This window comes from uncultured Nostoc sp., assembly GCF_964247315.1.
In the GTDB taxonomy this organism is placed as follows: Bacteria; Cyanobacteriota; Cyanobacteriia; order Cyanobacteriales; family Nostocaceae; genus Nostoc.
Genome location: NZ_CAXTTT010000045.1, coordinates 1 through 53,734 on the forward strand (window position 1 = coordinate 1; position 53,734 = coordinate 53,734).

General features: G+C 40.6%; 39 protein-coding genes, 1 tRNA gene, 3 pseudogenes and 1 riboswitch. Of the genes and pseudogenes, 21 read left to right on the top strand and 22 right to left on the bottom strand.

The window, feature by feature from the left end:
- Positions 1 to 168: 168 nt before the first annotated feature.
- The 5 genes and pseudogenes from prfB to ACFE93_RS15120 all read right to left on the bottom strand — a co-directional run bounded on the left by prfB (position 169) and on the right by ACFE93_RS15120 (position 8,153).
- A protein-coding gene (prfB, locus tag ACFE93_RS15100; RefSeq protein ID WP_375474063.1) for a peptide chain release factor 2 occupies positions 169 to 1,291 on the bottom strand; the annotation gives its coding sequence in 2 pieces (ribosomal slippage) (positions 169 to 1,218 and positions 1,220 to 1,291; 1,122 coding nt in all).
- A gap of 124 nt (positions 1,292 to 1,415) precedes the next feature.
- Positions 1,416 to 2,547: pseudogene (locus ACFE93_RS15105) on the bottom strand (PCRF domain-containing protein).
- Positions 2,548 to 2,678: 131 nt separating this feature from the next.
- On the bottom strand, positions 2,679 to 3,407 hold the full coding sequence (locus tag ACFE93_RS15110) for a Bax inhibitor-1 family protein (protein WP_322648731.1): 729 nt from the start codon (positions 3,405 to 3,407) through the stop codon (positions 2,679 to 2,681).
- Between the two features lie 113 nt (positions 3,408 to 3,520).
- Positions 3,521 to 6,727, bottom strand: a complete 3,207-nt coding sequence (locus ACFE93_RS15115; RefSeq protein WP_375474099.1) for an RNaseH domain-containing protein — start codon at positions 6,725 to 6,727, stop codon at positions 3,521 to 3,523.
- 112 nt (positions 6,728 to 6,839) lie between these two features.
- Positions 6,840 to 8,153 carry a Fis family transcriptional regulator gene (locus ACFE93_RS15120; protein ID WP_375474064.1) on the bottom strand — a complete coding sequence of 438 codons (1,314 nt, stop codon included), beginning with the start codon at positions 8,151 to 8,153 and terminating at the stop codon, positions 6,840 to 6,842.
- A gap of 802 nt (positions 8,154 to 8,955) precedes the next feature.
- Here ACFE93_RS15120 and ACFE93_RS15125 point away from each other — a divergent pair.
- Positions 8,956 to 9,741, top strand: a complete 786-nt coding sequence (locus ACFE93_RS15125) for an RNA polymerase sigma factor SigF (RefSeq protein WP_375474065.1) — start codon at positions 8,956 to 8,958, stop codon at positions 9,739 to 9,741.
- Positions 9,742 to 9,792: 51 nt separating this feature from the next.
- Here ACFE93_RS15125 and bchD read toward each other — a convergent pair whose 3' ends face one another.
- Complete coding sequence (gene bchD, locus ACFE93_RS15130) at positions 9,793 to 11,820, bottom strand: magnesium chelatase ATPase subunit D (RefSeq protein ID WP_375474066.1); 2,028 nt, start codon at positions 11,818 to 11,820, stop codon at positions 9,793 to 9,795.
- A gap of 135 nt (positions 11,821 to 11,955) precedes the next feature.
- On the opposite strand from bchD, the pseudogene ACFE93_RS15135 reads away from it, so the two are divergent.
- The 4 genes and pseudogenes from ACFE93_RS15135 to rnc all read left to right on the top strand — a co-directional run.
- Positions 11,956 to 12,528 (top strand): annotated as a pseudogene (locus ACFE93_RS15135) (Uma2 family endonuclease); the annotation flags it as partial.
- Between the two features lie 54 nt (positions 12,529 to 12,582).
- The gene (locus tag ACFE93_RS15140; RefSeq protein WP_375474067.1) at positions 12,583 to 13,206 is read left to right on the top strand and encodes a hypothetical protein; all 624 of its coding nucleotides are present in this window, start codon (positions 12,583 to 12,585) and stop codon (positions 13,204 to 13,206) included.
- A 534-nt stretch (positions 13,207 to 13,740) separates the two neighbouring features.
- On the top strand, positions 13,741 to 14,484 hold the full coding sequence (locus ACFE93_RS15145; RefSeq protein WP_375474068.1) for an NYN domain-containing protein: 744 nt from the start codon (positions 13,741 to 13,743) through the stop codon (positions 14,482 to 14,484).
- A gap of 136 nt (positions 14,485 to 14,620) precedes the next feature.
- Complete coding sequence (rnc, locus tag ACFE93_RS15150) at positions 14,621 to 15,307, top strand: ribonuclease III (protein WP_375474069.1); 687 nt, start codon at positions 14,621 to 14,623, stop codon at positions 15,305 to 15,307.
- Positions 15,308 to 15,460: 153 nt separating this feature from the next.
- On the opposite strand, the gene ftsH2 is transcribed toward rnc, so the two are convergent.
- The 8 genes from ftsH2 to ACFE93_RS15190 form a co-directional block, all read right to left on the bottom strand.
- Complete coding sequence (gene ftsH2 / locus ACFE93_RS15155) at positions 15,461 to 17,347, bottom strand: ATP-dependent zinc metalloprotease FtsH2 (RefSeq protein ID WP_375474070.1); 1,887 nt, start codon at positions 17,345 to 17,347, stop codon at positions 15,461 to 15,463.
- Positions 17,348 to 17,895: 548 nt separating this feature from the next.
- Complete coding sequence (locus ACFE93_RS15160) at positions 17,896 to 18,390, bottom strand: hypothetical protein (RefSeq protein ID WP_375474071.1); 495 nt, start codon at positions 18,388 to 18,390, stop codon at positions 17,896 to 17,898.
- A 223-nt stretch (positions 18,391 to 18,613) separates the two neighbouring features.
- Positions 18,614 to 20,059, bottom strand: a complete 1,446-nt coding sequence (gltX, locus tag ACFE93_RS15165) for a glutamate--tRNA ligase (protein ID WP_375474072.1) — start codon at positions 20,057 to 20,059, stop codon at positions 18,614 to 18,616.
- A 126-nt stretch (positions 20,060 to 20,185) separates the two neighbouring features.
- Positions 20,186 to 20,259 (bottom strand) — tRNA-Asp (locus ACFE93_RS15170).
- Positions 20,260 to 20,368: 109 nt separating this feature from the next.
- Positions 20,369 to 21,895 (bottom strand): serine/threonine protein kinase, encoded by a 1,527-nt coding sequence (locus ACFE93_RS15175; protein ID WP_375474073.1) that lies wholly within the window; start codon positions 21,893 to 21,895, stop codon positions 20,369 to 20,371.
- Positions 21,896 to 21,995: 100 nt separating this feature from the next.
- The gene (locus ACFE93_RS15180; protein WP_375474074.1) at positions 21,996 to 23,624 is read right to left on the bottom strand and encodes a serine/threonine protein kinase; all 1,629 of its coding nucleotides are present in this window, start codon (positions 23,622 to 23,624) and stop codon (positions 21,996 to 21,998) included.
- 297 nt (positions 23,625 to 23,921) lie between these two features.
- Positions 23,922 to 25,106 carry an esterase-like activity of phytase family protein gene (locus tag ACFE93_RS15185; RefSeq protein WP_375474075.1) on the bottom strand — a complete coding sequence of 395 codons (1,185 nt, stop codon included), beginning with the start codon at positions 25,104 to 25,106 and terminating at the stop codon, positions 23,922 to 23,924.
- Positions 25,107 to 25,348: 242 nt separating this feature from the next.
- Positions 25,349 to 26,809 carry a TM0106 family RecB-like putative nuclease gene (locus tag ACFE93_RS15190; RefSeq protein WP_375474076.1) on the bottom strand — a complete coding sequence of 487 codons (1,461 nt, stop codon included), beginning with the start codon at positions 26,807 to 26,809 and terminating at the stop codon, positions 25,349 to 25,351.
- Positions 26,810 to 27,179: 370 nt separating this feature from the next.
- Here ACFE93_RS15190 and ACFE93_RS15195 point away from each other — a divergent pair, with 370 nt between their 5' ends.
- Positions 27,180 to 28,373, top strand: a complete 1,194-nt coding sequence (locus ACFE93_RS15195; protein ID WP_375474077.1) for an aminotransferase class V-fold PLP-dependent enzyme — start codon at positions 27,180 to 27,182, stop codon at positions 28,371 to 28,373.
- Positions 28,374 to 28,451: 78 nt separating this feature from the next.
- Complete coding sequence (locus ACFE93_RS15200) at positions 28,452 to 29,543, top strand: glycosyl transferase (RefSeq protein WP_375474078.1); 1,092 nt, start codon at positions 28,452 to 28,454, stop codon at positions 29,541 to 29,543.
- 167 nt (positions 29,544 to 29,710) lie between these two features.
- Here ACFE93_RS15200 and ACFE93_RS15205 read toward each other — a convergent pair whose 3' ends face one another.
- A complete protein-coding gene (locus ACFE93_RS15205; protein ID WP_375474079.1) occupies positions 29,711 to 29,989 on the bottom strand; it encodes a class I SAM-dependent methyltransferase in 279 nt (92 codons plus the stop codon).
- A gap of 579 nt (positions 29,990 to 30,568) precedes the next feature.
- Here ACFE93_RS15205 and ACFE93_RS15210 point away from each other — a divergent pair.
- The 5 genes from ACFE93_RS15210 (at position 30,569) to ACFE93_RS15230 (ending at position 34,261) form a co-directional block, all read left to right on the top strand.
- The gene (locus ACFE93_RS15210; RefSeq protein WP_375474080.1) at positions 30,569 to 30,982 is read left to right on the top strand and encodes a secondary thiamine-phosphate synthase enzyme YjbQ; all 414 of its coding nucleotides are present in this window, start codon (positions 30,569 to 30,571) and stop codon (positions 30,980 to 30,982) included.
- Between the two features lie 311 nt (positions 30,983 to 31,293).
- On the top strand, positions 31,294 to 32,043 hold the full coding sequence (locus tag ACFE93_RS15215) for a hypothetical protein (protein WP_375474081.1): 750 nt from the start codon (positions 31,294 to 31,296) through the stop codon (positions 32,041 to 32,043).
- 32 nt (positions 32,044 to 32,075) lie between these two features.
- Entirely contained in the window at positions 32,076 to 32,885 is an 810-nt protein-coding gene (locus ACFE93_RS15220; RefSeq protein ID WP_375474082.1) for a Nif3-like dinuclear metal center hexameric protein, read from the top strand.
- Between the two features lie 270 nt (positions 32,886 to 33,155).
- Complete coding sequence (locus ACFE93_RS15225) at positions 33,156 to 33,374, top strand: hypothetical protein (RefSeq protein WP_375474083.1); 219 nt, start codon at positions 33,156 to 33,158, stop codon at positions 33,372 to 33,374.
- Between the two features lie 575 nt (positions 33,375 to 33,949).
- Positions 33,950 to 34,261 carry a DUF6679 family protein gene (locus ACFE93_RS15230; protein ID WP_104904797.1) on the top strand — a complete coding sequence of 104 codons (312 nt, stop codon included), beginning with the start codon at positions 33,950 to 33,952 and terminating at the stop codon, positions 34,259 to 34,261.
- 64 nt (positions 34,262 to 34,325) lie between these two features.
- Here the strand turns inward: ACFE93_RS15230 and ACFE93_RS15235 are convergent, their stop codons facing one another.
- From ACFE93_RS15235 to ilvC, 3 genes and pseudogenes are all read right to left on the bottom strand, one after another.
- Complete coding sequence (locus ACFE93_RS15235; protein WP_375474084.1) at positions 34,326 to 35,996, bottom strand: MBL fold metallo-hydrolase; 1,671 nt, start codon at positions 35,994 to 35,996, stop codon at positions 34,326 to 34,328.
- 627 nt (positions 35,997 to 36,623) lie between these two features.
- Positions 36,624 to 37,093: pseudogene (locus ACFE93_RS15240) on the bottom strand (DUF29 domain-containing protein).
- A gap of 533 nt (positions 37,094 to 37,626) precedes the next feature.
- Entirely contained in the window at positions 37,627 to 38,622 is a 996-nt protein-coding gene (gene ilvC, locus ACFE93_RS15245; protein ID WP_375474085.1) for a ketol-acid reductoisomerase, read from the bottom strand.
- Between the two features lie 293 nt (positions 38,623 to 38,915).
- Between ilvC and ACFE93_RS15250 the strand changes: the two genes are divergently transcribed.
- The 6 genes from ACFE93_RS15250 to ACFE93_RS15275 all read left to right on the top strand — a co-directional run bounded on the left by ACFE93_RS15250 (position 38,916) and on the right by ACFE93_RS15275 (position 44,856).
- Entirely contained in the window at positions 38,916 to 39,134 is a 219-nt protein-coding gene (locus tag ACFE93_RS15250) for a hypothetical protein (RefSeq protein ID WP_375474086.1), read from the top strand.
- A gap of 289 nt (positions 39,135 to 39,423) precedes the next feature.
- The gene (locus tag ACFE93_RS15255; protein WP_375474087.1) at positions 39,424 to 40,056 is read left to right on the top strand and encodes a DUF1003 domain-containing protein; all 633 of its coding nucleotides are present in this window, start codon (positions 39,424 to 39,426) and stop codon (positions 40,054 to 40,056) included.
- Positions 40,057 to 40,164: 108 nt separating this feature from the next.
- Positions 40,165 to 41,097 (top strand): DUF4349 domain-containing protein, encoded by a 933-nt coding sequence (locus tag ACFE93_RS15260; protein ID WP_375474088.1) that lies wholly within the window; start codon positions 40,165 to 40,167, stop codon positions 41,095 to 41,097.
- A 233-nt stretch (positions 41,098 to 41,330) separates the two neighbouring features.
- Complete coding sequence (locus ACFE93_RS15265) at positions 41,331 to 42,686, top strand: NAD(P)/FAD-dependent oxidoreductase (RefSeq protein WP_375474089.1); 1,356 nt, start codon at positions 41,331 to 41,333, stop codon at positions 42,684 to 42,686.
- A gap of 180 nt (positions 42,687 to 42,866) precedes the next feature.
- Positions 42,867 to 44,102, top strand: coding sequence for an LL-diaminopimelate aminotransferase (locus tag ACFE93_RS15270; protein ID WP_375474090.1), 1,236 nt, complete (start codon positions 42,867 to 42,869; stop codon positions 44,100 to 44,102).
- Positions 44,103 to 44,214: 112 nt separating this feature from the next.
- Positions 44,215 to 44,856 carry a Uma2 family endonuclease gene (locus tag ACFE93_RS15275; RefSeq protein ID WP_375474091.1) on the top strand — a complete coding sequence of 214 codons (642 nt, stop codon included), beginning with the start codon at positions 44,215 to 44,217 and terminating at the stop codon, positions 44,854 to 44,856.
- A gap of 59 nt (positions 44,857 to 44,915) precedes the next feature.
- On the opposite strand, the gene ACFE93_RS15280 is transcribed toward ACFE93_RS15275, so the two are convergent.
- From ACFE93_RS15280 to ACFE93_RS15290, 3 genes are all read right to left on the bottom strand, one after another.
- On the bottom strand, positions 44,916 to 45,509 hold the full coding sequence (locus ACFE93_RS15280) for an RloB family protein (RefSeq protein ID WP_375474092.1): 594 nt from the start codon (positions 45,507 to 45,509) through the stop codon (positions 44,916 to 44,918).
- On the bottom strand, positions 45,502 to 46,665 hold the full coding sequence (locus tag ACFE93_RS15285) for an ATP/GTP-binding protein (protein ID WP_375474093.1): 1,164 nt from the start codon (positions 46,663 to 46,665) through the stop codon (positions 45,502 to 45,504). The genes ACFE93_RS15280 and ACFE93_RS15285 overlap by 8 nt, the downstream gene beginning before the upstream one ends.
- A gap of 216 nt (positions 46,666 to 46,881) precedes the next feature.
- Complete coding sequence (locus ACFE93_RS15290; RefSeq protein WP_375474094.1) at positions 46,882 to 48,222, bottom strand: voltage-gated chloride channel family protein; 1,341 nt, start codon at positions 48,220 to 48,222, stop codon at positions 46,882 to 46,884.
- 95 nt (positions 48,223 to 48,317) lie between these two features.
- Positions 48,318 to 48,404, bottom strand: a riboswitch (Fluoride riboswitch).
- Positions 48,405 to 48,799: 395 nt separating this feature from the next.
- Between ACFE93_RS15290 and ACFE93_RS15295 the strand changes: the two genes are divergently transcribed.
- From ACFE93_RS15295 to ACFE93_RS15305, 3 genes are all read left to right on the top strand, one after another.
- Entirely contained in the window at positions 48,800 to 49,669 is an 870-nt protein-coding gene (locus ACFE93_RS15295; RefSeq protein ID WP_375474095.1) for a zinc metalloprotease HtpX, read from the top strand.
- Between the two features lie 74 nt (positions 49,670 to 49,743).
- Positions 49,744 to 49,866, top strand: a complete 123-nt coding sequence (locus tag ACFE93_RS15300) for a hypothetical protein (protein ID WP_375474096.1) — start codon at positions 49,744 to 49,746, stop codon at positions 49,864 to 49,866.
- Positions 49,867 to 50,299: 433 nt separating this feature from the next.
- Positions 50,300 to 52,063, top strand: coding sequence for a Rieske (2Fe-2S) protein (locus tag ACFE93_RS15305; protein ID WP_375474097.1), 1,764 nt, complete (start codon positions 50,300 to 50,302; stop codon positions 52,061 to 52,063).
- 342 nt (positions 52,064 to 52,405) lie between these two features.
- Here ACFE93_RS15305 and ACFE93_RS15310 read toward each other — a convergent pair whose 3' ends face one another.
- The gene (locus ACFE93_RS15310; protein ID WP_375474098.1) at positions 52,406 to 53,248 is read right to left on the bottom strand and encodes an Rpn family recombination-promoting nuclease/putative transposase; all 843 of its coding nucleotides are present in this window, start codon (positions 53,246 to 53,248) and stop codon (positions 52,406 to 52,408) included.
- Positions 53,249 to 53,734 lie beyond the last annotated feature (486 nt).

Below are 53,734 nucleotides of genomic sequence, written 5' to 3' on the forward strand. Positions count from 1 at the left end.
TATTAAAACGCGTCGTTTATTGGGGGTGATTTGCTTTTGCGTTAATCTAAAAAACATGTTACATTAGTCGGGGCGCACTGCTAGCTGTCCGCCCCTACTATAAGATGTTTTTTCACTGGAAGTCCCTGATAGGGAAAAAACTACTTAGTATCTATTGCTAGCTCGCAATTATGCCGGAGTGTTTTCTACTAGTTTATTTTCTTGGCGCAGATAAGCTTGGATGAATGTATCAAGTTCGCCATTCATTATATCACCAATGGCTGTTGTTTCCGTGTTTGTACGTAAGTCTTTCACCATTTGGTAAGGGTGAAACACATAGTTACGGATTTGGTTGCCCCAGGAGGCTTCCACCATATCGCCACGAATTTCGGCAATTTCTTGGGCACGTTGCTCCTTAGCTATGACTAACAGCTTTGCTTTGAGGCGATTTAGGGCTTTCTCTTTATTTTGCAATTGCGATCGCTCTTCTGTACAGCGCACAGCCAGACCCGTGGGAAGGTGAACAATCCGTACCGCAGTTTCTACTTTGTTGACATTTTGCCCACCTTTACCACCAGAGCGAGTTGTGGTGATTTCCAAATCTTTGTCTGGAATATCCAATTGCACAGAGTTATCAATCTGCGGCATCACTTCCACCCCTGCAAAACTGGTTTGTCGCTTACCGTTAGCATTAAAAGGTGAAATTCGCACTAAGCGATGTGTACCCATTTCTGAACGCAAGTAACCATAAGCATAGCGACCAGTTATTTCTAGGGTTGCCGATTTTATTCCGGCTTCATCACCCTCCGACTCTTCAGCTAAAGTTACCTTGTAGCCGTGAGCTTCGCCCCAACGGGTGTACATCCGCATCAGCATAAATGCCCAGTCTTGAGCATCTGTGCCACCAGCACCAGCACTAATCGTCAGTACAGCACCTTCCGCATCATAGGGCCCAGAAAGTAACTGTTGTAACTCCCACTGATCCAGGTCACGATTCAGTTTAGTGATGGTAGATTCTGCTTCTTGGAGTAGTGCCTCATCGGTTTCTAACTCCAACAACTCAACAACGGCCTTAGTATCTTCCAAATTGGCGTGCCAGCGATCGTATTGTTGGAGGTGAGCTTTCAGGTCGTTGAGTTCTTGCAGCGTTTGTTGGGCCTGGGTTTGGTCATTCCAGAATTCTGGCTGTGCTGATATTTTTTCGAGGTCTTGAATTTTGGCTGTCAGTGCAGGTACGTCAAAGATAGTCCTGGGTTTTACCCAGGCGGCTAGACAACGTTTCGATTTCGCGTTTGAGTTCTAAAACTTCCATAGTGCTTGCTGAATGATAGATAGAGCGCTTTAAATTGAAAAATTGCTCTTTATTCTACTTGTATTTATTAATTTTAGCCGTAGTTGGGGAAATTCTCTCTGCACCACTTGGTAAGTTACAAAAATTACTTGGAATTATCAAGCACTTCTTTGGTAAGAGAAGTGGTTTGATTTTGTTGTTGCAGATAGGCTTTGATAAACAAATCAATTTCACCTTTTAAGACCGCTGCCGCAGCAGGTGTTTCTACATTGGTACGTAAATCTTTCACCTTAGTGTAAGGATGCAAGATATATTCCCGGATGAGCTTGTTGGATAAAGATTTTATCTGCCGGGGTTGAATTTGGTCAATTTGCTGGACATTTTGGGTTAGTGCGATCGCAAACAGTTTACTCTTGAGAATAGCTAAGGCTTTCTCTTTGTTTCGCATCGGACTGCGCTCTTGATTACAAAATACACTAATCCCAGTAGGAATGTGAAACAACCGCACCCATGTTTCTGGGCGGTTAACATTCCCCCGATGCCGGGGCAAAGTAATTTCTAAATGCTTCTCTGGAATCTCAAAATCAATAGACTCATCTAAAATAGGGCTGACTTCTACACTGGCTAGGCAGGTATGCCGTCTGCCATTGCCATGAACAGGAGAAATTCGCTCTATTCTTGCATGAGTTCCTTGTTCCGATTTTAGTCAGCCATAAGCATAACGCCCTGTAATTTATAGGGTGGTATGTTTGACCTCTCCTAAATCACCCTCTGATTCCACTATATACACTTTATGATTATGATTTACTGCCCAACGATGGTATAGCCGCAATAACATAGCTGCCCAGTCTTGGGCATCTATACCTCCAACCTCAGCCGTAATTGCCAAGAATGCCCCCTTTTGGTCGCAGGGACTGGACAGTAATTGTTGTATTTCTACTATTTCAAGTTCTTGCTGGAGTTGGGTAAGGTTGGTTTGTGCCTCTTGCAATAATTCCTCATCAGCAGATAATTCTAGTAGTTCTAGTGCAGCCTTGATATCTTCTAGAAGGAAGTGCGATCGCTGATATTGTTTCTTTTTAGCCTTGATATCTTCAATTTCTTGAAATTTCTGATAGAAAGTGACAGAATTATTCCAGAAAGTAGGTTGAGAAATTAATTGATTCAAGTCCTCGATTCTTGCACTAAGTTCTTGCAGGTCAAAGACAGTCTTCAGCCTTGGTCAAGATATTAGACAACCTTTCTACTTCGATTTTGATATTTGAGAGTTCTAGCATAGTTTTGCTCACTTTAGGCTGAACTTATCTACATATTATACTATTAAAACGATGAAAAAACCGTGGTTGCTGAAAATTTAACCACGGTTTTTTCTTTATAAAACTTGACTTTTGTTAGCCCCTACAGACAATTAATCGCGGCCATTTATGGCAATTAGCAACCGCAAGATAAAGACAAACAAATTGATGTAAGTGAGGTACATCGACAAAGCAGCAGGTAGATATTGATCGTCACTGTAAGTGCGGGGCAAGATGTAAAAATCGACGACAGAAACGCCAACAAACAGAAACACCCCCAAACCGGAGATGGCAATTTCTAACCAATTTGGCGTGTAAACACCAAACATGGCAAACCCGAATTGGGCAAGGCACACAACCACCAAGGCAATGACACCAAGATTGATGGTTTTCGTTAAAGCCATGCCGTCTTGTTCAGAGAGATTTGAACCTATTTGACGGGCAGCAATAAAGGTGACACCACAACCAAGGGCAGCCAAGCCAATGCCTTGAATACCAACACCTTGGGATCTCAAAGCAACATACACTAAGCCGCTGAGAGTATATCCAGACAAGAGGCTATAGGTTGCCAACAGAGGTAGTGCAAGTCCCTTATTACCTTTTTGGGCAACATTTTGAGCAACAAAGAACAAAATTAACTCCACAATCACCGCACCAATGAAGGTGGGAAAGAATATTCCGGGATTAGTACGGATAACTCCCAAACCGCCGTAGGTTCCTAATGCCGTTAGCACCAATCCACCTCCGACGTAAGGGAGGGCGTTGGCAATCACGTTTGGGCCAACGAGGGCGTGAGATTTAGCCTCACGAATAGCTTCACGAAAATTACTGGTATTGCTCATATTGAAAAACTGTTTTTTAGGAAAACGTTCTGCTTATTCCTATTCTTACCAATCTTTGGGGTTAACAGCCAAGGATTAAATAGTGTTGCAAAATTTGAAGGGTGGCTTTGTTGTTAAAAATTAGAATCGTCAGTCTCTGAGGATTGCACAGGATCTTTAGTACTGATAGCATACTCTTTAGCGCTGATTGCAAAGGGAAAAGGCAACGGTAGAACAACGTCATTTGCAAAATAAGGCCAGCGACTTCTGAGAGAGTGGACAAAATGAGCTAGCTTGTCACCCTTGATTTCTGGGTGATGAATCAAGGCTATTTCTAAGATTCTGGCTTTTCCAGCTTGCCTGCTGCCATTGTCAAGACGAGACTGCCATGTGCGTAATATGTGCTTTTCAGTATTTAAAGGTTTTCTAACGCTCAGGTAGAGCGATCGCTCCCCATCATCACATACATTCTGCCATCGATAAACACCACTGGTTCGACTACCAGGAGAATCTTTAACAATAGCAACTGGTACTTCACCATTCTCTGCAACTCGTAAGCGCACAATCCACAGGTGATTGATTTCTTCTGGTGAAAGGTACTGTTTTAGAGCTTGTAGTGGGTCATTAGTTACTAGATTTTTGTTTTGTAGCCAGTTCAGCATTTTGCGCGCATTTTGTGCCTCTGCCATAAATAGCACACGTGGGGATTTTTTATCAGTAATTGAAGTATTTAAGCAATCTTGCAAACATTCAGCAACAAATTTATTAATTAATTTTTGTTCTTTTGTTTGCTCCTTGCGCTTTTGTTCATCATCAAGTTCTTCATTACTTTCATCATTCGAGTTAGAATCCCAGTCTTCATTAGAAAGATGTGCAAGTCCAACAGGATATGATACCCAACCTTGTTCATTAAATAAATTAGGTGTTGTTAACTCTACTTTTGCTGTTAGTGGATTAACTCTAATCATCAAAACAACAGTTTTGGGAATATTTTCAGCATTTGTTTTGCGAGTGCGGCGCAGGACATAAAAGCACGTTAACCAAACATCAGGATCAATCTCATCTTTTTTAGGATTAATTAAAGGAGTATCAGGTAAAATTCCAAATTGCCTTAGTAAGTCTGATACCGCTCGTTTCACTGGTTCTAAACCAGATTTTTTCAGCTTTTCCGGGTCGGCTTTAGTGGTTATTCGGTGAATGTGTTGATTGAGATAGCCTGCTTTCATTGCCCCAATTCGCCATGCCAGTTTAGGATCGGCTTCTGATCTGAACAGTTTAGGTCTAATTTCGATTAAAGCCCCGCTTAGTTCTTGGGTTTGGGGTAGAAATGCAGTAATCTTGTTAATGCGTTCTGCTAATAAATCAGGGCGTTGCTGTTGATAAGTTTTCTTAACTTCAGAGAAGTTTTTAATTTCTAGGTCTTGTGTGAGGTCGCCAACGTGTTGAGTCTTGATGCACAGCGAACCGTGGGAACCTTGATAGATGTTTTCTACTTTTGTGGGTGATAAATACAGTAATTGGCAAATTTCAGCAATCAGTGCATCACGACATTGTGGAGTTTCCCACAAAATAAGTATGGTGCGAAGAGGATTTTCAGCTTCACGAAATACCGCCGATGCTGCTAGTTTTGGTCGCAGCATTGGGGTGTGTGAATGATTTGGGTCGTCAGATTTCTTGGCTTTTTTAGGTTTATTAGATTGGTTTTCTTCGTCAGCAAGCAGAGGAACAATTTTCTTTTTGGGTTTCTCTAAAGGCCAGAAAATAAAAACATTACCTGTCACCCTCTCAGCCTCACCCACTCTCTGAACAGGAAGACGTGCTTCAATAGCTTTATCTAGACTAGCTAAATCCTGTGGACTGACACCACCTAAGCACGGTGGATCTCCTAATTTAGAAGTGTAGGCGATCGCGGCTTGGATACCGCTAGAAATTGTGTTGATACCTGACCAGTTGTGATTTGGGTTAGAAACAAAATTATTTGCGTCAGGAAGTTGAGAGTCATTGAGAGAAAAAAGATTGCTGATAGCTTGAGACCATTTCACTTCCTTTCCATAACGGTTCATCATCAGTGGAATAAAGCAAAAGGGTTGGCGTTGGCCATCTAACCACCGACGGTTATCACCGATGTGAGCTTTCACGCCTGGATAAGGTACATATTTCAGAGGTTGAGTCAGCCAGCGTCGAACTGACAGTGGACATTTGTAATAAAAGGGACAAGTGTATTGTTTATAATCGCTTTCTTGCAAGTCTTCATCATCAGAATCATCATTCTCAGCTACAGGAACTTTTTGATAAAGCTTGTGACACGGTTCATTGCCAAATTCCCACTTCTCTTCTGATTGCACTAAAGCTAAAAGTGGGCAGACTGGACTAAACCAACGCCATGCAGGGTGCATCCCTCCCTTAGTAACTTCCTTTCCCTCACTTTTGAGAATTGGTTCATAAACTTTTGTCAATTGTTCTTGGCGGTTACTACCTAACACTGGTGCAGCAGGAATTTCTAATTTGTGGCAAAACAAAGAAGCAAGGCGCACAGCTGTAGCTACATCATTCACCATCAACCCACAGCGATATCCTTGTTTAGCCAAGAGGTAAATCAGAATTTCCAACAGGGTAGACTTGCCCACATTCAAAAGTCCAACAATGTGGATCAACCCTTCAAAATTCAGCTGATTACCTTGATGGAAATTATTGGATTCAGCATCGTAGAGTTGGAAGAGAATATTTTCCAAACGGTTACGATAATTTTCTTGTTGCCCAAACTGGGACAATTTATCGTCCATTTCTTGGGCAGCTAGTATTAATTCTTCACGGGTGACACTACACGGTGGATTCTGCTGAGTCCGTGTGCGATGAAGGGATACCACAGATGAGGGTGCTATATTAGCAACTTCCTTGGGAATATCAATAGGAGAGTTACCCTTTTGGGAAATCTTGGCATACCACCGTCCCTCAGTTACTAAGTTGACTTTTCGTTGTCTATGCTGTGGGGTTTTTAATAAAGTTGGGCGATATATCTCCTCTAAACGATTTGGGTAGATACTGGATGGAATAAGTTGAGGAACATCCCTTGCATCTTCAAGGCTATAGATTCTAATAATTTCAGGTAAGTTGATATACTCTTGAAGCACTCGCAACCACTGCCTACCTTTGCGCTGAATCAGATAGAAACGAGCATTTTGTATAATCTGCCAGTTGCGATCGCTTTGTAGTTGTTCAACTGGAAAGCGATATCCTTTCAGCAAAGCTTCCACAGAAGTTGCGGGTTCTTCTGGTGCTACTTCCTGAAGTAAAGTTAATCCCAATTCCACATCAGCAATGAGTTGGGCAAGACGCTTAATTTATCGCTGATGTACCTTAGCATTTGCGTTAACTAAACTAGATGCTACATACTCTTTTAATTCATCTGAGTTGCGGAGTTTCTTGCACAGATCCTTGCGCCAGCTAACAATATCACGCATTATTTTTCTTCCCTAAAATTGCTTGGGCTTGAGTAATGATTTCGCTAAATAGGCGTAAGCGTACCCCCTCAAGTTTTGGTTCTAGTTGTTCGCGCACAACTCTTATCCGCAAAGAGTCTTCACGTTCATCTGGAAAAACTACAAAGGTTTCCGTTGCATCACGCCGATACTGCACCTTTTGCAAACGTTCCTCATCTACAGATGCCCAATCTTTGAGATCAATTGCCCAGCGAACTTGGCGCGGAAACTCTACGAGTAAGTCAAATTCATCTATAAAAGGCCAGAGAGTAACGCGCAAACCCAACTTTGTCAGTTCTTCTTTAAGTTGAATTTCCCAAATTCCTGGCAGTGTGCCGTACAAATGTACGCCTGGTGTAACAGCTTTCCAATCCGCTGCTTTTTCTTTAGGAATAGGTGGCAATGGTTGAAGTTTTTTGGTTGCACAAAGTTTTTCACACCAAGGGTTTCGGCAGCTATAAGTACCATCAGGGCGTTGGCGTTGCACATACTTGCAGCGCGGACACAGATGATAGATGTTACCCTCTGCTAACTTATCCATATCGATATAGATTTCTAGCCGCGACAATAACTCGCGTAGTGGTCTGAGTTCGGGTAAACGTAGCTGTTGCCTATATTCTGAGTAATGAAGAGTGGGTTTAGTGATTATCAGTTGTCGAAAAGCGCGATAGGCATCGTTTAGCTGATTTCCCCGACAGTATTCCAGTACATCTTTTAGTACTGACTCTTGTACCTGCGCCACTACATCATTACCCGAAACTTGCCATTCTCTAGCGAAATCGGAAACTACTCCGTCTTCTATAATGCTGACATCTGGCGAAAGGTATTTAATCTCTTGGGCTAGTTTCCAAGAAGTAATTGATGTTTCCGCCCAATCAAAAAATTGTGGTAGGTTCTCTGGGGCTTGTTCTCCCCACAGTAACGAAGTTAAGTACATACGGGACATACCAATACGGAGGGCTTCTGGTACTTGACTTCGCTTTTCTAGCTCAAATTTTTCCCACTGCATCACGCCAGTAGCTAAATATCGCAGAGTGTCTGTCACAGATATCTGTAAAGATGATGTCTCCGATTCAGATTGAAGGAGGCGGAGGCTGCGGGCGCTATGGTCATCCCATTCAACGTCGATGCCGCGCATAGTCTGCAACCACTTCTGAACTGTTGCTTTCTGACGCGGTTGCATTCCGAGTTCTAGACACAACTCCTCCAAAGTTGGCCCCTGTTTATGAATGCTGAACCATTGCTGAAGTGTATCCAGAATTTTTTGTCGATGTTTAGTGATTTTCATTGTTCATCCTGCTATTTAGCAAGAAGTGTGACACCCACTAAACTTGCATGTCAATAAACTGTTTCTATGTTTCCACTAAGTTTCCAAAGTTTCCATTTTAGCACTATTAAATGGAAATCTTCGGATATGTCCCTCAATACCCAACTAAGTACAAATCACCATAAAAATGAGTCAGATTCTGTTTTTTGTAGCTTGGGTTTTGTTCTTCAATCCAACTGCAAATTTGGATTTTTGACCTTTATTAACGGGACTAAAACATTTTTGAGGGAAAAACAAGTCTCAAACCCATGTAGGTAGGGTAGGGAAAATACATCAAATGCTCAAAAATAGCCAAACTCAGATGTATTAAGAAATGAAACAAAACGATGTCAAAGTCTCTTTGTATATAAATTTGAGGTTCTTTTTTGGTTTTTTTTCTAAGTCCCATTAATGACAATGCGTACTAAGAGATAAAATTGCCCAGTCTATTTTGTGATTAATTCATTACCGATCCACTTGCACTCAGTATGACTGATAGGTATTAGATCACTCATGCACTTTTCAGCATAAATAGCTAGTTTTTGTTGAAAAAGCTAAAGATTATTTACCATTCAACAGTTATATAAAAAGTAAAAATAACCTGTAACAGAGAGGTTCACAAAATTACGCGTACAAATACTGAATTATGGAGTTCGACCCCTGATAAGTTCAGTAAAACGACGATGGCTTATTCTGCCTTGACTAACGAAAATAATGACAGCTTAGAAGAAAATATACGCAGCTCCATTTTCTCAGAAATAGGAGTTACAACAAAGGAATGTATATGGCAGCAAGTGAGTCCTCTTTACGAACTGATGGTATAGAATTATTACACTTGTACCACCAGAATCCTTCTATTAAACTTCGTAATAAACTTGTACAGTTACATACTGGCTTAGTACGGAAGATGGCTCATAAATTCAGTCATCAATGTAATGAACCTTATGAAGATTTAGAACAAATTGGTTATTTTGGTTTGATTAGGGCAATTGAGCGCTTTGACCCTAGCCAAGGATATGCTTTTAGTTCCTTTGCTGTGCCATATATTCGCGGTGAGATGCTGCACTTTTTGCGCGATCGCAGTACTCTATTAAAAATTCCCCGCCGTTGGCAAGAATTATACAATGAAGGACAAAAGATTCGCAAGGACTTGTCAATCTCTTTAGGTCGCCCGCCCAAGGATGCTGAAATTGCTAAACAACTTCGGGTATCTGTACAAGAGTGGCAAGAAACCAAGTTAGCTGCTCAAAACCGGATGCCCTTGAGTTTAGATGCAACCGCAGTTAACTATGTTGATTGCCAAATAACCTTAGGTGAGGCACTTCCTTGTCCTCGTTCTCATGTGCTTCTGCAACAAGAAGAAGAACGCCAACAACTGCAAGGCGCAATAAATATGTTGGAAGAAAAGCCTCGCATGGCAGTTGAAATGGTATTCTTGAAAGAACTTTCTCGCAAGGATGCTGCTAAAAATATTGGTACTAGTCCAATGACAGTAACGCGCTATCTACAAAAGGGAATTCAAGATTTGATTTGTTATTTACAACCACAGGTAATGCCCACCGGCTCGTAGTCGTGCTGAGTCAAAAATTCAATGACCAATGACCAATGACTAATGACTAAATTATCTAGATTTTAAATCAGCGATCGCACCTTTGGTCATTGCAGCAATAGCTTGGTCTGTCGCTTTCGGCAAATGATAATATTTACCGCCTGCTGTTTGCGATAATTCCTTAGCAAAGCCAGTGGATACAAATTTACTTTCTGTATCAATTACTAATAGTTGCATACCCAAAGCACGGATTCTCGCAGCAATTTCTAATAATTCTCCTTTGATATCTGGCTTTTCTCCTGGTTCTAGCTCTTCACCTAAAGAACGCGCTAAGGGAATATTACCTCGCCCATCGGTGATTGCTACAAGGACAACTTGCCCAATATCTCCACTCATCTGAGCATTTAAGCCGACGCGAACAGCTTGGGTTAAACCATGCGCTAAGGGCGAACCCCCACCACAGGGCAACCTTTCCAAACGGTTACGCGCTAAGGCAATAGAACGTGTTGGCGGCAATAACACCTCCGCCTGTTCTCCTCGGAAGGGAATTAATGCTATTTGGTCGCGGTTTTGATAAGCTTCTGTCAACAGTTGCATCACCGCACCTTTAGCCGATTGCATTCGATTCAAGGCCATTGAGCCAGAAGCATCTACCACAAATACTACCAACGCCCCTGCTTTGCGTACCAGGCGTTTCGAGCGAATATCAGCCTGTTCGACAATAACTTTTCTATCTGGTTGTCTTTCTCTTCGTGCTTTTTGATAAGGAGCCGCAGCTCTCAAGGTAGCATCTACTGCAATGCGTCGCGCTTTCCCCTTGGGCAACATTGGCTTAATGTAGCGTCCCCTGTCATCGGAAAAGATGACACTGCGACTACCAGATTTACCTTGCCGCTTCGCCATTTGAGTAAAGTAAAGCACGCTGTCATCAAGAATTACCCCTTCCGGATCAAAGATAAACTCTTCCGGGATGCTGGGGGGTTCTTGCTCTTGATTTTCTTCCTGTTCTTCTTGTTCTTCCTCTTCTGATTCGTCTGGAGGTTCTTCTTGATTCTCTGGTGGAGGCGGAGGCGGAGGTGGTGCTTGTTGTTCGGGTGGTGGTGTCTGCACAATTGTGGCGCGTGGTACAATCACCAATTCCACAGCACGGCGCAAATCTTCGGCATTCACTGTTGTTCGTCCTTCTAAAGCCGCAGCAGCTTTGGCAACCCGCGTGGCGAATAACTCGGCGCGATGTCCCTGAACTCCGCCGCGAATGGCCTCATCCACTAAGTAGGCAATTTGTTCATGGGTAATGGTTACTTCTTTCAACCATTCCCGCGCCAAGATGATTTGAGTTTTGAGTGAGTCTAAGTCTTCGTTGTACTGTTGAAGGAAGTCTTGGGGAGATTTAGAATAGGCGATCGCAACTTCAACTGCTGCTACTCTTTGATCTAAGCCGAGTACACCGTCAGCAGAAAGTGCGATCGCAATTCTATCTAGCAAATGCTCCCGTAATCCGCCTTCTTCTGGATTGTAGGTGGCAATAAATAAAGATTTACACGGATGCTGAAAACTAATCCCTTCCCGTTCAATTTGGTTGCGTCCCTCAGATAATACTGTTAAAAGCTGATTTGATATTTGGTCATCTAATAAATTAATTTCATCTACGTATAACACACCTCGGTTTGCTGTAGCGAGTAAACCGGGCTGAAAAATAGTATCACCTTGCTTTACCGACTTTTCAACATCCACGGAACCGAGGAGTCGGTCTTCTGTGATACCTAGAGGAATTTGCAAAAAAGGCGCGGGGATAATTTCGACGGGAACATCTTGAATATTTTTATCTGCGTACTCCGCCAAAAGTTGATCGTCCCAATCATCTGGGTAGTTGGGGTCACAATTACTGATTGAGCCTTTGACAACTTCAATCGGCGGTAGTAAAGCGTGGATAGCACGAGCCATTACAGATTTTGCCGTACCGCGACGACCTGCGATCGCAACTCCTCCCAAACCAGGATCGACTGCGGCTAATAGCAAGGCTAATTTAATTGCTTCTTGACCGATTACGGCTGTCAAGGGAAAAGCAGTGATGGTGGGATTGATAGTAGGCGCAGGCATTGTTTGCTTTCATAGCGAGTCTCGGCCTTTAGCATACCAATTTCTGACACATTTAGAATATAAGTGCGATCGTCTCTGGTGGGCGGTTACACCATCGCATTTCCCTTGGGAGAAAGATTTATGAGTATTGCCTAGGCTAAACGCTTCACACTAGCTGAATACCACAGGCTTATTGAATTGGGCTTTTTCCATGAATATGACCACATGGAATTAATCAACGGGGAAATTATTGAAATGGCATCCAAAGGTACAGCCCATAAAACTTGTTTGCGAAACTTGTTGCGGGAACTTCCAAAAATTGTAGGTGATAGGGCAACCTTGCAATCTCAAGCTCCGATTGCTTTGCCACCGAATAGTGAACCTGAACCTGATTTTGCTATTCTTCAAAACCGAGATGACAATTATCTATCTGGTCATCCTCAACCTGCTGATGTGTTATTGGTGATGGAGGTTTCAGATTCTTCTTTGGGTTACGATCAAGATGTGAAAATACCTCTTTATGCTAAAACCAGTATTGCTAATTATTGGATATTCAATTTATTCGATAATTATTTGGAAGTTTACAGTGAAGTATATCAGAATAGTCAAGGTAAACATGGCTATTCAAATAAACGAATTATTTTATCAAATCAATTAATAAATTTTCCTTGCTTCCCGGATTTATCTCTGGATTTAGTGAGGGTATTTCCGCCCAAACTGAATTTTTAAGCTTTGCTATAGCAATGAGATAAGATTCAGTCATAAAATCAGAGAGTAAGTTTTATGGCTTATAGTGATTTCAAACTTATTGAGGTTATTGATTCTTTTGGGTTAATTATCCACGAATCATCTGGACTATTTGCAAATGTGCAGGAGCAAGAATGTAGTGATTTATTATCTACTATACTTAAAGAAAATGTTGATTTAGCAGTAGCGATAAGTTCAGAAAAAGCTCGAAGTGAAATGATAATCAGTCCAATTTTATTAGAAATTAGGCGTAAATTCAATTATGAAATAAGCTTTTTTTCTGGGGTGGATTTTACTGTTGATAGCCAACGAGGATTAAACGGCTTTTGTGATTTTATTTTGAGTCTTTCTTCGGAACAGTTGCTTGTACGTAGTCCGGTAGTTGTCCTAGTAGAAAGTAAAAATGAGAACTTGAGGTCTGGTTTAGCGCAATGTATTGCTGAAATGGTAGCTGCTCAGTTATTTAACGAAAGAGGTGGAAATAATCAAATTAAAGCTATATATGGTGCTGTTACTATCGGTACTATTTGGCAATTTATCAAGCTTGAAGGAAATCTAGTTTCGATTGATTTGAGTGAATATTATATTAAGGATATTAAGAAAATTTTAGGTATTTTGTATAGTGCGATCGCGCACAACAAACCCGAAATTATTTATTAATTAAAAAAATGGTAGTTGTGAAAGAATACCACAGATGATGCTTAAAGTTGATGGATAACAGGCTATGTATTACGACAAGCCACTACGCGTCTACGCTTTTACGAAATCTTCATAAGTAACTATATTGACAATGCAGCATCAGATATGAAAGTATGTACTTAAGACAGCAAAATAACCGCACTCTAAAGCGCAGGTTTTTGGTGTTGTCTCAGCAGCAGAATTCCTAGTTTCCTGCCGAGCTTCGTGTTGTTCCTTCGGCTGAATGTTCAGTCCAATGTCAGGTCAAATGATTGGCTAGACTTCAATGGGAAGACAGATGTTTGGATGAATATTCAGGGGAAGGTATGACGCGAAACTTGCTAGGAAACTGGGAGTTCTACTGCTGAGACTTAAACCAAACGAAAGCGACGGTAGAGAGTTTTATCACAAGGTAGTACTTTTTGAGTATAAATTCCTTGTATAAAGTTCTGCTACTGCTAGATGTGTGATTTTTTAATGCTGTCGAGCAAAAATCATAATTTCTCAGGTAAAGATATGACTCGACAAATAAGCTTGCAACAATATTTAGTTTCAATGTATTGGGACTATCAAAATATTTCAGACACAAAAATAGCCAAGGATTTATTACTATTTGCTAATTCACTAGGCTTTATTGCCAACCAAAAAGTTTATAGTAATTGGTGTGAACAAAGTAAAGCTAAATCAGTTTTAGCAAGCCTGGATTTTGACTGTATCCATGTATGTCGTGAATTCAGAAATGCTGTAGATTTTAAACTTGTTATGGACTGTGGTGGCGACAGTTCAGATATAGTCATCCTTATTTCTGGAGATAGCTACTGTGAAGTTTTAATTGATGGGTTACGTCAAAATGGTAAAAAAGTGATAATTTTTGCTCGTCAGAAAAGTGCAAAACTTAGCTTGAGGAATCTCGCTGATATATTCTATTTTGTAGATGATTTACCTAAGTTAGTTGAAAACAAGACTCAGTTTAAAAGCACTTCATTGTATGAAAAAATTAATTACAATGAGGCTATAGAGTACTTGGTCAAAGCTATCAATACTGCGTTAGATAAAAAAAAGTGTACAGAATTAGGCTACATTAATAACTTGATGATGCAGTTATTCACTAAGTATCAGGGAGTTTCCTCAATAGATGAACCTGATGGCAAGAAATTTAAGAATTTTAGCCGGTTTATTGATGCTGCTGTGAGGGATGGTAAAGTTCAAAAGCAAGGTCAGGAATTATTTTTAGTTAAGTCAAACAAATTAGCTGCTTAAAAAAGCTTTTAAAAACCCAGTTAAGTAAAGGCTGGGTTTTACCAATACCGCTACCTGCGGTTTTTTCATGTCTGAAGATAATAGCACTCGAAAAGTTTCCCAATAATCAATTTTTGCAACAAAATACAAAATAAAAATGCATAGACTTCTAATATTCCATGATGAAAAACTTCTACGCCGTGCGCTTACCCACCGTTCTTACGTCCATGAAAACCCTGGAGAAGGCGAACACAATGAACGCCTAGAGTTTCTTGGTGATGCTTTGCTGAATTTCTTAAGTGGCGAATATCTCTATGGTTGTCATGCAGAAATGGGAGAAGATGAATTAACCCGTCGGCGTTCGGCGCTGGTAGATGAAAAGCAATTGGCAAAGTTTGCTGAAGAGGTAGGTTTAGACTTTAGGATGCGGTTAGGAAAAGGCGCAATTAGAGATGGAGGCTACCAAAATCCTAATTTGCTCAGTAGTACCTTTGAAGCAGTTCTTGGTGCTTACTATTTGGATAATCAGTCCAATATTGAAACAGTTCGCGCAATTATAGAACCACTATTTGATTCTGTAGATCCTAAGCATATAATTGTACCTCGTTCTAATGTAGATTCAAAAAACCGTTTTCAAGAATGGGTGCAACGCAATGTTACTCCAAATCCCCCCAAATATTTCACAGACCAAATAGGAGGCCCTTCTCATGCGCCAGAATTCATAGCCAAAGTATTGGTGGATGAAAAAATTTACGGGGAAGGCAAGGGACGCAATAAAAAAGATGCAGAAAAAGCTGCTGCGGAAGATGCACTAGCTAAGTTGAAAAAACAAGGTTTGTTGTAGAGTTTATGGGTTTATAAATTTTGAGAATTTTAAAATTAGAATCTTCCTAATACTAAAAAATCACAAAAAAAATGAGGATGACGTATACCATCCTCATTTTACTTTTTGTTACTTTACTCATTTCCAGATAGTATTCAGAAAACGAGTCAACTATTACAGTTGCGGTACGTACTGTTGCTTCTCAGGTACTTCAGCGTACTCAGCTACAATCTGGCGGAATTCTTCGCCATCAATGGTTTCCTTTTCGATGAGCAAATCTACTAAGCGATCGGTGACAGTGCGATGGTCACGGATGATCTTTTTAGCATTGTCGTAGCACTGCTCAACAATTTCCCTAACTTGTGCATCAATGCGGGAAGCAATGGATTCAGAATACTCAGATCGGGTTGTCCAGTCACGACCCAAGAATACTTCTCCCTGCTGGCTTTCTAACGACAGTGGCCCTAAGTCGGACATCCCGAAACGAGTCACCATCTGTCGTGCCATTCCCGATAGTTGCTGCAAATCTCCACCAGCGCCAGTTGTGACTTCCGCAGCCCCAAAAATCACCTCTTCAGCAGCGCGACCACCTAAAGCACCAGTAATTCTGGCTTTCAACTGAGAACGAGAAATTAACCCCTGTTCTTCGTTGGGCGTAAACCAAGTTAAACCCTGTGCTTGTCCCCGTGGAATCAGAGTAACTTTCTGTACTGGGTCATGGTCTTTTAACAAAGTCCCAACTAAAGCGTGTCCGATTTCGTGGTAGGCAATTAAGCGTTTGCTCTTGCTATCTACCAAGGGAGTGCCTTCCATCCCAGCTACTACCCGATCCACTGCATCATCAATTTCGCGGAGAGTGATGGCTTCTTTGCGTCTTCTAGCAGTGAGAATTGCTGCTTCATTGAGCAAGTTGGCTAAGTCAGCACCAGTGAATCCAGGAGTGCGGCGAGCGATCGCATCCAAAGATACACTAGCGTCTAATTTCTTATTCCGCGCATGGACTTGCAAGATTTCCAAACGCCCTTTGATATCAGGTGCATCGACTGTTACTTGGCGGTCAAAGCGACCGGGACGCAATAAGGCTGAGTCTAGTACGTCGGGACGGTTGGTAGCAGCAATAATAATGATGCCTGTATTACCTTCAAACCCGTCCATTTCAGTGAGCAACTGGTTGAGGGTTTGCTCTCTCTCGTCGTTACCACCACCGATACCAGCACCCCGTTGCCGTCCTACGGCGTCGATTTCATCAATGAAGATGATACAAGGGGCGTTGTCTTTGGCTTTCTTGAACAAATCGCGGACGCGGGATGCACCCACACCAACGAACATTTCCACAAATTCCGAACCGGAAATGCTGAAGAAAGGTACGCCTGCTTCGCCTGCGATCGCTTTTGCTAGTAAAGTTTTACCAGTTCCAGGAGGCCCAACTAATAGCACTCCCTTGGGAATCCGTGCGCCCACAGCCGTAAATCTTTCTGGCTGCTTCAGGAAGGTGACGACTTCTTGCAGTTCTTCCTTGGCTTCTTCGATCCCGGCTACGTCGTCAAATTTGACGCCGGTTTTTGCCTCCATTTGGAAACGCGCTTTGGATTTGCCGAAGTTCATTGCTTGACCTGGCCCGCCGGGGAGGTTACTAGAACGCCGGAACAAAAAGAACAGCCCAGTAATCAATAAAACTGGAAAGATGAGATTGCCCAACAATCCCCAAATTGCGCCATCATTCCGCATGGGATGAGCATCAAAACTAATGGCTTTTTCTTTGAGCTTGCTAATTAACTCAGGAGCGTTAACAGGCAAATCTACACGCCACCTTTGGACACGATTTTCCAGGTCTGGATCGCGGGCTTCTATAATTGCCGTCCTACCGCCTTCGTAAAGATCCACACTGCTGACGCGATCGCTGTTCAAGTATTCTAGAAAGCGACCATAAGTCATGCGAGTATTGGCTGCATTCTTACTCATGTCGGCAGGAGCGCCTGCAAACGCCCCTTGCCAGAAGAAAAAGCCAATTACCAAAGCCGGCAACGTCCAGAGTGCTACAACTTTCCAAGAGAATTTCATTTTAATTTGCCTCTAGATGCCTATACAACTCGTTAGCTCTAGTAACTGAATGTTGATCACTCTGTCACTTTAAGCTGTTAAACGGATGTTTATAAATCCATTTTGTTTAATTTGATCTCTTACATGCACTGCCATAAGGCGATTAGAGCATTATGGCGATGCCAACAAGAATCTTAATCAAAGTTAACTTAATTTTAATACAATATCGCACGAGAAAAGGGAGCGCAACGGGATGCAAAGACAAAGAGAATTTCTCCAGAATACTGCTGGTATCGTTTAAGCCGCTTTCAATCATGACTAGGGAAAGTAGGAGAGATGAGGGAGACAAGGAAAATAACCAATGCCCCTCAAGAGTGCTGAGTCATGAGTGCTGAGTCATGAGTGCTGAGTGCTGAGTTGGAAATCTCGCTTCTTTACTCAGGACTGGGAACTCGGAACTCGGAACTGTTTTGCCCCATGCCCAATGCCCTGCAAAAGCTTTGATATAAAAAACTTTTGACTTTTGACTTTTGACTTTTGACTTCCGCCTTGCGGTAATGCCTAATGCCCTACTTTACTTCTGTAATTTTTAGAGTGTAAGGAAGATACTTGCCTTTTTCGTAGGAACCAACCCAAATTTGGTAACTTCCAGGTAGCCATTCACCAATAATGCCAGCATTTTTGCCATCAAAATCGTCATTGCACCAAGTACCACCAGGCCCTTTGATAATCATGGTAGTGTCTTCGGGACTTTGCACTTGCAACTTCAGGTAGTCAAATTTACTTGTTAACGCTAATGTGTGGTCTGGTGTTTCATCAACAAATCCAGTACAAGGCCCGGTGGCTGTTTCGCTTCTCCCACCTACTTGACTCCCAGATATTGAGCCACCACTCATCCCGCGAACTGTCAGGGGGTCTGGTGAAAACTGAGGGCTAATGGTGACATCTCCAAATATCGTTGGCGCTTCCTGAGCATCAACCGCAGCATTAACTGTCGATGTGATGAAGAGCGTAACTATCATGAACGATAATCTCATCCCTCTATTGAGCGCTTTTGTAGGCATTGTAATTACGTTCGCTTCTAAGTGTTTTTGAAGACATGAATTTTACACACCAAGTTCCCAACATGAGGAGAATTGACTAACTATTTTAGATGTGAAATTGAGAATAATTCATTAGTAATTAGTTAATGATTTCCTGTTTCCATAATTGCTTTACCTTATGAATAGGGGCACACATTTGTGCGCCCCTAAAATCTAAAATATTTCTAAAATCTGGAAATAATCGCTACTTAGCTTCCGTTATAGCTCGATTCAAGCGCGGCTTATCTAAACCAATCTGATTTAGTAGTAACCAAGATTGGATTAAGTCGGGGCCATGAACATCTCCAGTTAAAGCTGCTCGGAGCGATCGCATCACTAAGCCTTTTTTGGCTTTTTGCTCTTTCACCACTTGTTTTATAATGTCTTGGGCGGCGGCTTCTGACAGTTGCGGCTGATCTTCTAAAGCTGTGACAATCGCTTCCAGAACAGCAGTAGAACCTTCTTGCTTCAGTTGTGTACTGCCTTCATCGCTAAATTCAACTGCATCGCTAAAAAACAGTTGGCTTTGAGCTACTCCATCTACCAGGCGAGTCAAACTCTGGCTAATTAAAGTTACTAGCTGTTCTAACCAGGGGCGTTCTCTTCCACCATCAAATTTATATCCAGCCGCTTCCCAAAAGGGGATGAGTAAATCTGTGAGTTTATCTACTGGCGTATTGTGGATATACTGACTGTTCAACCAATCCAGCTTGTCCCAGTCAAACTTTGCACCTGCTTTATTTACACGCTCAAAACCAAATTCTTTAGCTGCTGTTTCTAAAGTAAATATTTCTTGCGTCGAGTCTGGTGGCGACCAACCCAGCAATGTCATGTAATTTACCAAGCCTTCAGCAGTAAAGCCCATTTGCTTAAAATCAGAAATGGAAGTGACACCATCTCGCTTAGAAAGCTTGCGCCCTTCCATATTCAAAATTAGCGGCGTGTGAGAAAACTCTGGAATTTTTGCACCCATTGCTTCATACAGCAGAATTTGCTTGGCAGTGTTGGCGATGTGGTCTTCTCCGCGAATGACATGGGTGATTTGCATATCGATGTCATCCACTACAACGACAAAGTTATATAAAGGTTGACCGCTACCCTCTTCTGAGGCGCGGGCGATGACCATATCACCACCCAAATCGCTACCTCGCCAAGACATTTTTCCCCTGACTAAATCGTTCCAGACAATTTCGCGATCGTCTTCGATTTTGAAGCGAATTACAGAGGAGCGACCTTCTGCTTCAAAAGCGGCGCGTTGTTCTGGGGTGAGGTTGCGGTGACGGTTGTCATAGCGAGGAGCTTCGCCTCTAGCTTTTTGAGCTTCTCGCAAAGCTTCTAGTTCTTCGGAAGTAGTGTAGCAGCGATAGGCTAATTCTTGATCTAGAAGTTTTTGGACTGCTTCTTTATAAAGATCCAGACGTTGGGATTGGAAAAATGGCCCTTCATCCCAGTTAAGTCCTAGCCAGCGCAATCCTTCAAGAATATTGTCGGTGTATTCGGGACGCGATCGCTCTAAATCTGTATCTTCTATTCGCAGTATAAACTTCCCGCCGTGATGACGGGCAAATAACCAGTTGAATACAGCCGTTCTAGCTGTACCAATATGTAAATTTCCAGTTGGACTCGGCGCAATACGGACTCTAACAGTCACAGTTAATTCTCTCTTTCGCAAAGCATGATAAATGTAGCTTATATTTAAACCCTGAATCAGCCTCTTCGGGTAATTCAAAATTCTATATCATCTAAGTTGGGTGATATGCTACTCATAAATTTATAACGGGACTGACGGGGCTCGAACCCGCAACTTCCGCCGTGACAGGGCGGTGCTCTAACCAATTGAACTACAGTCCCTTGTTTGGCAACTTTGCTATTATCACTATTTTTTTTCTACTTGTCAAGTGTCTTGGAGTTAGGAATTAAGAATTGTTTTTCTCTGTATCTCCCAGGTGCGAATTATTCATTAAAAAGATCGTGATAATACAACCTGTGGCTCTGATTCCAGATGCTGCAATATTCGGGATTGCATTTGTTTATACTGCTGTTTCAATAGCTGTTTGCTCAATTGGGGTTGAGAAGCGGGTGGTAGACTATGGCTCTGTTGCACCCAAGTTTTCAACATTTGCCGCTGAGTTGACTCAATGCGACTGCTGAGAACCTTGATGCAAGAATGTGGTGCTTCCAGAGTAAAGAAAATCAAAGGATATTGTTCATTTTCAGCCAGGAAACTTACCATCCTCAGATTTTGGGGATTTTGCATATCTAAGTAGCACGGTAGCCACTTAGGAGCGAATTGCCGATTATAGAGTACAGTTACCCACAACAACATTGGGTGAGGGGATGTCACAAAGACAAACTGGTTATAACGGGTAGAAACCGCATAGTTTTTGATTTCTTGTTTAGACAACATCAACCATAGCGCTGTTATAGATCCTTGTGGAGTGTCTAGAAGCTGGGGAAAAACAATTTCTTGAATTGGTTTATTTTGAGGCCATGAAAGTTGCCGATAGCTTTGTTCTACAGTGATTGGTAATACAGAATTTAAGGGACTGCCAAGGATGGATTTAGAGGCCAAATTTGTAGGAAAAGTGGGATAATTAGACTGTTCTAGACTGTCTAAAACTTGTAAAAGTTCAGCGATATTTTGAGGGCGATCGCTTGCTTTTTTAGCTAGACAAGCCATAATTAAATTATTTAGCTTGTGAGGTATTTTAAGACTAGGTTTAACATCTGCGATCGTTTTTGGTGTTTCAAAGTGATGTGCTTTATACCAAGCACCAAAGTAATCAGTTTCTGGTTGCCAAGGTTTTTTGCCTGTGAGCATCTCAAACATCATCACACCCAAACTATAAATATCAGAGCAACTATCTAATTTTTCTCCATCTAATTGTTCTGGAGAACAGTAGGGTAAAGTGCCATTAAATCCGCTACTCGTACTAGCTGTTGATGCATAATTCAAAAATCTAGCAATACCAAAATCGAGAATTTTAACTAACTGACTCAATATCGGATCGGGAATAACTAATATATTCGCAGGCTTGATATCTCGATGAACCAACGGACAAATTTTGCCATCAATGTTAATACCTTGATGGGCACACTGTAACCCCAAACAAATTTGGCGAGAGAGAGTCAAAAACATAGGCAAAGGTAGCGGAATTAAATCCTTTAAACTCTTGCCACATAAATATTCCATGACGTAGTATGGTTTTCCTTTCTCATTCACACCATAATCATACGCTCGCACTATATGTACGCTCTTTTGACTCAAGGCTGCACTCATTAAAGCTTCACGAGCAAAGTCTTGTTGCATCTTGCTATTAACAACAGTTTTAGTCAAAAATTTGATAGCAACTGGTATACCTCCTAACAAAACATCATTTGCTAAAAAAACTTCACCCATGCCACCGCTGCCAATTAATTGCTTGAGTTGATAACGATTGGCAAGCAAGCCCGTACTACTTGAAGATGTAAATGGGCTTTGATTCACTTTGTTCACCTCTGGCACTAAATCTATTTAAAATTAGCAATACACACATAAAGATATTATTAGGTAATGGGGGCAAGGATTTTGATTTGACAGCAACCTTTCAAGGACGTAATAGAAGTTTCAAAAACATCTCCAAGAATTTAGTCATCCAATTTTTTAAACCTTCTTTCTCAATTTTTTGATGTGTGGCTAAATTTTGTAATATGTCTAACTTCAGCTTCTCGTACTCTGTTCTGAGAATATTTTTGGCTTGATTAGGCAAGATTAGTTCATTTGACTGTTGACTCATATCTAACCAATCTACAAGTTGTTGGCGCTGTTTAGCCGTGAGGTTTAAAGTTGTTACATGAGAGCAGTGAGTTGGATCTCCTAGTGAAAAAAATAGTAGATGATAGTAACCTACTTCCGCTAAACTACGTGCTATATTTTGACCTTTATTATCTTTTAGATCCAGAAAATAAGGTAGCCATTTAGTCGTAGAAGCTTGAGGATCATATAGTACTGTTACCCACAGTAACATCGGGTATACACTCATTTTACTAATAAATTCAGTACTATGTATTTTATCTAAAAATTTTGCAATTTCTTGTTTGGGCAACATTGCCCAAAAAGTTGGTATAGGTTTTTGAGTAGTTTGTAGTAAATGGGGAAATCCAATTGATGCGATTGGTTTATTTTTCGGCCAATTTTTCTGCAAACACTCTTTTTCTGATAATAAAGTTGCGGGTACTAATTGAACTGGAAGCGAGATTTTAATCAGATCGGTACTAGTGCTAGTGCTAAGAATAACATCATTAAGTTGAGCATTAACTTTTTCTAAGCCTTCTAATATTTGGTTAATATTTTGAGGGCGATCGCTAACTTCTTTAGCTAAACAACTCATCAATATTTTTTGTAATATTTCTGGGATTTTAACTTGTGGATTTACTTCTTCAACTGTTGGTGGCATTTGAAAGCGATGGGCTTGATACCAAGTACCAAAGGAGTTACTTTTTGTTTTAAATGGATGTTTCCCTGTTAACATCTCAAACATTAGTACTCCCAAACTATAAATATCAGAGCGGACATCTAGCAGTTTGCGCCCTTCCATGTGTTCTGGAGAACAGTAGGGTAAACTCCCAATAAAAGAATCTGTTAGAGTCATCCCACTTCGCTCTGTTAAAAACTTGGCAATACCAAAATCTAGTATTTTAACAATTTCTGCTTTTTTACTATCTTCAGTAATAAATATATTTTCTGGTTTGATATCCCTATGAACAATCGGATAAATCTCTCCTTTAAGACTGATACCTCGGTGGGCACATTGTAAGCCTAAACAAATTTGATAACAAATCTCTAAAAACTTCGATATTGTTAAAGGCTGAGTTTTCAGAATTTGTTTGAGATTTTTTCCTTGCAGGCATTCCATTACATAAAATGGAGTTTTATCCTCAGTGACACCATAACTTAAAATGCGAACAATATGTTTACTTTTGCGACCCAATTGAGCGCCAATAAAAATCTCTCTGGCAAAGCGTTGGGACATCTGTTGATTTGCCAAACTGAGTGATAAGATTTTGACTGCGATCGGCATACCATCTTTAGCAGTATCCTCCGCTAGATAAACTCTACCCATTCCTCCTTTGCCAATTAAATCTCTGATTAAATAGCGATTGTTTAAAAATTGTCCGATGTAATCGTCTAATTCTGCCTTTTGCCCTACCATACTCTCCATTTTATTTTCTGGCATAAAAATTATTTATAAAATATTGGCAAAATAATTTAAGAAGTCTAGCTAATTATTAAATTTAAATCTAAGACATATCCGAATTTTGAGAACATTAATTATATGCTGTAAATATCTTTAAGCTTTCTGCAAAAGCTACTAAACATTGTGTAACATATTTATTAAGGAGTACGGTTGAGAAATTACACGTAAACTATAAATAAGCTAGATAAAGTTACTTAGTATATTCCGTGAATACACAGGAATAATCAGAAATAACTAAATAGGTCAAGCCACGATAGCACTTTTACCTCTATACGGTTAAAGGTTAATATTCGGAAGTAAACGGCGTAATAATCTAATTAGCGGAGTTTCAATTTTAATTTTAAAGGCTAGTATCTGGGTGCGTTGCAGGGAGTTAAAATTATTATCACTGATGAGAATTAATGATTGTTGACCATACTGTAGTTTTGGGCCAAGAGTTAAGCCTTCGATGTTGTCTAGCAGTACATCTAGTTTTCTCAAATCTAACAACAGTTTTTTCTTAACTGGTTTAATGTTTTTGGAGTCAACTGCTAAAAGGCTATCAATATTATGAATATCATCGGCTCCTTCTAAAGAAACTTGAAACAGCGAAATAGCAAATCCTAAACCAGTGAAAGATCGTTCTAAACTTATGAAGTGTCCTTGATTATCGAGAGCAAGTAAATCGGGTAATCCACTAGCGAATTTGCCGATTAGATTCAAAAATGGTGTAACTGGTTCAGTTTGGTAAAGAAATTCCCTTTCTAGCTGGTTGTTGAGCAAGTTGTATTGCAAAATTCGGCAAGGACTACCGATGTTAGGTTTAGCTGCGACACCATCTTGAATTAGAGCATTTTCAGTGGCTGTGAATAAATGCTTGTTATCGGGTGTGATGGTGAGGCTTTCAAAAGCCAAATTGTTGCGGATACCTTTTTGATTAGTTTTATCTGGTAAAAATTTGTTTGGTATGGTAAGTGTAACAATTTCTTTACCAGAAGATAGTGAAAATTCTTTAATAGAAGGATTAATTAATTTTTCTGTATTGCCTTCAGAAGAAATAAATACAGTGGCTTTGTTAGTTAATGCAATACCTTCTGTATCAGTTTCACCAGGGCGAAATGTTTGACCATTTTCATTTAATAAGCTAGTAAAGCTGACTGGAATAATTCCACCTTTTTGTAGGGAACTTTTGCTCAAGTCGATTTTCAAGGTGTAGAAACGAGCAGCAGCTTTTTGTCCGCGATCGTCGGAGATAGCGTAATAAAGGTTATTTTTTGCATTATATGTAATTCCAGATAAACCTCCAACTTCAGTTTTTTGAAAGATTAGACCTTTCGGTAAGGTGGCTTCCCCGATAAATTCTATGCTACTGACTTCAATACCATTTGACGGAAAGTTTGTGAATATGAAGCTAATAATTAAAATCGGGATTAAAAAGTAAATAATTCGTGGGAATACAAAGATTTTTTTAATGAACTGCATGGAAAACTATTGCTAAATTTTGAAATTCATCAACAAGATAACACTGAAACAGTAGTGATACTAGTTCTGAATGAAGATGTGCTAAACCATGTTATAAATTAAGTACAAGAAAGAGAAACGAATCGTATACTCCTACGGAGAAGCAAGCTACGCACAGCGTCTTGTAGAGAAGGACGCAAAGAAATGAAGTTAAAAAGTTTGGTGCAGTCTCACAAAGAAATGGTATGAGTACTCTGTACTCATTAAGCAAGTCGCAAACCATATTCATCTTGGAAAAAGTTGACAAGCCATTCTTTGACTTGATGAGTGGCGCGGCAATCATCTTCATTATAACGTTGGATAGTTTCTAATAAGGTGCGATCGCCTGTTTCTAACCATTGATCGTACCAGTAAATACACTTGGCACCACTGGCTTCTTTGTCACGCCACTCAAATCCTATCCAACGAGCGATCGCTTTCAAGGCATAGCTTTCTACGGGCAATGCTACACTTTGGGTTAATTGCTCATACACATCCACAAATCGATTCAGTACAGGACGCACTAAGGAGTGTGGAGTGCCATAAAGTTTTGCCAACCGTTTGACTGTATCAAACTCGTAGACACAAAAATGATAAATTGGCGCTTCGGGGTATTGCCAAACCAAATCCAAAAATTGCTGCCAAACTAATTCTTCGTCTGCTGGTTTGTCTGCTAAAAAGGAATAAAATTGTTCTGTATTATTTTGTCTATTAACGACTAAAACTCCTAAGAGATAATCTAAATCTAAGTCTGGCTGGGCTTCAATATCAAAATAAAGCTCTATGGGTGCTGTGAATGTAATATCTTTTGTTGGTAGCGGGTAGGGTAAAATTAGAGGTTGTTTTTCTAGTGCAGATTGAGCTTGCACTACCAATTTAGGAGCTACTTGACTGTCAAAACCAAGTAGGTTTTCTAAGCTGCTGGGACTGGTGTTAGCAAGAGATTCCAGTGTGGTAATGTTTAAGGCTTGGAGTTGAGTGTAGCGAAGGGGTGTTACACCTGGTAACAATGAAAGATGTTTTTCAGATTGAGCGATCGCATAACATTCACTATACCAATGGCAAAAATTGCACTTTTGGCGAGAGATAAACACCTCTGGCGGATTCGGTAACTCTAAAACTTGAATAAACTCATCCAAAATCTGCTGCATTCGTGGTGTCCATTTGCACAGATCGACTGCATAATTTGTATTTTTGGTTCGCAATATGAGCAAAGCTGTTTCAGGTGCAACTCCCTGCACTGTTGTCAACACTTGGGCATGAAATGCAGCGACAACCTGATATTCTTGCTTAGGGCGCTTACCCAGTTCAATACTAGCCGGAACGTAGATCCAATCTCCAAAATGGGATTGTCCTGGTTGTTTTACAAGTAAATCTGGACGACTTAGCAGGGTGTCTGCTTCAGAATAATTTGCTAACAGTACTCCTTTATAGATGTACTCAACCCCTCGCTGCATCAATTCTAAAGTTGCTTTCTCTCCCTTTTCCCAGTTTCCATAAGAATAATCTGGTTGATGATAAGTCATCTGTGCTATAACACTCAACTGATGAGCGATTTTGTCCTGTTGCAACTTCCGTAGCAACTCATTGGGAGCATCGCGCTGACTTTTGTCACCGTGGATATCTAGAAAAGGTCGGCGTTTACAGCGTTGATATTGCAGTAGGAGTTCAGCATTAATTAGCATCCTTTTAAGTTAACAAGAATTAGCAGAATCTGGGAGTAACTCTGGCAATTAAAATCTGGAAGTGGCGATCGCGTTTACGTTTAATTTGTTGTTTATTTTATACTGTCAACAGCTAGCTATTGGCGTAAACAGCACAAACGTTTGCTTTTCTGCCAAATTACAACTGAGAGAAAGTAAAAATCACAGTTTATCCATTATTGCAAGGGTAGATGACAAAACAACATGAGCCGTGTCTGATCTGTAAGTGTGTCACACTCTGGAGAAAGGGTCAGAATCCCTACTTGATCTACAAATTCGAGCATTCAATCTTTGTGATTGGCGATCGTCTGAATATCAATAGCCTACAAACAGCAGATATCCCTTGTGAATTATGACTAGTATTTCAGCATCACCAATCAAGCTGCATCACCATCGAGAGCAATTTCCGGCTTTAAAGAATAAGGCTTATTTTAACTATGGGGGACAAGGACCGATGCCCCAAAGGGCAATGGATGCGATCGCCCAAACTCAAGCTTATGTTCAAGAAATAGGCCCCTTTGGTAATGAGGCGTATAGCTGGATAGCACCCCAGACTCAAGCCGCAAGAGAAGCGATCGCTTTGGAGTTAAATGCACCAAGCCAAACAATTACTCTTACCCAGAATGTCACTATTGGCTGTAATATTGCCATGTGGGGCATCGAGTGGCGTGCTGGCGACCATCTACTGCTTTCAGACTGCGAACATCCAGGCGTGATTGCCACAGCTGGGGAAATCTCGCGGAGATTCGCTGTGGAAGTTACCACTTGTCCCCTAAAAGCGACTTTAAATGAGGGCGACCCTGTAACCATCATTGCCCAGCACTTGCGCCCCAATACCCGCCTAGTAATATTGAGTCATGTTTTCTGGAATACTGGTCAAGTTTTACCTCTTGATAAAATTGCCGAAGTATGCAGAAATAATCATTCTTTTTTACTGATAGATGCTGCCCAATCTGCTGGTTTATTGCCTTTAAACTTAAGTGAATTGGGAGTAGATTTTTATGCTTTTACTGGTCACAAATGGTTATGTGGCCCTGCGGGTGCTGGTGGTTTGTATGTCCGACCAGAAGCACGAGAAAGCTTGAAACCTACGTTTATTGGTTTGAATGGCATTGTTGTAGATAGTCAATCTCAACCTGTGGATTGGCTTCCAGATGGGCGACGATACGAAGTATCTACATTAGCTTATCCGTTGTATCTTGGGTTAAAGGAAGCGATCGCAATTCATCAGCAATGGGGAACGTCACAGGAACGTTACGAGCAAATTTGCCATAACAGTGAGTATCTCTGGCGACAATTGATAGCGTTATCCGATATTAAATGTTTGCGAACTTCCCCACCCGAAAGCGGTATAGTCTCCTTCAAACTTGCAAATAATCAGCCTCAAGCTCATTTGAAGTTGGTACAATTTTTAGACTCACAAAGGATATTAACTCGGACAATTGCCGATCCTAGCTGTATACGCGTTAGCGTCCATTACTTTACTTTAGAATCGGAAATCGACCAATTGATTGAAGCGATTCAAAGTTTTTGCAAAATTAATTAAAAGTTATGAGTTGTAAGTTAGCGTGTAAAAATTATGATTTCAACTCCTAACTCATAACTCCTAACTCCTAACTTGAAAATGGAACGCCCAATCTTATACTTAGCCATAACAAACCACGGCTTTGGTCATGCTACCCGCACGGCATCTATAGCCGCAACTATTCAAAAATTATGTCCAGAAGTTCTGCTAATTGTGGTGAGTACTGCCCCACGTTGGCTGCTAGAGTGCTATATAGAAGGCGATTTTATCTATCGTCCCCGTGCATTTGATTTGGGTGTGGTTCAAACGGATAGTTTGACAATGGATAAAGTAGCGACTTTAGAAAAGTTGCTGGATATTAAGAAGCATCAAAATTCGCTGATTGCCTCAGAAGTGAATTTTATCCGTCAAAATCGCGTTAATCTCATTTTGGCAGATATTCCCTTCCTGGCTCCCGGATTTGCCAAAGCTGCAAATATTCCCTGCTGGATGATGAGTAACTTTGGCTGGGACTTTATCTACCGAGATTGGGGAGGTGAATTTACCGCAGTTGCAGATTGGATTAGTGATTGGTATTCAAAGTGCGATCGCCTATTTCGTCTCCCTTTCCACGAAGCAATGCCAGCTTTTAACAATATCACAGATGTCGGCTTAACAGGCGGTTCCCCCCGTTACTCTGCTGATGATTTACGTTCTCTTTGGGGAATAACTGCACCAGTCGAAAAAACCATTTTGTTGACCTTTGGCGGATTGGGTTTACAGCAAATTCCTTATGATAACCTACAGCGATTTCCAGATTGGCAATTTATCGTATTCGATCAATCTGCCCCTGATTTACCTAATTTAGTGAAAATTAATGACCACAAATACCGCCCTGTAGATTTTATGCCTATTTGTGGACGAGTAGTTTCTAAACCTGGTTACAGTACTTTTTCTGAAGCCACAATACTAGGAGTACCAATTGTCACCATACCGCGTGAAGACTTTGCCGAAGCAACTTTTATCGTAGAAGGTATAACTGATTATAATCAGCATCAAATTATCACCCCATCTGAGTTTTTTCAAGGGACTTGGAATTTTCTTCATGAGTTACCCCAACTACCAAAGCAATCTCAACTAATTGCTAAGGATGGTAATGAAGCGATCGCTCAAGCTGTTATCAATTATTGCCAGACTAAAAATAGTAGATAATATTCCTCAGAATAGATGAGATTGGCGAATTATTAACAGGACTTACCCCCACAAACGCATCTTATTTACTAATAAAAACTAAAAAAGATTTCAAAATAATATAGATAATCCTAAAAGTTGCTATAATCTATATTTAGATGCGTTCGCCCTGGTTTTACCCGAATCGCCTACTTCTGGATAGATTCGACTAATTTAATTTTATTTCCTAGTCGCTTTTTTGCTAAATCTAACATTTGTTTAGAAATGTCAATTCCTGTAAAGTTACAATTCGGTTTTAGTTTTAAGACTCTTTCTGCTATTAGACCTGTGCCTACTCCTATCTCTACTATGTTATTAAAGTCTCTAATTATAGGAAACAGAGATTTAACGACCTCATCGTGGTAGTCAGTGCAAATATATTGAAATAATAAATCATAATAGTTTGCTCTGTCGGCGTATATATTCATAGAAACCTCGTCAAAGTCGGCACTTGAACCGAAGAAATCTTATAAGTAGATATTAATTATACTGGACTTTAGACTAAAGTCAATCACATTCAGTACAGTACTGTCATTAAAGGATAGTACGCAATTGACGCTGTTTTCGTAGTGCCAGAATGCAATGGCGTACTCGACTACCGAAGGCTATTGCCGAAGGCTTAAGCTTCGCTTATCGCTTCCAGCGGGCGGGTACGCCGTCGCTTCAACTAGTTATTTAAGACTTAATTTCAGATGAGTTTAATTAACATTATGTCAAGCTAATGCAATAATTTTTGATAATTTATTGAGGATATAATAACCAGTTAGATTTTCAGTAACTAGTAACTCTAATAATTACGGTTTACTTTGCTAAAAATCATTAATTTTGATCGGAACAATTAGTTTTTTACGAATTTAATAAATATAGTTTTGTAACATTTTTAGTAAACATTCTCAAGGGACACGATATTTGGATCAGATCCTAATTTTGGTAATGGTTGAGTAGTGTGGCGATCGCAAGAACAATTTGTTTAATATGCTTATAATACCTTAATTTCAGGATTCCACATGACTCACTACCAAAAGTTACTCAAAATTTCTACTACTGGCAAATCTTTTCAAAACATCACCGCAAAAATTGAAGCTATAGTTGCAGAATCGGGAGTAGAAACTGGCCTTTGTACTTTATTTTTGCGCCACACTTCAGCTAGTTTAGTAATCCAAGAAAATGCTGATCCTGATGTACTTGTAGATTTAGCTAACTTTATGGCAAAACTTGTGCCAGAATCAGGCAAATACATTCATGATGCCGAAGGTTCCGATGATATGCCGGCACACATTCGTACTGCACTTACCCATACTTCTGAACATATACCTATTAATCGTGGTCATTTGGCATTAGGAACTTGGCAGGGAATTTATATTTGGGAACATCGTCAACGCAGTCATTCTAGGGAACTAGTTGTCCACATTTCTGCATAGCAAATTTCTTAAATTTAGAAACCGTAGTGAAATTTTATTAGGACTTACGCAAGTGTCCTATTTTTTTGTGCAGCTTGTCCAAAGTCAATAATCAATAATCCCAAAATCTTAACTTTTGGGAGACTATACTAAGTATTTTTACACTCTTGGAATAGGAAAATTCCTTTATTGATAATTAACTAGACATATACTGAGCATCTCATGTCAGTTTGTAAACTTAAAAGTTAAGTTTATTTATATAAGTTTAATAACTTATTTATTTTAATATAAAATAACACTTAATGTAACCTGCTTGGGCTACTTCGATTACTATGAAGCAAAAACTAACGCCAACTCATACTTTTCAACTTATTGATGAAATCCTTACCCGGCAGTCTGTTAATTTATTATCACTTAATCCCCAAAAAACATTAATTACCAGCTTTGCAGAATTAGAAAATTTGATTGCAGAACAAAACACCGACATTCAAATTATCACAACCATTCAAGCAACTATTGAAAACATAGTCCGTACTCAGTTGCAAAATTTTCCAGAAAACATCTTCTGGGATTTTGATTTTTTGGTAAGTAGTATGCTTCGGCAGGCTTTAAACGCAGATGAGGGCGCTATTCCTTTCTTAAAGGTTTTTGGTGAAAAGATGGTTTGTCTGACAGAGATGTTCGGAAATAAAACGGAAATACGCTTTCGTTATGTTCATGATTTTATGTATGGATTTGACTGGGCAAGATGGGTACAAAAAGAGCCACAAAAACGCGCACATATAGAACCTTTTGGTCTGTTATTTTTGGATTATTTGCTCGCCAAAGGTAAGGAACTTTTACAACGTATTAATCATGGTCAGATCGTATCTTATAAACTGTGTGAAACAGGCTACCGCAACCCCTTCACCTTTTCTCGTGAACCAGAAGATGAATATCGGCTGCTAACTTATCTTGCTGAAGAACAACTTATTCCAGTAGCAGCATGGAACTGGAATGCTAGCCCTGTATGGAACAAACCTTTTCAGGATATGCGCCAGCAATTAGCATTAAAATTAAATATTAAACCACAGAAACGCTGATTAGCAATTTTTAATTGCTAAAGAAAAGAATTATGAAAATTGCTGATTTAATTACTTGGTTTGAAGCATGGGCAAATCCCGCTTGGTGTGAAAGCTGGGATAATTGTGGCTGGCAAATTGAGCCAGGTATTTTGCAGGAAAAAACACGGGTATTGGTGTGTTTGACGCCGACTTTGGCGGTAATGCAGGAAGCGATCGCAGAAAATGCTAATCTGATATTCGCCCATCACCCATTGATTTTTAATCCTCTCAAATCTTTACGCACTAGTGAAGCGATCGCCGAAATGGTACGGTTAGCCTTTACTCACAATATTGGTATTTACACTGCTCACACGAATTTTGACCAAGTGCAAGATGGAACTGCTGACGTATTAGCTCAGATTTTAGAACTCAAAGAAGTTACTCCTATAGAACTTACACAAGCAGGATTAGGATATGGCCGTGTTGGTTTGCTAGAGCCATTTCTGACATTACAGGAATTACTTACAACTATTCAAACCCGACTTTCTCCTCCTAATTTGATTTTTTCTCCAACTGCTGATTTACAGCAAACAATTTCACGAGTTGCTGTTTTGGGTGGTTCGGGGGCTAGTTACATTTCAGCCGTCGCTAAAACAGGTGCCCAAGCTTATCTGACTTCTGATTGTAAATTCCATCAGTTTCAAGAAAGCCGCGATGCCTACGGCGGGCTGGGCCTACGCAATCTCATTTTAATCGATGCTGGACATTACGCTACCGAACGTCCGGCTTGCGAGCGCTTGGTGCAAAAATTCCAATCTTTAAACTTAGACTGGGTGCAATTAAGTCAAAAAGATGAAGATTTCCGCCAGTTTTTTGCTTGATTGCTGATGTTTCATTATATTTTGTCGATGTTTTTTGAAAAAATTGTTGTATTTTAATTTTGTTAAGGTATCAGCCTTTCAACATTGATGCTGAAAATTCCTGTGCCCTTTTATCTGTGTATATTTAGAGTATCGAAAACTCATATTGTGATATAAATCACTGATTGAGCGTAATACTAATCACACAGTATTAATGTTTCATATCAATTAGCAAGAGAGGAAAATGTTCCACACTAGACCTAATAATTTGCTCACTCTGCCCTAATCAAGATGATTCGCACAATTATTGCATCTGCTTTTCAAACTGGATATCTTAGTGTTGAATCTGAGGGTTTACTCCAGCAGGTGCTAGCCACTAAATGCTATCATTCAGAGGATTTGCCAGACCTTGCAGCCCTATACGATGCAGTTCGCGCCGGAAAAATTAAACGAGAAGCATCCTCATCGAACGTGCTTATAGAATTTCCTTTACCACATAAATCCTCCTAAGACTTATGGAGTAGAATTTTCTCATGGTCTTTTCCGTCTACCTCTTCCTTTACTCTGTTGCCTTTTTTCAGGCAAAAACCTGAAAAACTCAAAACTATTTGGGTGTTGTTGTTGAAAAGCATCAAGGTCAGCAAGAGAATGAGTTAAGATCAGATACAAGTGGGTAAAAGTAAAGCTAAGTCCCCGGACTTCCCAGTAATGCCAATGATTAAAAGTAGGCAAGTTAAACAACCGCAATCAACGATTGTTTTCGAGTATTCTTTATTACATAATGGTAAGAATGACTCACCAACAAATATAAACCTGGTTAGGACAGGTACCGAATTGTTTGACTTCTATAGAAGCAGACATTCCCTAGAATAAACCGGAGGGAGATTGAGTTCATTATTAGAGCATCTGATTTATGACCCAATATTATCCTGATATTTTGACAACTAACAGCAAATCTTGGGATTGGGTGATGAAGCGTACTTGTTCTCAATAGTGAAATTAAGCTCTTAAAGGTGTAATGTAATGGGGTAGAACCCAGATTTTGACAGGTTTAACTACGTTGTTTAAAAAGGCAGAAACAATACATGCTACACCGCAAGATTTATCAACTGTGTTGCGATGGGCGCGAGGTATGTGTTTTCTTGCGGGACCAGCAACGCTGGATTGAACGCGCCCGCATCATAGACATAGAGGGAGATTTAGTGACCCTACGCTATGAAACAGATGAAGAGGATGAAGTTTGCTCTTGGGAAGAAATGGTTCGCCTCGAGAGCATTGGTGCTGTAACGCAAAAATTGGCTTCAGTACCACGCGGTAATGTAGAACCTCTGATGACTGAAGATTGTCCAGAAGCAGAGCGCATTCACAACCGTTACACTGACTCGAATCCAGAATAAATAATCAGTGCTGAGTGCTGAGTATCGAGTGCTGAGTAATAAATCCTAACTCAGGACTCAGAACTCAGGACTCAGGACTAGATAAACCTTCAAAGGCAGGACAGTAACCTTCGAGAGTTACCTTAAAGTTATACAACGGAGAAGCTGGGTTCCAACACCGCTGCCCCCTTTGATGTCGGCAAGTACCACAACAGTCTACATCTGCCCATGTATAGCGATCGCTGTTTTGGTTGAGCAGTTCTCGTTGAGACAATCCCCTTAATACTAATTCTTCCCCTTGCCAACGAGCTTCGATTAAACCAGTATCGGCAAATTGCCGCCAACGCGTATCAGCAGTAATCACATTGGGTAGGGTGATTGTGATTACTGTTCCTAACTCTGTCAGTTCGCCTTCATAGTTAGTCTCTGGTGCTGCTGGTTGTAAAAATGTGTCGCCTATGGGCAGTTCTACTAAGGTGTCAGCCGCCGGAGAATGTACGTGGTAGCGGTTTTGCAACTCCTCTAAGCTAGTCAAGTCTGCCAAGTAGGCAGGGGAACCGTGGACAAAAATCACGTGCTGTGGTCGCAAATTATGAATTAGCTGCGTAGTACCAGGGCCATCGCTATGTTGAGCTAAGAGATAAGTTTCAAGAGTGGTGGGCGCTAAATATTCTTTGTTAACTTTTATATCAATCTTTTCTGGTAGAAGAATCAGCCAAGGCCCGGTGTCTAATTGGCAGTGTTCGCCTAAATCAGATGTCGAATCGGTGAGGACAATACAAGGTGACTTACCTACACTGGGACGATGTTCTGGTTGTAGACGACGCACGCGGGGACGTACCCGTTCATCCCAAAACAAGGGTTGATGGCGGGCGAAGTTCTGCACTGATGGGGGGAGATGGGGCAGCAGTTCAAGATATGCATCACATCCCGTGGCGACAGTACCATCTACCCAAATATCTAAATCTCGTCCGGTGAAGTGGTGATGCGATCGCAAGAGCATTAATAATTCTTGACCTAATCCTAAAGCCGGGGTAGGAAGGATTACAGAACAATGGTCAGCGATCGCTCGATTAATTCGCTCGGCTAATTGATTTTCTTGGTTGCGGCGATGGGGATGACGGGATGTCCCATAACTACCTTCAATGATTAGCACATCCAAGTCTAAACCCCGCAGTTCCTCTAAACGCAAACCTTCTACTAGTCGGGAGTTCGATAAGAAAAAGTCCCCTGTATACAGTAGCTTGTAAGTCCGCTGCTGGGTGGTGTAGGTGAGGAGAATTGCTACTGCTCCTGGTAGATGCCCGGCGGGAAATAATTCTACCACCAAACCATCTTGGAATTCCACAGGCGATCGCAATGGCAAGGCATGACAAAATTGGGAAATTTCCTTCGGGTCTTCGTCTACCCAATTCAGTGGTAGTAACTTGCTAGTTACTTCACTACCATATATCGGTAACTTGGGAAAAGCTTTATGCAGTTCCAGTAAGCCTTTAGCGTGATCTGGGTGGGCGTGACTAATCAAAACTAAATCTGCTGGTAGGGGCGAACTACTTCCAGGTACCGACTTGGTAAGCCCCTTAGCCAGCGATGAAATATCCTCCAAACCACAGTCTAAGAGAATGCGGTGTGGCCCCATTTTCACCAATAAACACACGCCCTCATTGTCATGCTGGACGCTATAGGGCAAACATTCTAATTCACTACCCGCTTCCGCAGCATGTACGCGAGAGGATGCCGATAGATTATCCCTCATGCTCTCCTCCCCTCAAACCTCATCATCATGGACATATCTCAAAAGCCAAAAGTTACACAAATTTTGCTTTTGTGACTTAGGGGTAAGTTTTATCGTGCGCCCCTACACCCTGAAAATACGGATTTTTGATTGGGGAGGACGCCTGCACCGAACCCGCACTGTTCGGAAAGGTGGGCTAACGAAAAGCTATCAAACTAGTAACTCAAGCAGTTTGCCTCTGGTTTCTTTTCCCTTTACAAGTTTTGAGCGCTCTTAGCAACTCACCCTCCGGGAAGTCGATCGAGCGTCTACAGATTTATCTCAATGTGCGGAGCCATTGCCATGATAGTTATCTGAATCATAGAATCCATTCTTCGTGCCAAAAAATAAGCACGAAAGCGTAAATATAACTGTTAATCCAGCTAGAATCAACTTTACATCCATTTGTTTGCTGCCCTTTACTCAAAGACTTTCCTATATTAATTTAGTGCTTCCGCAATCAAACGGAATCACTAGAAAATCTTTACTATGCTTATATGGATTGGGCAATAGGTAAATTCACCACAATCAGTCAGATTGTAGAACCTTTCGGTCAAGCTGTCTATCCATCTAGATGTAAAGTAAAGCAATATGACAAGGAGCAATCGTCTACAGCCCGTAAAAATCCTCATCTAAAATCTGCTCAATCGCGAAAAAGGACAAACGGTGGGATATTCACTTTCTTGGGGTATCCGAATCCCAAACTTAGCCAGCTTACCTTCCTTAATCCCTAACTTTCGAGCATCTGGGTAGGCTTTTTCCACTGCCTCTATTAGAAAACTTTTTAGAGAAGGAGTATCTGCCAAATTATTCAGAACTCGCTGACGGTGTTCCAGTATTGAGCTATACCAGCTTCCTTTCATGCTATCAGGGGCATCATGCTCAACTCGCAACTTGAGTAAATGCGCTAATAAAATTGTTAGATTGCTTTTGAGGGCATTTTTCTCTGCCTTACTTAAATCAACTAGCTCCTCAATTAAATGCTCAATATCCAACGCTTCAAATTCATGATCGTGTAAATGTTGAATGGTTTGCTCAATCCATAATTGTAAATCGCGCTCGTATAGCGGGTTAGGCATTTCTCAGTTCAACTCCTAACTATTCAACATTCCAGCTAGCCCAGAAGTTTATTCGATTGTAGCGATGAAAGCGATCGCACTTAGAGGATGTTTAAAAAGCTATTACCGTTATGGATGTTTTTGCTCTACCTAGGGAATTCCATCAAGCAGGATAGGAATGTTTATGTTGGGCAAAGGATGCAACATTTGAACTAATGAATGCAAAATTGCATCCACCCAACGCGTACAGCCTGGGGGAATTATCAATGTGTCCAGTGTTTCGTCCTCAATGGTCAAGTATCTATGAGGCAATACAGGATACCAGACCACAGCGCCACAAGCTGATAAGTTTTTTCTTTGGGAGGCATCCCAAAGTGACCAACAATGATTTTATTGAACGCTGCGCTCGAGATACTTCCTTATGCTTAAAATGATGCATTAGCATTAGACATCTCCAGAAATTAAATATGCTGTAACCAGAACCCTTGTAGAAACGTAGCAGTGCTACGTCTCTACATTCTTTTTTTTGGAGATGTCTGATGTTATTTTTTTGCTTAAGCTTTTTTCAACCAGCTAAACATAGCGCGTAAATCTTTACCAACTTCCTCAATTTTGTGTTCAGCTTCTTTGCGACGCATGGCGGTAAATCCTGGTTTACCAGATTGATTTTCCAAAACAAATTCCCGCGCAAATTGCCCAGATTGAATTTCGCTGAGAATCTTCTGCATTTCAGCTTTGGTTTGTTCGGTGACAATCCGCGGGCCACGGGTATAATCGCCATATTCAGCCGTGTTAGAAATACTGTCGCGCATTTTGGCTAAACCACCTTCCACAACCAAGTCTACAATCAGCTTGACTTCATGCAGACATTCAAAATAAGCCAATTCTGGTTGATAACCAGCTTCTACCAAAGTTTCAAATCCGGCTTTGATTAAAGCACTCAAACCACCGCACAATACTGCTTGTTCGCCAAATAAATCTGTTTCGGTTTCTTCACGGAAAGTAGTTTCGAGAACACCGGCGCGGCTGCCACCGATACCTTTAGCATAAGCCATCGCGCGATCGCGTGCTTGACCACTGGCATCTTGATAAACTGCAAACAGCGCTGGTACGCCTTCACCACTTTCATAAGTCCGTCGTACCAAATGCCCCGGCCCTTTTGGTGCTACCATCACCACATCTACATTAGCTGGTGGTACAACTTGCCCAAAGTGAATATTGAAACCGTGCGCAAAAGCTAACACATTCCCTTCTTCTAGATTGGGTTCAATCTCGTTTTTGTAAATCGTTTTTTGAACTTCATCGGGTAACAAAATCATGATGAAGTCAGCAGCATTGGCAGCATCTGCAACATTCTTCACAGTTAACCCAGCTGCTTCAGCTTTTGCGACTGACTTACTACCCGGATATAGTCCCACAATCACATTCAAACCACTATCTTTGAGATTGAGAGCGTGGGCATGACCTTGGGAACCATAGCCAATGATAGCAATAGTTTTTCCAGCCAAAAGGTCTAAATTGGCATCTTCGTCATAATACATCCGGGCCATAGAAGCATCTCCTGTCAGCAAGCATGGTCATTTATTGGCAGGCTTACGATTGTACCCCAAATTGAGTAGCTACAGATGAACTATGACCCGGATTTCTCACAATATTACTCAAAGCGTTATAAAACCTAGATTCATAAGTTTCACACTGCATAAAAATTTTTAGCCGTTAGAAATGTCCGAAAGGTACTCTGGGTAAAGGTTATGAATAAGGGACTGACAAATAAAAAATACTCAACTACTTCTTGTGATGTGGACACCGCCCTTTGGATATGGGCGGTGTCCACATCACAAGATTGAATAATTTATTGTTGGAAATTCCTAATGCGATCGCTAACTCTCAAATCGGAAATAAATATATTCAAAAAACTAAATTTATCCGGCAACGCAATAATTTAGTAGTTAATTTGACAGGTTACACAGACAATTTACTTAAGTTACCCCAAATCATCAGCACCGTCCCCCACACTCATAATAGTGTTTCCCATCAGGGAAGCTTCGTTATTAAGGACTAGTATTCGGAAGTTTTACCCTAATATAATAATGTCACTAATAAGGGGGTTAGTAACGCTAGTGATTCCTTGAGAGCAAAGGCATTCTAAAACGTTCGGCCTAGCGAGAGTACGAGCCTGGTTGCCATGTCACCTTGAAACTTACCTGCAATAACGGTTTCTGTAGACGCTATAACCTTATTACCTCCAATTTTAGTTCAAACTGGATTGATTAATTAAGTATATAAAAGTTGAATTGCGGTTTAAATTGAGTTAGTAAATTGAAGTAATTATTCATCAAGTCAGACTACCAATGCTCTCCCAAGATAAACCAAATCCAAAAGATTCACCGCAAGGATCGTCTGAAACACGTCGTCAAAACATTCTGCCCACTGCCCCATTACCGGAATCTATTAGTAAAAATATCGAGACTATCATCGCATTGCACAGACGTTCTGAAAAAGACATACCACGACATCAGCGGGTTGTAGAAACGGTAAGTGCTTTTTTTGGTCGTCCTGCATTCTTGTATAGCATCCTGCTTGGGATTATTCTGTGGATAACACCCAATGTCTTACCACGACGTTTCGGCATACCAAGATTTGATCCTCTTCCATTTTCTTGGTTACAATTTTCACTGACTGCGGGTTCATTGTTGGTGACTACAGGAGTATTGATTAAACAAGAGCGACAAGAAAAGTTAGCAGAGCAACGGACGCAGCTTATTCTTCAACTCAACCTGCTCTCTGAGCAAAAAATCGCTAAACTCATCGGTTTGGTTGAGGAATTACGCCAGGATATTCCTAATGTCAAAAATCGCTCTGACCCGGAGGCTGAAATGATGAAGTCCCCTACTGATCCGCACGCAATTATAGATGTATTAGAAGAGACTTTAGCATCCGAACTAGCAAGTTTCTCTCAGCAACAAACATCAATTGAAGAATAATTGGACTTTGGACAAAACTTTATCCCTGTTACATAAATCGCAACAATCCAGATTTTGAGTTTTTCTTCAGTAATACTGGGGTTAACTTCATCCATCTAGGGGTAGATTATGTATACTTCGACTAAATTACCGCGCACATCTGCTTTATTTATAAGTGCGTTATTGGGAGGGGTGATTTTCACCAGTTGCGCCTCTTCCGAACAGGCGGCAAATAAGTCTGCACCTCAATCTGCACCTCAAATTGCAACCAATGACGCGGTAAATCAATTGCCTGCTCGTGAAAGCAGTCTTTCCCAAAAAGCGGAAGCTGTACCAATAGCGCGTTCTCGTCCTCAACTCATCAAAAAGGCAGCAATTTCTTTGACTGTCAACTCTGTAGATCGGACTATTGATGCTGTTTCGCAAATTATCAATCAACAGCAAGGGGATTTAATCGGGTTGAAACAACAACAACCCAAAAATGACAACCCGCGTTACACAGCAACAATCCAATTGCGGATACCAGAGAATCGGCTAGAACCTACTCTAGAACAACTAGCTAAATTGGGTACTGTAGAGAGTCGTAATATCACTGCCGAAGATGTGGGCGATCGCCTAGTAGATTTTCAAGCCAGATTAACGAATTTGCAAAAAACTGAAGCCAATTTGCAAAAAATTATGGATCGGGCAGCTTCTGTCAGAGATGTGCTTAGTGTTGCCCAAGAACTGAGTAATGTCCGACAAACAATAGAACAAATTGATGCCCAACTTAAAAGCTTACAAAATCAAGTTGCATATTCCACTATTACGCTGAACCTAGAAGCAGCAGTTTCTAGCACCAGTCCCCAACCTGCCTTGGGTTTGCAAGTTCAGGAAACTTGGAACAACTCTACCCATTCTTTGAGGGCATTTTCCGTTGGCTTACTCAAACTGGGTATTTGGTTAATTGTTTACAGTCCCTATTTGTTAATTTTTGCTGCTCTTGTCTATGGCTTTAGCCGTTGGCGGCGAACTCATTCACCACGTTTGACACAAACACCGGAGTCAACTAGTTCTGACTAAACTTGTATAAATCTACATCTACCTTTGATAAATCTACACACGCAAAGAGGTATTGAAATATTCCAAACTCAAGATTGTCTATACCTTTCGCTTAAAAATTTTCTTTATCCTGTAGTCTTAATTACTTTAATACTTTTTTAAATGTAAAGAGCAATACAAAATATCTGATGACAATTTTGATACAAATTTGTTAAGAATAGTTACAATAGTCGGCGTACACAATAATATTTCTTATGGTAAATTCACTTGACAATAATCCACCCCATCAAGTAGTTATTGTTGGCGGTGGTTTTGGTGGACTTTATGCAGCAAAAACACTAGCCAAAGCGGCAGTAAACGTTACTCTGATTGATAAACGTAACTTTCATCTATTTCAACCCCTTTTATATCAAGTCGCCACAGGTGCGCTATCTCCCGCTGATATTTCTTCACCCTTGCGTTCTGTCCTCAGCAAGAGCAAGAATACGAAAGTGCTGCTGGGAGAGGTGAATAATATCGATTTAGAAGCGCAAAAAGTGATTGTGGGCGACGAAGCAATACCTTACGATACGTTAATTGTCGCCACAGGTGCGAAGCATTCCTACTTTGGCAAAGACAATTGGGAAGAATTCGCCCCAGGCTTGAAAACAGTAGAAGATGCTATAGAAATGCGTAGCCGGATTTTTTCGGCATTTGAAGCCGCAGAAAAAGAAACCGATCCAGAAAAACGCCGCGCTTGGTTAACTTTTGTAATTGTAGGTGGTGGCCCAACTGGTGTAGAGTTGGCGGGTGCGATCGCAGAATTAGCAAACCAAACTCTTAAAGAAGATTTCCGCAGCATCGATACCTCAGAAGCCAAGATTTTGCTATTAGAAGGTTTGGATCGGATTCTGCCACCTTTTGCACCAGAGTTATCACAAGAAGCGGAAGCATCTCTAACGCGCTTGGGTGTAGTTGTCCAGACAAAAACACTGGTAACAAATATTGAAAATGATATTGTTACCCTCAAACAAGGAGATGAAGTTAAAGAAATTGCTTCAAAAACGGTATTATGGGCAGCAGGTGTAAAAGCTTCCGCAATGGGAAAAGTCCTAGCAAAACGCACAGATGCTGAGTGCGATCGCGCTGGACGGATTATCGTTGAACCTGACTTGAGTATTAAGGGACATCCGAATATTTTTGTAATTGGCGACTTAGCAAATTTTTCTCATCAAAATGGTAAACCGCTACCTGGTGTTGCACCTGTAGCGAAGCAGCAAGGTGAATATGTAGCAGAACTAGTCCAAAAGCGGCTTGTAGGTAACAATTTGCCACCTTTTGCTTATACCGATCATGGTAGTTTGGCAATGATTGGTCACAATTCTGCTGTAGTAGATTTGGGCTTTATCAAGCTGAAAGGTTTCGTTGCATGGCTGTTTTGGCTGTTGATTCACATCTACTTCTTAATTGAATTTAACAACAAATTAGTAGTAATGATTCAGTGGGCATGGAACTATTTCACCCGTAATCGCGGAGCAAGATTGATTACAGGCCAGGAATCAATTACGCAGTTCGGAATTAGCGATCGTAATAGTTATTCAGCCGATAATAAACAGCCGGTAAATGTCTAAATTGGGTATGGGGCATTGGGCACAAGAGGCAGAGGTGCAGAGGGGCAGAGGGGAAAAACTTACTGTAACTTCTCCCCTGCTCCCCTGCTCCCCTGCTTTCCCACTCCCTACTCCCTACAACAAAGTTATCGCCCTCATAAATTAGCAGTAAGCTGTTTGAGGGCGTTTTTTATATTTACTATGGCAACTATTAACGACAACTACCTGAAGCTAAAAGCGGGTTATCTGTTTCCAGAAATTGCTCGGCGGGTGAATGTCTTTGCAGAAGCCAATCCTGATGCTAAAATCATCCGGCTGGGTATTGGCGATGTTACCGAACCTCTGCCGGAGGCTTGCCGTGCAGCTATGATTAAAGCTGTGGAAGAAATGGGCGATCGCAATACCTTCAAAGGCTACGGCCCAGAGCAAGGCTACGCTTGGTTACGGGAGAAAATTGCTACTCAAGATTTCCAAGCACGGGGAGCCGACATAGATGCCTCGGAAATCTTTATCTCCGACGGTTCCAAATGCGACACAGGCAACATTCTAGAAATCTTTGGTCATGACAATCTAATTGCCGTTACTGACCCTGTTTACCCCGTGTATGTAGACACTAACGTTATGGTGGGAAATACTGGGGATGCCAACGATAAAGGCGAATTTGAGGGTTTAGTTTATCTACCAATTACAGCTGATAACAACTTCACCGCCGAGATTCCCTCAAATAAAGTCGATTTAATTTATCTCTGTTTTCCCAATAACCCCACTGGCGCAACTGCTACCAAGGAATATCTCAAGACATGGGTGGACTATGCCAAAGCTAATAACTCGATTATTTTCTTTGATGCAGCCTACGAAGCTTATATCACCGATGCGTCGATTCCGCACTCAATTTATGAAATTGAAGGTGCAAAAGAAGTTGCGATCGAATTTCGTTCTTTCTCCAAAAACGCAGGTTTTACAGGAACCCGTTGCGCGTTAACTGTAGTACCGAAGACACTGACAGCAAAAGCCGCCGATGGTTCCGATGTAGAACTGTGGAAACTGTGGAATCGTCGCCAGTCCACAAAGTTTAATGGCGTTTCTTACATCGTCCAACGGGGAGCGGAAGCAGTTTACTCTGAAGAAGGACAAGCACAAATCAAGGGATTGGTGAGTTTCTATCTAGAAAACGCCAAAATTATCCGCGAGAAACTCACAGCCGCCGGATTAGCGGTGTATGGCGGCGTGAATGCACCTTACGTCTGGGTGAAAACTCCTAATAATTTATCTAGTTGGGAATTCTTTGATAAGTTGCTGCAAACTATCAACGTTGTCGGAACACCCGGTTCTGGCTTTGGTGCTGCGGGTGAAGGTTACTTCCGCATTTCGGCGTTTAACAGCCGGGAGAATGTGGAAGAGGCGATGAAGCGGATTACCGAGAAGTTTAAGGTGTAGAGCGATCGCTTTTGTTAAACTCATTCTATTAGTCTAAAGGTTACGGTGGGCTGTATTATCCACCGCAACCTAATAGATAATTGTTGAGATTCAGCTTACTGATATTTTGGTTATGACTGCTGCTATCCCCGTTTTCAAACCTGTTAGCCGGATGCAGTTAGCACCTGGTAGCACGGTAACTATTCCTGATGTTAGCTGGGAAGAATTTGAATCTATTTTACAAGAATTGGGAGAAAAAAGAACTACACGAATTGCCTACAGCCAGGGTACTTTAGAAATTATGGCTCCTTTACCAGAACATGAAATTCCCAAAGATTTAATTTCTGATATTGTCAAAATATTGCTGAAGGCTAAAAATATCAGATATCAACCTTTTGGTTCCACCACCTTTAAACGACAAGGTGTTGCAGGAGTTGAACCTAATGCTTGCTTTTATATTCAGAATTATCAACAACTGATTGGTCATCGCCGCTTGCAACCTGATGATCCGCCGCCAGATTTAGCGATTGAAACTGATGTTACATCAAAAACTACTCTTGATGCTTATCAAGCGATTGGAGTTGCAGAACTATGGGTTTACGATAGCGGGAGTCTTTCTATTTATTTGCTCAAAGAGGGGAAATATATAAAATCTAACACCAGTCCTAATTTTGAAGATATAGCGATTACTCAGATTATTCCTGCTGCTGTAGAACGTAGTTGGCAAGTAGGAAGTTTTCAAGCTTTGGAAGAATTGGAAGCAATGATTTCATAAATGATAAAGTAGCCACTGGATGGTATAAAAAATAATTGATGTAATTTAAAAGACAAGCATTATCGAATAAATTTGTTTAGTTCCTCAACTAAAATATGTACTGTTGTTGAAGGATTATCATTTACTGGATTGGGATGATTATATTGCTTGAGAAGAGTTTTAGCGTGTTTGATAGCAGTAGATTGCCGATTTTCTATTTCCTCATAGATTGTTGCACTATTTTTTTTATAATTGTATTTAAGCAATTTGTCTAACTTATCGATGTAATCTTGGCGAGGAAGTCCAGTATTTAAAAATTCAAAATGTAATACATACCATAATTCAAAAGCTTCATTAGAATAAGCAACTTTAAATCCTTCTCTTTCAGCATTTGCAATAGCGTTGTTAAAATCTTGCTTAGGCCAATCATCCCGATCAAATACGCACCAAATTTGATCGTAATCTCCTTGAGATTTTAATTCTTTAGCCTCTTGGACTAGTTTACTTGGATTGTAGCCAAACCCTCTGACATCAATTTTCTTGACAGTTGTGGAAACACGAAAACTCATGAAGTAATTTGGCTCGGTTTTTTCACCTTCACAAATAATTAAAAATATTTGCCTAAGTTCTCTTGTTTCAACTTTTCTATCAGCATAGCCACGGTTTCTAGGCATTAGGCTCACCAATAAGTTGACTTGAGTCACCAATAAATGGAATAGCACCATATCTGCCTTTGATATAGTCACTTTCAAAAGAGGCATCGTTATGTATTTTATATTCAACTAATGAATATAAATCTGTAGCACCATACTTATTTTTTTCAGTGAACCAAATCTGATCTCTGCGAAAGAGTTTATTACTGAGCAAATTGGTGTCATCAGTCATAAATATTAGTTGTGCATTATTAAAATTTATATTTTTGAAGTTAAATAATTCAACAATTGCTTTACTGATTAGTGGATGAAGCCTCGCATCAAATTCGTCAAATATTAAAACTTTGCCATATTTAAGAGTATCTATTAAAAGTCCAGCAATAGAAATTATTTTTTTAGTTCCTTCCGACTCTTGACTATCTAAATCAAAAAACTTCATAGATACATAATTACCTTGCTTATCAAATCTTTTATGCCCTGTCTTAATTGAAGCTCCCTTTATTCTGATTTGTTCAATACCTAAATCTAGTTTTTTAATTAACTGAATAATTTCTGATTTATTCTCATTATTTTCTGCTAAAGAGCTTAGTGTATAACTCAAATGATCTTGATCGTCTAAACCTGAAACTATATTCACTTGTTTTGTGAGCCAATCTAGTATTCTCTCAGCTATTTCAACGTTGAATTGAGCAGCCACTGATAGAAAAAGTGCATTGCTCCTAGTTTTTGGGTAAATATCTTCACCTTTGAATATTTTAGATAGATATTTTATCTTACGTGAATTTCCGTCATAAACTCGCTCAAAAAGACGAGTTTGGTTTGTCTTAGGAACGTAATATAGCCACTCGGAAATAACCCTTTTTTGATTAGCTTGAAACCCATATCTATACTTTGTACCATCTAAAAGAAACACAATTTCAAAAAAAGATGGTTGTGCTTCAGTTTCTGTACTTAGGTCAAACGGTTCAACTCCTATTTTTTCTGTACTTTGAGTCTCTTTAGAGGAATTGATCATAAACCACTTCATAAAGCCCAAAGCTTTTGGAAGATTACTTTTACCACTGGCATTGGCACCATAAATCACAGCCCTTGTGAGTAATTTCAGGTCATCATCTACTGCAAAAACATTGTTGTCATCAAGTTCTTTTTCTTTTGCAACAATATTGGCAGCTACCATACTAAAGGTGACTTTATCCTTAAATGATCGGTAATTACTAATACTAAACTCTATGAGCATAGTAACTTTTTATCCTAAACAGCATATTTGTGAAACGATCGCAAATATATAAGTTAAGCATAGCGGTTATCGCTCATACATGACTAGTTTGACTATGCGATGCCTACGGCGGTAAACTACGCACTTTCCCAATTATCCATGAATTGCATCAAAAAATTATTCCTGAGAATTACTTCCGCCTTCTTCGCCATCATCAGGTAAATCAATTTTCGGCTTAACTTTCGGTTGCCCATAAGTACCCAAAGTCAGTCCTTCTTCCAGATATACAGAAGAGTACTTACTCAATCCAATACGCTGTGAAGTATAAATTCCTGAATGACCCGAAAATAAGTAGCTTACAACACAGGCAATAGCAACAAATACCCCGGATTCTAGACCAAATAGTTCTATTCCCATTAGAGTCGATGCTAAAGGTGTATTTGCTGCACCTGCAAACACACCCACAAATCCCATTCCTGCTAACAGTGGTGCAGGTAATGCTAAAAGCAACGACAAAGCATTACCTAAAGTTGCACCAATAAAAAACAAAGGTGTCACTTCTCCTCCCTTAAAACCTGCTCCTAGAGTTAAAGCAGTCATACCAAATTTTGCTGCAAAATCCCAAGGAGGTAGCTGAGTGGAGAAAGAATCAACGATAGTAGGGATACCAAGTCCAATATATTTAGTTGTACCACTTAACCCAACAATTGCTGCTATTATCGCACCGCCAATTAAAGGACGCATTGGAGGATACGATATCTTTGCTTTAAAGAAGTGACTAATTTTGTGAGTTACTTGAGCAAAAAATCTCGCTACAATTCCAAAGATTGCACCTGCGATAATGGCAGAAATCAGCCCCCAAATTGTGAGCGGCGGTATAGAGGGAGCGTGTCGGTACGCTGTATGATGTAAACCTAATAGTAAAGTTACTTGATTTCCTACGATCGCAGCAATTAATGAGGGAAAAAGAGCATCGTAATGAATCTTACCAATCGCTAAAACTTCCAGACCAAATACAGTTCCAGCTAGGGGAGTACCGAATACTGAAGCAAATCCCCCACTGATACCTGCGGTTAATAAAATTCGCCGATTGACCCCTTTAAAATGTAATATTTTAGTTAGCTGGTCTGCCAAAGAAGCACCCATTTGTAATGCTGTACCTTCACGACCGGCTGAACCTCCAAATAAGTGAGTCAGGTCTGTTCCTAGTAGAACAAGAGGAGCCATGCGGAAGGGAATAATATCTTTAGGTTTATGGATTTCTTCAAGTAAAAGATTATTCCCGGCTTCTACAGTCCGACCAAATTGATGATAAATCCAACCACTCAAGAAGCCACCAAGGGGAAGAAAGGCGATGATCCAACGATGCGATTCTCGCCAATCAGTTGCCCATTCTAATGATGCTAAAAGAGCAGCAGAAGCCGTTCCAGCAAGAATGCCAACTACAAAGGAAATGGGCAACCACTTAATTAGGTGGGGTAAAGCTATAAATGGTTCAGACTGACGAAAGTGTTTCATACCGTGACTCCTTGAGGTGCGATTTGTAGACTTACACTTTCTACAAGAGAGTCAGGTAATGCATTTAGCCAAGCCCTACTCTCCCGCAGTAAGTCAGGAAAGTAGGAGCCATCAGCCTTCCAATTATTAATTTAACCTGTACTGGAAAGGCGGTTTTGGCGAGCTCCATCGCCATAAATACTATTTAATTAATTTAACAATACCATTTTTGCTTTTGTATTGCTTTAAAAGTTTTACTATTTGTTCCTCTGAATTATCAGCAATTACACAGTAGCGATGCCTATCTTGAAAAGTGACCCTCGTAAGAGTAGAAGTTCCGCCTGCATCAACAACTTTTTTACAAATTTCCTACTAGAGATAGATGTATTTTTATATATTAAAGATAAACATACTTCTGAAGAAACAAAGTATCAAAAACAACTAAATTAACATTGATAAAAGTTAAATGGGAAAACCGTACTTATCTAATAGGTTTTCTGTACCATCTATCTAAGTTTAGCTGGATACAATCAAAGCATGGCTTATATTAATGCTGTTTTCTATAAAATTTATACAGCATTAGCAGGAGAGCGAAAAGATGACAAATCAATTGAAAACAACTGCTTTGCTAGCTGCGTTAAGTGGTCTTTTGATCGCAATTAGTTATTGGGTAATTGGCGGTACTAGTGGCTTGATTATCGGGATCGGCTTGGCAGCAGTAACAAACTTGTTTTCCTGGTATCAATCAGATAAGATTGCGCTGGCAGTATACCGCGCCCAACCTGTGAGTGAAAGAGAAGCACCAGGACTTTATCGGATGGTGCAGAGATTGAGCGATCGCGCTAACATTCCTATGCCTAAAGTTTACATCGTTCCAAGTCAAGGTGCAAACGCCTTTGCTACAGGGCGCGATCCAGAACACGCTGCTGTTGCTGTCACTGAAGGCATTTTGAATATATTGCCAGATGACGAACTCGAAGGCGTTATCGCCCACGAACTCACCCATATTATTAATCGTGACACTCTCACTCAAGCTGTTGCTGCTACTGTGGCTGGTGCGATCTCATTCCTAGCCCAAATGGTTAGTTACAGCCTATGGTTTGGCGGTGGTTCACGAAATGACAACAGAGGTGGAAATCCAATAGGAGTTTTATTAACAGTCATGCTTGCACCGGTGGCGGCGACAATCATTCAGCTAGCAATTTCGCGCACACGAGAATTTTCTGCTGATGCAGGTTCTGCTAGATTAACTGGTAATCCCCGCGCCTTAGCTAGGGCATTGCAACGCCTAGAAGCTTCAGCAAAGCAAATGCCTTTAAATGCCAATCCAGCTTATGAGCCGTTATTAATTATCAATTCCATCTCTGGACAGTTTCTGGGTAACTTATTCTCCAGTCACCCGGCTACAGAAATGCGAGTTGCAGCATTGTTGAAATTAGAGCAACAACTGCCAACAAAAAGTTATTAACTTGTCATTAGTCATTAGTCATTTGTTCTTTGTGAAATAAATAAATGACTAATGACTATTAATATAGGGATAAAGTGCAATTTTTAGATGAAGCCGAGAGAAACTGGCACTTATTGATGAAAGACTTAGTAGATTTCAGCTTTCCCCTGCAAAAGGCGGCTATTGCTGCTTGGGAAACCTTCAACAATAATTACTAATTCGTAATTAAAAGGAACGGAACACCGCGCTAATTTTTTTGAAATTAGCGGTCTAAAATTCAATACGCTTGGGTTAGCGCCAAAAGCCTTAAAGTGTGTAGTGTGTAGGTTGGGTTGAGGAACGAAACCCAACATTTCCGGTGCTTTGTTGGGTTGCGCTTTGCTTAACCCAACAAAGCAATTTTTCACAAAGCCAAGCGTATTGGTCTAAAATTAGTTGGGGTTTAAATCCCTAACTAATTCAATTACGAATTATTTTAATAATCCTTACTCTCGTTAAAGAAGGTACGCGTCAGCGTGGGTGGAGTTATCTATTGTAAACATTTTTTGAATTGGTATTAGTTAACAAAAATTAGAATGCCCAAATGCTCAAATGTGAAAAACTTTGTCAGAATATAAATAAGGGTTTTAACATTTACCTATGTGTAATTAAATGACTCAAATATTTGAAGATGCGACGAAAACAGACAATTATATCCGTGTTGCTAAACTTGCAGAAGTTCAGGCAGCAGGCAGTTTGTTAGTCCACAAGGAAAAGCATACGATTGCTTTGTTTTACTCAAATAATACAGTTTACGCAATTGATAACCGTTGTCCTCACATGGGCTTTCCTTTACAAGGAAGCACTTGCAAAGATGGTATTGTTACTTGTCCTTGGCATTATGCCCGCTTTGATCTTGCTAGTGGTGGAACGTTTGACTCGTGGGCAGATGATGTTCCTTGTTTCCCAGTAGAAATCCGTGATGGTGAAGTTTGGATAAATTTAGCACCACCAGCTAACCCTCATGCTCACCACCGCCAACGTCTGCTAGACGGTTTAGAGCAGAATATTTCTTTAGTGATTGCAAAATCAACGCTGGCACTATTAGATATAGGGGTGAACCCGACAGAACCATTTCTCATGGGGCTAGAATTTGGCACTCGTTATAACAAAGCGGGTTGGAGTTCAGGTTTGACTATCCACACCTGTATGATGAATCTACTACCTTATCTTGATGCAGAAGACAAACCTCGTGCTTTATTTCACGGACTGTCGGCAGTAGCTAATGATAGTGCGGGTGCGCCACCAGAGTTTGTTGTTCACCCATTACCCAACGCTAAAGTAGATTTTGCAACTCTCAAAAACTGGTTTCGCCAATTTATTCAGGTACGGGATGCTGAAGCAGCACAAAGATGTTTAGTATCTGCTGTTCGTTCCGGAGCTAATTCAAAGCAAATAGCAGACATGCTGTTCTGTGCTGCCACAGATCGTCGCTATCTTGATGTTGGGCATACGCTTGATTTTATCAATAAAGCATTAGAAGCACTTGATACTATCGCTTGGCAAGCAGCAGAATCAATTCTGGCTAGCTTAGTTTCGGGTTTAGCCAATGCTTCGCGGATGGAAGAATCCAATTCCTGGCGCTACCCTGTAGATTTGGTGGCAATATTAGAGTCGGCTTTTGAGCAATTACCGACTGTATTAAGTGTAGGAAAATCTCGACAAGGAAGTTGGTCACAACCAGATGAACTAATACCAATTTTATTAGGTGAAGACCCACAAGCGATCGCAGACTCGCTATTGAATGCACTGAAAGCAGGTTGTACTGAAGAACAATTAGCTGGTGTAGTTACTTATACAGCCGCATTACGAATAGCTCGTTTTCACACTAATAATGAATTTGGAGATTGGAATTCAGCCCACCATCCATTTACGTTTGCAAATGCCCTACATCAAGCTTTACGAAGAGTACCAACAGTCGAACTATTAAGAGGTGTGTTTGATGCGGCGATGAGTGTGTATTTAAATCGTTTTTTGAATGTCCCACCAGCAAGGCTGCCAGAACCCAAAGACATCGTAGAAAATCCCGAACAATTACTTCAGCAGCTACCGGATTTATTAAACCGTCAGCAGCAAGTAAACCAGACAGGGCAATTAGTTGCTAATTATTTATACAGTGGTGGTAGTCCTGAAAGACTGATGGCAAAATTGGGGAAATTGATGCTGCGAGAAAACCGTGATTTTCATGTCGTTCAAGAAATAGAAGCCGCTTTTCGTCAGTATTCTTTCCTCGGTCAAACTTCGGCTGGAATTCATATACTAGTGGCTGCATCTCGGTATTTAGCAGCTCATTCTCCGACAATGCGATCTCAAGGACAAACTTATCAAATTGCGGAACGTTTACATCAAGGCGATCGCTTATTTGAGGAATCGTGATCGGCATTACACTTTTAAGACGCGATAAATAGCGTCTCTACATGAGGGTTTTGTTGCTGATTCTGAACTGTATTGAGAGATAAAGCGTGTTTTAGGTAGAACGGCGTAAATATTTGTAGTTAGGATGAGGCAGGAGGACAGCAACTTTTGACAGAAAACTGAGAAACGAAAAAGGATTTGATTTATTTGAGTAATGCTCATTTCTAAACTAAGCGATCGCTTGTAGATTTACACTTCTTTTCTAGAGCGATATCTCTGACAAGGTACGCCTACACCTTTACAATACGATCATTTCACCTCCGAACTCGGAATTGGAGGCATATAAATTGAGACATCTTTTTCTTACATATTTTCGAGTATTCGCGCCAATTCCTCTAGAGTCTCGGCTGTGAGAATAGAACGTTGAATTACTTTTAGTTGCTCGATATCAGATATTTGAGAAATTTTTGGCATGAAATTTAATCCTTCATTGCCAAATTTTACTTCTAGGCTTAATTCGATGCTTGATAGCCTTCCCTCTTGCTGTCCGCGTTGCAATATTTCCTGATACCACGGCGAGGAACGCAATACTGTCATACCCCACCTCATAATTTGTTGGACTAATGCGCTATCTAGTACAAACGTAGCAAAAAATGCTAAGACTGTTTCGAGTTGGTTAAATTGTTCATCCGCTTGCAATAAACGCAATGCTTCTCGAATTGTAGACTCTTTTTCACCACCTTTAAGAATTGGTACAAAGGGAAGCAATGAGGGTAAGGGTTGTTCAAAGGCGATGCTAACATCAACTTCCCAGAGGTTAATGACGCGGTAATCTTGGCGTACTTGTAACCCAGCAATATTGGACTCGTATCGCCTGGGTATTTCTGCGTCACTCGTTTTGAGGATATTAAGCAGTACAGGATAAGTTGGTAAGTTATATTTTTCTTCTGCCAATCCTGCATAAGCACGCATCCGTCGTGGCATTTCGGGTTTATACCGCAATTGCAATTCATTGAGAACGAGAAATTTTCCGTACTCTTTACTTTCGACGCGGATAAGTACATCGCTTTCTCTACTAATCCACTGAAACTCGGAATTGAGGATTTCGCCTGCAACGACATCAGGGATTTGTGTTACCCATTTTACCCAATTGTTGGGTGCGAGGCTAATTAAGCGTTTGGTACTGACATCGGCGGGTTTTGACATAGAGAAACTGGATGCACTTAAGGAATGCAACTTTTGATATTTGAGGTAGCATTTAACGCATCAAAGCATGAATTCTTTCACAGAACAAGTTTTAAGATGATGAAATAGTCTTTAAAGTTCGCCAATACCAGTAATTGATGTAGTTCAGTAAGGTTTAGGTGTGCGATCGCTTGTCGATTTACACTTGAAAGTAGAGCGTAGACGCTTCATCGGCGAAACACCATCATTCAACATAAGATTAAACTGGTAATACAACGCGAGATTTCATGGTGATAAGGTTTATTTTGAGCGACTATGTTGATCGAGCGATGAGCGATGTCGTATACGACGAGCTATGCCTACGCTTTTCTTTCGGCTCAATGATATACGAAAATGAATGCGTGAATTACTCAAATGAGAAAGCAAACTGGGGTTTGAGTAAGTCAAAGCTGATTTTGCTTGCGGAAAACACCAAAATGAGAAAGCAAACTGGGGTTTGAGAAAGTA

What these genes read in the sequence shown, in the direction of transcription:
- ACFE93_RS15110 (WP_322648731.1), bottom strand. Translation starts at nt 3,407, where the DNA reads ATGAGCAATACCAGTAATTTTCGTGAAGCTATTCGTGAGGCTAAATCT.
- ACFE93_RS15120 (WP_375474064.1), bottom strand. Translation starts at nt 8,153, where the DNA reads ATGAAAATCACTAAACATCGACAAAAAATTCTGGATACACTTCAGCAA.
- ACFE93_RS15125 (WP_375474065.1), top strand. Translation starts at nt 8,956, where the DNA reads ATGGCAGCAAGTGAGTCCTCTTTACGAACTGATGGTATAGAATTATTA.
- bchD (WP_375474066.1), bottom strand. Translation starts at nt 11,820, where the DNA reads ATGCCTGCGCCTACTATCAATCCCACCATCACTGCTTTTCCCTTGACA.
- ACFE93_RS15140 (WP_375474067.1), top strand. Translation starts at nt 12,583, where the DNA reads ATGGCTTATAGTGATTTCAAACTTATTGAGGTTATTGATTCTTTTGGG.
- ACFE93_RS15145 (WP_375474068.1), top strand. Translation starts at nt 13,741, where the DNA reads ATGACTCGACAAATAAGCTTGCAACAATATTTAGTTTCAATGTATTGG.
- rnc (WP_375474069.1), top strand. Translation starts at nt 14,621, where the DNA reads ATGCATAGACTTCTAATATTCCATGATGAAAAACTTCTACGCCGTGCG.
- ftsH2 (WP_375474070.1), bottom strand. Translation starts at nt 17,347, where the DNA reads ATGAAATTCTCTTGGAAAGTTGTAGCACTCTGGACGTTGCCGGCTTTG.
- ACFE93_RS15160 (WP_375474071.1), bottom strand. Translation starts at nt 18,390, where the DNA reads ATGCCTACAAAAGCGCTCAATAGAGGGATGAGATTATCGTTCATGATA.
- ACFE93_RS15180 (WP_375474074.1), bottom strand. Translation starts at nt 23,624, where the DNA reads ATGCCAGAAAATAAAATGGAGAGTATGGTAGGGCAAAAGGCAGAATTA.
- ACFE93_RS15185 (WP_375474075.1), bottom strand. Translation starts at nt 25,106, where the DNA reads ATGCAGTTCATTAAAAAAATCTTTGTATTCCCACGAATTATTTACTTT.
- ACFE93_RS15190 (WP_375474076.1), bottom strand. Translation starts at nt 26,809, where the DNA reads ATGCTAATTAATGCTGAACTCCTACTGCAATATCAACGCTGTAAACGC.
- ACFE93_RS15195 (WP_375474077.1), top strand. Translation starts at nt 27,180, where the DNA reads ATGACTAGTATTTCAGCATCACCAATCAAGCTGCATCACCATCGAGAG.
- ACFE93_RS15200 (WP_375474078.1), top strand. Translation starts at nt 28,452, where the DNA reads ATGGAACGCCCAATCTTATACTTAGCCATAACAAACCACGGCTTTGGT.
- ACFE93_RS15205 (WP_375474079.1), bottom strand. Translation starts at nt 29,989, where the DNA reads ATGAATATATACGCCGACAGAGCAAACTATTATGATTTATTATTTCAA.
- ACFE93_RS15210 (WP_375474080.1), top strand. Translation starts at nt 30,569, where the DNA reads ATGACTCACTACCAAAAGTTACTCAAAATTTCTACTACTGGCAAATCT.
- ACFE93_RS15215 (WP_375474081.1), top strand. Translation starts at nt 31,294, where the DNA reads ATGAAGCAAAAACTAACGCCAACTCATACTTTTCAACTTATTGATGAA.
- ACFE93_RS15220 (WP_375474082.1), top strand. Translation starts at nt 32,076, where the DNA reads ATGAAAATTGCTGATTTAATTACTTGGTTTGAAGCATGGGCAAATCCC.
- ACFE93_RS15225 (WP_375474083.1), top strand. Translation starts at nt 33,156, where the DNA reads ATGATTCGCACAATTATTGCATCTGCTTTTCAAACTGGATATCTTAGT.
- ACFE93_RS15230 (WP_104904797.1), top strand. Translation starts at nt 33,950, where the DNA reads ATGCTACACCGCAAGATTTATCAACTGTGTTGCGATGGGCGCGAGGTA.
- ACFE93_RS15235 (WP_375474084.1), bottom strand. Translation starts at nt 35,996, where the DNA reads ATGAGGGATAATCTATCGGCATCCTCTCGCGTACATGCTGCGGAAGCG.
- ilvC (WP_375474085.1), bottom strand. Translation starts at nt 38,622, where the DNA reads ATGGCCCGGATGTATTATGACGAAGATGCCAATTTAGACCTTTTGGCT.
- ACFE93_RS15255 (WP_375474087.1), top strand. Translation starts at nt 39,424, where the DNA reads ATGCTCTCCCAAGATAAACCAAATCCAAAAGATTCACCGCAAGGATCG.
- ACFE93_RS15260 (WP_375474088.1), top strand. Translation starts at nt 40,165, where the DNA reads ATGTATACTTCGACTAAATTACCGCGCACATCTGCTTTATTTATAAGT.
- ACFE93_RS15265 (WP_375474089.1), top strand. Translation starts at nt 41,331, where the DNA reads ATGGTAAATTCACTTGACAATAATCCACCCCATCAAGTAGTTATTGTT.
- ACFE93_RS15270 (WP_375474090.1), top strand. Translation starts at nt 42,867, where the DNA reads ATGGCAACTATTAACGACAACTACCTGAAGCTAAAAGCGGGTTATCTG.
- ACFE93_RS15275 (WP_375474091.1), top strand. Translation starts at nt 44,215, where the DNA reads ATGACTGCTGCTATCCCCGTTTTCAAACCTGTTAGCCGGATGCAGTTA.
- ACFE93_RS15280 (WP_375474092.1), bottom strand. Translation starts at nt 45,509, where the DNA reads ATGCCTAGAAACCGTGGCTATGCTGATAGAAAAGTTGAAACAAGAGAA.
- ACFE93_RS15285 (WP_375474093.1), bottom strand. Translation starts at nt 46,665, where the DNA reads ATGGTAGCTGCCAATATTGTTGCAAAAGAAAAAGAACTTGATGACAAC.
- ACFE93_RS15290 (WP_375474094.1), bottom strand. Translation starts at nt 48,222, where the DNA reads ATGAAACACTTTCGTCAGTCTGAACCATTTATAGCTTTACCCCACCTA.
- ACFE93_RS15295 (WP_375474095.1), top strand. Translation starts at nt 48,800, where the DNA reads ATGACAAATCAATTGAAAACAACTGCTTTGCTAGCTGCGTTAAGTGGT.
- ACFE93_RS15305 (WP_375474097.1), top strand. Translation starts at nt 50,300, where the DNA reads ATGACTCAAATATTTGAAGATGCGACGAAAACAGACAATTATATCCGT.
- ACFE93_RS15310 (WP_375474098.1), bottom strand. Translation starts at nt 53,248, where the DNA reads ATGTCAAAACCCGCCGATGTCAGTACCAAACGCTTAATTAGCCTCGCA.